The following is a 57,671-nucleotide window of genomic DNA, read 5'->3' as shown; positions in this document are numbered from 1 at the left end:
CTGCCATATGATCTAGAAGATATGGAAATATCAATGGAAGTCTCACTTTACGATGATAATGGCAAAAGACTTGACTGGACCTTCCTTTAAAATATATCCAGTTATCACTTTTTATCTTTTTTACCTCTATTTTCCTGCATCTCGGTTAGGTCTTGTCCCTATAGGGTACATCAAGTTCCATCAGGTCATCGGCAACAATAACATTATCGAATATCTTTTTAGCTTCTTCAAGTAACTGCGATGGATTGTCAGAATACCTGGAACTTATGTGAGTAAGTACAAGTTTCAGGACATTCGCTTCCTTTGCAAGAGCTGCTGCTTCTTCTGAGGTTGAATGCATGGATTCGATGGCCCACTCCTGCTGGTCGCTGGCAAGTGTTGAGTCATGGATAAGAAGGTCTGCATCCTTGCTGGCTTCAAGTATTGCTTTACATGGACGCGTATCCCCGGTATAGACTATTTTTCTTCCGGGTCGCATTTCTCCCACTACATCTTCAGAGTGTATGACCTTTCCATCTACTTCAACTGATTCTCCTTTGTGAAGTTTTGAGAAAAGAGGTCCGGGTGGAATTCCAAGTTCAATGGCTTTCTGCCGGTCAAATCTTCCGGGACGCATGTTCTCTACCAATGCATATCCAAGGCTTGGTATGCTGTGTTCTGTTTTGAGTGCAACGATGGAATACTCATTCCTTTTGATCACATCTCCTGGTGAAAGGTCAATTGCATCTATCTCGAACTTTAATTTGTAATATCCCAGGGAGCTGAGTATCCTTGCAAATTCATGTATCCAATGTGGTCCGTATATTTTTAGTGGTTCTGTTCTTCCGTGGAAGGACATCGTCTGAATGAGGCCGGGAATTCCAAGTATGTGGTCGGCATGAAAATGGGTTATGAATATGGATGAAAGTGCTTTCATCCCCGTTTTGGCCCGCATCATCTGTTGTTGTGCCCCTTCTCCGCAGTCAAAGAGCATAAGCTCGCCTTCACGGTTGATCATGATGGCCGATGGGTTGCGTTCAGGGGTTGGAAGGGATCCTCCTGTTCCAAGAAATGTTACGCGAAGCATACATTGATATAAGCGCTGGACTTATTTATGAATTGTCTATGAAAGACAGTGGAGAAGATGATTCTTCTTTTCATTTTTGCTTTTCTGTAAAGGGAAGTACATGTACTCCATCACTCGTAAAGTTCATATAGCATCTTATTATTAAAGGAACGTCCATAAATCATACCAGATTTAATCCGAATTACAATGTTAATTCAATTCATACTTATATAACAATCATAAGAGGATATATCATGAAATGGCAAGGTAGATCTAGAAGAACCTACACAGGTGCTAAAATCAAATCCGCTCGCAGCAAAAGAAAGTTCGAGCTTGGTCGCGAATCTGCTGACACTCACATCAATGAAACAAAGAGAAAGAATGTTTCCACAAGAGGCGGAAACAGAAAGGTAAGACTTCTCCAGTGCAACGTTGCAAACGTAACAGATGCTCAGGGTAAGACCCAGAAGACTACCATTGAAACCGTTACCGGAAATACTGCAAACGAGCACTACGTCAGGCGTAACATCCTTACAAAAGGCTCAGTTATCAAGACTCCTCTTGGTAATGCAAAGATCACAAGCCGTCCAGGTCAGGATGGTGTTGTGAACGCGGTATTGCTCGAGTAATCGGGCATTCTTTTTTCTTTTTAACTTGATTGTCTGGTGTTATGGGGTTGCTAAATAAATGATGGATAATACGACACGTCATGTTCTGGAATGTCTTGAAGAGGATGCAAGAATAAGTCATGAAAAGATTGCAACCCTTACAGGACTCACTATAGATAAAGTTGACAAGATAGTAAAAGAGCTTGAAGAAAGCGGAATTATCCGCAAGTACAAGACTGTCATTGACTGGGATCTTGCAGGTGATGAGAATGTCTATGCAATAATCGAGCTTAAGGTCAGCCTTGAAAGATCAATAGGTTACTTGCCTCTTGTTGAGCGTTTGTACAGGTTCCCTGAAGTTCGTTCAGTGAGACTTCTTTCCGGACAATACGATCTTTCACTTACGGTATCTGGCAAGACAATGAAAGAAGTTGCTTTCTTCGTTGCCGAGAAGATATCTACTCTTGAACAGGTACAGCATACAACAACTCACTTTGTCCTGAAAACCTATAAAGAGGATGGCGTTATCCTCCACGAGCAGGACCATGTTTCACGTTTACCGGTGACTCCATAATTGATAATCGGGTCACATTTACAGGATGTATAATATATGAGAAAAGCATGCACCCCTTCTAAATTTGTAGCTGATGTTATGAACAAGGTGCCTCCTTCAGGCATTCGTCGCTACTTCGATCTTGCATCAGGTCTGGAAGATGTTATTTCCCTTGGTGTAGGTGAGCCGGATTATGTGACTCCCTGGCACATAAGAGAGGCGTGCATCCACTCGCTTGAATGCGGTGAAACCTCATATACTTCTAATTACGGTCTTATTGAGCTTCGCGAGGAGCTTGCAGACTATTATGCTGCAAAGTACGGAGTCAATTACAACCCTGGCTCTGAGGTTCTTGTTACTTCCGGTGTAAGCGAAGCCCTTGATGTGGCTATTCGTGCAATTACAAATCCGGGTGATGAGATCATTGTTGTCCAGCCTTCATATGTTGCATACGTTCCTTCAGTGATGTTTGCAGGTGGTGTTCCTGTAATAGTCTCAACAAAGCTTGAGAATAATTTCAAACTGACCGCCGAGGAACTTGAAGCAGCTATTACTCCAAAGACCAAAGCAGTAATTATCAATTATCCAAATAACCCCACAGGTGCAACCATGGGCAAAGCTGACCTTGAGGCTATTGCTGATGTTGTGTGTGAGCACGATATCATGGTAATCTCTGATGAGGTCTACGATTGTCTGACCTATAATGGCGGACACACATGTTTTTCATCCCTTGAAGGAATGCGTGAGAGGACAATCCTGCTGAATGGTTTCTCAAAGGCATACGCAATGACTGGTTTCAGACTTGCATACGCCATGGCATCCCCGAAGATAATCAGTGCTATGATGCTGATTCATCAGTATTCAATGCTCTGCGCACCAATAACAGCTCAGATAGGCGCAATCGAAGCCCTCAAGAACGGCAAGCACGAAATGGAGAAAATGGTCCGTGACTATGACCGCCGTCGTCACCTTATCGTTAGCGGCCTGAACAGGATTGGACTCAAATGCTTCGAGCCAAAGGGTGCATTCTATGTTTTTCCATCTGTTGAAAGCACTGGCCTGACCTCCGAGAAGTTTGCAGAACGCCTCATGAACGAGAAGAGGGTCGTTACAATTCCTGGTACTGTGTTCGGTGAAGCCGGCACAGGTTTCCTCAGATGCTCCTACGCAACTTCCAGAGAGGAAATTGAAGAGGCTCTGGTAAGGATTGAAGCGTTTGTGAATGGACTTTGAAAGCTGAAGAGCTTTTATTTTGCTTTTTTATAGAATACTTAAGGTTTTGAATTTGTATTTTCTATATGCCTTCCGCACGCAGAACAAACGTCACCCATGCTTGCTGCATCGTTGCAATAAGGGCATGTTTCTCTTTTTGATCCTATATTAGTGCGCTGAACAACTGAATCAGTTATATTTGTCTCAATGTTATCTCCGTAATGTATGTTGTTGATTATATTCTGATTTCCTATGTTTGGTGTTTCTCTTACTCTATTTTTAAAGATTTTTCTAAGAAGAATAAATGATATGATTAATAAGAATACTATGAATCCAGCTTCCAACAATTGTGCCTTGAATTCAATTTCTTTTGTAGAAATTGTATTTTTTGTGCTGATGCTTGAGCTCTCTTCACTGACTTGTTTGACAACTTTTTCTGCAATACTCATTTTCTCCAAGGATGCCGAAACAGAAACTGTAGATCCATCTTTTACAGTCACAGTTCTTTGCAAATCTTTGTAGCCATCTTTTACTACATTTATATTATATGTGTCTGGAGATATACTTTCAAGATAGAGTGGTGTCACGCCTTTGTAGCTACCACTCAAATATACTTTTGCGCCAGAGGGTGTAGAATCAATATCAATGTTTCCATTTTGCTTGACCAATAATTTCTTGTAACTTGAAGAAGAATCTGCATTGATTATAAACGTGTCAGAAACATCCCTATAACCATTCATACTAATTGAGATGGCATGTGACCCTGGTAAAAGGCCTGTTGATGTTAGTGGGCTTGCTCCTATATACTTATCATCTATATACACCTTAGCTCCACTTGGTGTTGTGGACACACTAACACTTCCTGTTTTTAGAGAAAGAATCTTACTTATTGCGCTTTGAGAATCTGGTATTACTGTAACACTGGTGCTTACATCATTATATCCTTCTTTTTTCAGAAGCAATGTGTGTTTACCTTGTATTACATTGGAAATAGTCATTGGAGAAGTGCCTTTATATTGTCCATCAAGAAAGATGTCCGCATTTTGAGGATTGGTATTTACAGATATCTTACCATACGGATTATTTATATTGAAATACTGGTTATCCTGTAAATAATAAGGCCCAAGTGTATTAATGTTGAGCAAATCCATCTCATAATATTTGACAGTAACAATTATGTTACGATTTCCAGATGAAGCACTTTCTACAATTTCTATAGGAAAAGTGAATGTATGACTGGATTTTTTATCAATCCTAGATACACTTTGACTGGAAGGGGTTATAACAACTCCACTACTAGGTGATATCTGCACCGATACAGTAGCATCTTTCACCCAGTCACTTCCACTTACTTCTGACACAATCACTTTCAATGTAGAAGATTCTCCAGGATATAGACTAGGGGTAAAACTAATTTGTGTATCTACCACTGGTGTTCCAGCATATGCTGGAGACGCGAAAGCTAATAGAATTAATAGAATAGATATTGCCTTTAGTGGATTAATTAGAATTTTAATCTCTGAATATTTTTCAGCAATCATAATTATTTACCCAACCAATTATTGTTTTATTTTATTGCATAAGTAAATATATGAAGAATGTATTTATAACTTTTGAAAAGAGGTGAGAAAGGATGATTGATGTGACAACAATTCTGACAGATTATGGATATATCAGTTTATTCGTTACGAGTTTTCTGGCCTCAACAATTCTCCCTCTTGGTTCAGAAGGCTTGGTAGCATTAATGGTTATTGATAAATTCAACATATATTCAGTAGTCATTGTGGCCTCTGTGGCAAATTTTTTAGGTGCATGTACTTCTTATTATATAGGGTTCACAGGGAGAGGACTTGTTATAAACAAATATATGCGTATATCCGATGAGCAGATTCAGAGGGTAGAAAGAGGTTTTGAAAAATATGGAGGTATTTCCCTTTTGTTCACTTGGCTTCCAGGTATCGGGGATGCAATAGCTGTTGCAGGAGGTCTTTTGAGGTATAATTTTGCTCAATTCACTGTTTTTGTATTTATAGGAAAAGCATTTAGGTATATGCTTGTTGCATATGTTGCAAGTCAATATTGAATAGTTGATCTTCCTTTTTTAAATTTTAATTTTTGTCATCTCTCTTTTCTCCCCAAAATCCTAATCTCATAATGATGAGTCTCATTATATATTATAATGTAGAAATATTTATATATTATTTTAGGATACTAGGGTGTGCGGTCACAAATCCTCTTTGACCAGGGCTTTGCTGACCATAGGTGGTACGATGTGTTCATCGGAAAAACGCTGAAGAGAAAAACGTCTAAAAAACAGAACGCAGGCAGATTCCCTCTGCATTCCCTAACATCATCTCTCCCAAAAACGCTTTCATTTTTGCCTGCGTTCTGATTCTTCAGCTATTAAACATCAATTTTCTGCAATTTGATCACTCAAGAATAATAAACCATATACTATTATTTTGTTACTCAGTAACAAACATGCTCAGGACAATTCTTTTTGCTGATAATTAATGTTTCTTCTTTTTCAGGCCACATAATAGAATTTATTTTTCTGACTGCATCGGATGCATCTGCTCCGTATATATCAGCACCTATTTCCATTGCCCATTCGGGTGTAACAGGTGTTCCTCCAACCATTGTCTTCAATCTATCCCTGATACCTGCTTCCCTGAGACTTTTCTCAAGTGTCAGCTGGTTTGTCATCGTGATCGTCATCAGAGCAGATGTTGCTATCAAGTCAGGGTTGAATTTTATTGCCATTTCAACAAAGGTTTCCACAGGCACATCCACACCAAGATCAATGATCTCATAGCCGTCTATCTGAAGGGATGTTGCAACTATGTCCTTACCAATGGAATGTATATCGCCTTCTATGGTGCCAAGAAGCACGACACCTTTAGAATTTACCGGTGCATTCTCCTTAGATGCCGGCATCATTATTTTAGTGGCAGCTTCTACTGCTTCCGCAGCAGCGATCATATGTGGGAGGTAGATCTTTCCTTCATCAAACATATTCTTCATAAGGGCGAGTGTAGCATGAAAACCATGCTCTAAAAGATATTGAGTATCAACTCCAAGTTCCAGTGCCTCTTGTGCAATTTCGCATGCCTTTTCGTCATTAAAGTTTAAGACAGCTTCAATTGCCTGGTCAATAAGTTCTTTGGTAGGTAGCACAAGGATCACTTCAGAATACTATTTTATGTTTTTGACTTCTCTATAACATGTATAGGAAATCAGCAATTGTATTCCGTAAAGCTTGTATATAAAAATTTCCAATGGTTTGATTGTTAAAATGCAATCAGTATCTGTAAAATATCATTGATCATTATCTGTCTTACTTTCGGACAGGTACTCGTCGTTGAACATTTTTGCCATAAGGACAACGTATGATATGAGCAAAGGTCCGATAATGATTCCCAGAAGACCGAAAAGATTGAGGCCGATAATAACTCCTATGAGTGATTCCAGTGGGTGTATCCTTCCAACTTTATCCTGTATCATCGGTCTCAGGAAATTATCGACAGAACTGAGAAAAACTCCACCAATGAGTATTCCAACGGCCGTAAAATAATCCTGTTGAACTATCTGGATAATAACTGCAGGGAACCAAATTATTGTAGCTCCCACCACGGGAAGAAATGATAATATCATGGCTACAAATCCCCAGAGGAATGCTCCGGAAACTCCAAGCAATAGGAATGTAATTGTAAGCAAACCTCCCTGGACTATGGCAATAATCCCTGAGCTTATAAGTGTTGCATTGACAACATTTGTAAATTCCTGCTGTAGTATTTCTGTGTTCTCTTTGCTAAAAGGTATTGCATTTGTAAGTTTTATAGAACAAGTTGAATTTATGCCAACCAGCAGGTAATAGAGCAGAAAATACATTATAAAGAACTCTATGAGTCTCTGGCCAAGGCTTTGGACTGCATTCACAAGTAAAATACTGAAATAGTTTGCTGCTGCTGTTACTGTCTCTGCTAGTTTTGCCTGTAAATTTATCTCAATCGGCAGACTGCTTAAATGAACCTGATTTATATAGCTATTGATATTTGAAAGCTGAGCCATTAAAGTATCCGTGTCAAAAAGCACATTCTGTATCTGGATTATAATTATGGTCATCAGGAAATACAGAGGTATCAGGATGAGGACAATAGTAAGGAGTATTATTGTAAAAGCAGCCACACTTTTGTTAATCTTCTGTTTTGTGACAAGGTAGGTATACAAAGGTTTGAAGACAACGTAGAGAATAAATGCACCGAAAAACGCATTTATGTAAGGGTACAGCGCATACAAAAGGACTGCCGCAAGTATAACAAGTATCAGTAGTGCCTGAAGCATCTTACTTGTATTGTTCATTACTTTCTACATTCTTTTTTCTTATATTTAAGGCTATTATCCATGTATCTTCTTCTCTTCTGATAACTAATATATTCTATAGAATAAATATTCTAATAGATGATATCTATATTTGAAGATATACTGAAAACAACGCTGGACAGGTGGGCGAAAGAGGATGGGATCACAAATAGTGCGTCCCTTTCTTTCCATGCACTTATAGGTATTCCCTCTTTGCTCCTTTTTACGTTATTTATTGGAAGCATCTTCCTGAAACAACAATTACTGCAAGCAGCCATCTTAACAGATGTATCAGTCTTTGCAGGTGATGTTGCAATAGAAGCCTTAAATACTCTCTTTACTCAACTTTCCGTGAGCAGTCCTAGTAACTTTGGGATCGTATTCAGTTTCCTGATATATTTATGGAGTGCGGGCAATATATTTTTTCAGATAAAGAAATTGATCAACAAAATGTGGGGTCTCACTCCCTCAAATCAACACTGGCTACATCAGTTTTTCCATACAAGACTATCTGCTTTGATAGCAGCTATTGCATTTGGTACGATTGTGTCAGTGAGCACTCTGTTCGAGATGCTATTCTTCGTTATATCTGATGCTGTGCAGGAAGCATTTTCAATATCTGTTTATTCAGTACAATATGCAAGCTTTGGTATAAATTTCATTACTCTTATCATTCTTTTCATGTATCTTTTCAGAGTACTTCCAGATGCAACCATGAATATCAAATACGTGTTTATGAGCTCATTTCTTACAGTATTGTTACTGACACTGGGAAAATATGTAATAGGCTTCTACCTGTCTTATAGTAGCATAACAACGGTTTATGGGACCATTGGGTCAATACTTGCAATTCTTCTGTGGATATATATGTCCTCTATCATTGTAACTTTCATGATTGTATTTACAAGAGTGTATGCAGATTATGATTCTCATACTCTGGACCGGGCTTTGTAAGTTAATACTTTCATTATGTATGGTATGTATGATATGTGTGAATTATCGTACAAATCACACATATTCCATGGTTCTATGTATGTTTTTTATGTTGTTTGATGCTTAAGTTTAAGTGTTATTCGGTATGATATTTATGTGAGAGTGATCGAAAATGAATTTTTCAAAGATCAACTGGAAACAATTGATAATCTCAATAATCATCTGTCAGATCCCTGGTATATTTGGCGGGTTCATTACAGTAAACGCAATTCAAACGTGGTATGCATATCTTCAAAAACCCACCCTTGTTCCTCCAAACTGGAGCTTTTCCATTGTATGGACTCTTCTTTATCTGCTAATGGGAATTTCACTCTATATTGTCTGGCAAAAAGGATGGTCTATGTCAGATGTAAAAACAGCAATGTCAATTTTCATTGTCCAATTGTTCTTCAATTTCTTGTGGTCTTACCTGTTCTTTGGGCTACGCTCACCTCAACTGGGGCTTGCAGGAATAACATTACTCTGGATCTTGATCGTTGTGAATATTATCCAGTTCTACCGGATCTCACGTCCTGCGGGATTATTACTGGTACCTTACATTCTCTGGGTATCCTTCGCGGCTTATCTTAACTATTCGATAATGGTCCTGAATCCTTGAGCAAACCGCAGAGCTGTGATAATCGTTGAACTTTGCTTAGCTTGAAATGAAAAAAGTGAGGTTAAGATTTGTTAAGTAAATTATGAGGGGATTATCAAAAAACTCCTCATTTTGAAAATCTCTATCTATAATATGTCTCTCAGGGCATTAGCTGCAGTGTAAACACTTCCAATGCCGCCTATATAGTTTGCAATTCTGACTGCTTCCATTATCTCTTCTTTTGTTGCTCCTGCTGCCATTGCCTGCATTGCAAGCACTTTTACTCCGTTCTCAGCACCATGATCAGCATCAAGTGCCAGTGCAATAAGGAACTTGTATTTGAGTGGTATGCTACCCTCAGACAGTGCATTCTCCTGGCTTGCTTCGATTATGTTGAAAAGCTCATTATCTTTATCCTGAATTATCTTCAATGGGTGTTCATTCATTTTGTTCACTCCGGTTACATAGTCTTAAACAGGTCTTTTATTTACTTTCTGGTGTTCACAAAGCTTAAATATGACCACGGTCATTTATGACTCTGGTCATTTTTATTTTCATAAATGAGGTTACATGTCTCTTAGAGAACAAAAGAAAAAAGAAACCCGTAACAGGATCTTTGAAATATCACTCCGCCTGTTCAAGGAAAAAGGATTCGAGGGAACGACGGTTGATGAGATCACAAAGGAGGCCGGCATTGCAAAAGGTACTTTCTTCAATTATTTCCCCACAAAAGAGTCACTTCTCTCATATTTCAGAGAACAGAGGGAAGAATTCATTATCAGTATCATGCAGGATCAGATGTCCCGTGAAATTCCTGTAAGGGAAAAGATCGAGAATTTCCTGGTTCATGTGGCAGAGTACTACGAAAAGGACAGGTATCTTCTAAGGTTGCTGTTCTTTGAGCAGAGAAGACTCTTGATGTCTTCAGGCCATAGGCCGTCGCAAGGGGATCACAGGAAAAAGAAACAGGAACTCTTTATTGGCATGCTTGCTGATCTTAGCAGCGAAGGCATGCAAAAAGGTGAGATAAGGTCTGACATAGATCCAAAGCTGATAGCACAAACACTTCATGCGGTCTACTTCCATTCCCTTATGTCATGGCTGCATTCGGAGATCGACTATTCATTTTCAAAGGACATGTCAGCAAAGATCGATATCATATTCGAAGGTATTGGTGTATGAAAAATGTATGCAATTGAAGTTGAGAATCTGGTACGGAAATTCGGTGATTTCACCGCCGTAGATAACCTTTCTTTTAGTATCAAAAAAGGTGAAGTATTTGGTCTCCTTGGTCCCAACGGAGCCGGGAAGACTACAACAATGTCCATGCTTTCAACAATGCTTCCTCCAAGTTCTGGGAAAGCTTCAGTAAATGGTTTTGACATCTTGAAGGATCAGGACAATGTCAGGAAATCCATAGGGATAGTATTTCAGGATCAAAGCTTGGATGAGGAGCTTACAGCTTACGAGAACATGGATTTCCATGGAAGACTTTACCGTATTCCTAAAAGTACTAGACAAAAAAAGATAACTGAGCTTCTGAAACTTGTGGAGCTTTACGATAAGAAGGACAACCTTGTGAAAACATACTCCGGTGGTATGCGTCGTCGTCTTGAGATCGCACGTGGCCTTATGCACGAACCACAGGTCCTTTTCCTGGATGAGCCGACACTTGGCCTTGATCCGCAAACAAGGAACCACCTATGGGATTACATTGATAAACTGAACAAGGAAAAAGGTATCTCAATAATCCTGACAACCCATTACATGGATGAAGCTGACAAGCTTTGTCATAGGATAGCTATAATCGACAAAGGTAAGATCATCGCCCTTGATACTTCTGAGAATCTCAAGAATGATATTGGAGGGGATGTGATCACTATAATTTCTCCTGAAAGGGATGATCTTTATTCAGCAATAAGATCAATGCCCGATATCAAAAACATTGAACTCCACGATTCCTCTATAACTATAGGAATACAGAATGCTGAAAAACATGTTGCTCACATAGTCAATATTGCATCTGCAAATAATATTGAGATAAAATCTCTTTCCATTAATAAACCAACACTTGAAGATGTTTTCCTGCACTTTACAGGCAGAACCATCAGAGAAGAAGAAGCCAATTCTAAAGATAAGATGCGAATGATACGAAAGGCAGGGAGGAGATAAAAATGGATATCGTTTACACTATATGGTTAAGGAGCGTAAAGCGTTACATCCGTTCAAAAAGCAGGCTCATAGGTAGTCTTGGAATGCCATTGTTCCTATTTTTAGTGCTTGGTTTCGGGCTTAATTCTGTTGTTGTAATGCCTGGTATGGAACAGGGTTACATTGGATTTATCATGCCTGGTATCATTTCAATGAGCGTTCTTTTCACATCCGTCTTTGCAGGCATACAGATAATATGGGACAAACAGTTCGGTTTCCTGAAAGAGACTTTGGTGGCACCTGTGTCAAGGTTTGAAATAATGCTTGGCCAGACTGTAGGAGGAGCTACAACAGCCGTTATTCAGGGGCTTATCATTCTTGGACTCTCGCTTTTCATGGGACTGGAGATCAATAATATTCCGGGATTTTTCGTGGCGATAATCTTCATGACACTTATTGGGCTGGCATTCACAGCATTTGGAATCGCCATTGCTTCAAGAATGGAGGATATGCACGGGTTCCAGCTTATTATGAACTTTGTGATATTCCCGATATTTGGTTTGTCAGGCGCTCTTTTTCCAATAGACAGCCTGCCGGAATGGATAAGGTCACTGACATTGCTGGACCCTCTCACATACGGTGTAGAAGGTATAAGGTATGGCCTTCTTGGGACATCTCAGATCAATCCTGCTGTAAGTTTTGGAGTCCTTTCAGGGTTCACTATACTTATGGTGATAGTAGGTTCCTATCTGTTCAGGAAGATTAGCATCTGATTTGAATTGAGGTTGTTCGGATTAATTGAGCGTTGTAAACCAGAGGTTGTTATACAATTAATATAATTATAAGTGATGATTAATTGTAATCTTTCATCTCTTTTTTTATTGTTCAAGTAATGTTTAGCAAATTCATTTCTTTCAAGTCTTTTTCAGGTTAACAATCATCATAAAATAGCAATGTTTTTATAAAATAATTTCGTAAACACCTGTAAAAAATAATAGGACGTATGTGCTGATTTTATATTCAACACATTTGCTGTAGCATAAATAATATTGTTGTTTAAAGAGTGCATTGCACATAATGCCAGTATATTTTTATACTCTCATTATTATATCTTATATGCCAATAACTATCTATTGCAGGCTATAGACGTTATTAATCTCTGCTGATTGGTCGGAAAAAAAGGATGAAAAATGTTGTTGCTTAGATCTTAGGACGAAATATCTTCACATTTTTAGCATTATATAGAACTGCCTGGTATAATGTCTTTCCTGAAAAGCCGAACATAATTGGTAGAACATATGAAAGATGACTCTTTATTCATCTGGAATAAGTCTGAACAGGGATAAATTATGAATCTAGAAAATGTTTATGTTCCTGAGGATAGTAACCCCGGAAAATCCAGTGAGAATTCTGATGTTCTGGATATCAAAAAGGTAAATAATGCTGTTTTTGAGTACGCACCTAATTTAATGCTGGTCATAGGTGACGATTATCGTATTGAAAAGATTAACAAGACAGGTGCTGAGCTTATAGGTCGTGATCCGTCATCTGTATTGGGTATGCTGGGCGGGGATATTTTCTCATGTGTGAACTCTGCTCGTGGAAACGGATGTGGTTACACTCCTGAATGCTCTAAGTGCTCTATTCGTAATATTGTGATCGATACTTTCAGTACAGGTTCAGATCATCATCATATTGAAGGTAATATGGATATCCTTCTAGCCGATGGAACTATTGTCCGCAGGGAATTTTTTGTTTCCACTGCGTATGTTCCTCTTGACACGGGAAGTAAGGTCATTCTTTATCTTGATGATATAAGTGAACGTAAAAAAGCAGAGAAAACCCTTAAAGAGATAGAGGAGCGCTTTAAGATACTTTATGAGAATATGCCAGGCGGCACTCTTATCATCGGAAAGGATTACATTATTGAAGAAGTTAACCAGCGTACCTGTGAGATTACAGGCTACAAAAGAGAGGAATTAATAGGGCAACTATGTGACATTGTCTGCCCAAAAGGTTCATTATCTAAAAAATGTCCTATATGGGTGGATGGTCTTGAAGGTTTTCAGGGAATGGATACTGCTATAAAATGTAAGAATGGTACTAAGACTCCCATTCTTAAAAACTCAAAAAGGATATTCATTGAAGGAAATCAGTTCATCCTTGAGAATTTCCAGGATATTTCTGAAAACAAAGCTGCTGAAGAGGCTATTATCAATTCCAAGATCATGGCTGAGGAGGCTAACAGGACAAAGAGTGAATTCCTTGCAACCATGAGCCATGAGCTGCGAACGCCTTTGAATGCTGTTATCGGTTATTCTGATCTTTTGCTTGAAGAATCATACGGTAATCTCAATGACCAACAGAAAAAGTCTCTTGGTCATATATCCCACAGTGGGAAACACCTTTTAAAACTTATTAATGATATTCTTGACATTTCAAAGATTGAATCAGGAAAAATGGAATTGCATTATGAGGAATTCCTGGTGGAAAATATATTTGGCAATGTCCTTAACATAGTTTCGCCATTTGCAAGAAAGAAAGATATTGAACTTGATACTTCCATTGATCCGGAAACATTATACCTGACAGCCGATAAAGTTCGTTTTAAGCAGATACTCTTCAATCTTGCAAGCAATGCTGTAAAGTTTACTCCTGATGGTGGCCATGTAACATTGAAGGCGTGCCTGGATGGTGACATGGCTGAATTCTCAGTGTTAGATAATGGCATTGGCATTTCATCGGATGATCTGGAGAAACTTTTCATGCCTTTCCAGCAGATAGATTCCACAATATCAAGAAAATATGATGGTACAGGTCTTGGACTCTCACTTGTAAAAAGGTTTGTTGAAATGCACGGCGGAGATGTTTCTGTAGAAAGTGAGCTAGGTAAAGGTAGTGTATTTTCTTTCAGATTACCGTTGGATGTAGTAACGCATTAGTTCGTTTTATTATCTCATTCTGTGCAGGAATTACCAGATGGAAAGTGCTGCCCTTTTTGGGTTCACTTTCAAGCCAGATACTCCCTTTATGTATTTCTACAAGTTTCTTCACAAGGGCAAGACCAAGTCCGCTTCCTCCATATCTGCGGGTAGGGGAGCCATCAAGCTGGACAAAAGTATCAAAGAGTTTAGTTTTGTCATCTTCAGATATCCCGATTCCGTTATCTTTTACATCAATAAATAGTGTGTTTCCATGATCATGCCTTATATATACCCATATTTTTCCCTGTTCAGGTGTGAATTTGATGGCATTTGTGATCAAATGATGGAATATTATCTTTAGTTTGGATTTATCGGCATAGATGGTCCTTATGTCAGGATCAAGTGTAAAATCAAGTTTTATGTTCTTTTTAATTGCTATTGATCTTGCAACTTTCTGGATGTCATAGACCATATCCGGCAGGGAGAAATCACTGATCTCAAGTTCCATCTTACCGTCTTCGATTTCTGCAATGTATATCAGGGAATTTATCATGTCAAGAAGTCTTGAACCTCCTGATTTGATGATCCCTGCAAATTTTGCCTGTTGCTCGTCCATTAATTCATTTTCTTCAAGCAAGAGGTCTGAGTATCCTAAAATAAGACTTAGTGGAGTTCTGAGTTCATGACTCACGTTTGACAGAAACTCACTTTTTGTACGTGAGGCATTCTCTGCAAGCATCTTGGCAGATATCAATGCGTCTTCAGCCTGCTTTTCAATGGTTTTATCCTGTAAAGTCTCAATAGCACCTATTATGTCCCCTTCTATATCCTTCAGGGGGGCAGCGGTGAAATACAACCATTTGTTCAAAAGAGGGAAGAAATCTTCAGCTTCGTACCCTCCCTCAATGAATGAGTTCTTAAGGGTTTTTTCCTCATAAAAATCCCTGATACTTTCAATGTTGTTGTCGATGATCATATCAGCCATGACCTTTCTTTTCTTTGGATAGAATGCCAGCCATGGATCTTTAGTACCGATCATTCTTTTGGCGGATATAGCAGTCGCCTTTTCACATGCCTTATTCCAATAGATGACTTTATGTTCCTTGTTTACGATGAACATTGGCACAGGGAAACTGTTCACTATCTGGGTAAGCTCATTACTCTTGTTCTTCAATTCCTGCTCTATTCTCTTGCGTTCAGTGATATCAACAGCATTTCCAAAAACTTGAGAAATGCCTTTATTTTTTAATACAGAACAGGTGCAATAGAACCACAGTTTCGTTCCATCCGCTCTTTTGGCCCTGAATTCGGCATTTATTTTTAAAAAGTTATTTCTGATGCCGTCTATTATCCTTTCATATATGTTGTCAACATCGTCAGGGTGAATGTATGAAAGAAATGTATTCCAGTTGTTATCAATTGTGCCGGTTTCAAGTCCAAGAATGTCGTCGGCAACCGGGGATAAGTACACGTTTGTAAATTCGCCTTTATCAACATCTGCTTTCCAGATGATGCTTGATATTGATGAAACGACCTGCCTGTAATTCTCCTCACTTTCAATGAGCTCATTATTGATACTCTCATTAATGGTGTCACATGAGGATTCATGTTTATCAAAAGTGCCCTCATACTTATTTCTAAGTTCTTGCAGTTCTCGAATTAACTGCTCTTTGCTTTTATCTGCATCTCTCATGATTCCACACCGCAAGAGAATATTTATTCTAAGTTTGTGTTTTGCACGTAATCCATTCTTAATGTGTAACAGTTACATATGTCTTAATATTATATAATTATTAACACTAAAAATAAAATAAAAATATAAGAAGGCCTTGTAATTGTGATTTTAAATGTCTTGGCAGAATCAGGAAAGCAGTTCCTTATCGAAATTCTCAATAAGGTCATTCATTTTCTTGTACCACTGGTCTATGTTTTTGCGAATCATCTCTTTTACCACAACAGGTTCGATTCCTACGTATTCATAGTAATATCCACCGATGGATATAGACTTCGTTTCTCTGTAAACAAGACCAGCTGAGATCAGGTTTTGTAATGAACGATATGCTGTACTGCGCTCACGACCCAAAAGTTCCCCGAGTTTCTCTGCGGTCATGGGGCCGTTTTCCAGAAGGGCTTTGTAGGTACTGATGTCAAGCTCTTTCAGACCGAGAACACATTTAGCCATATCTTCGCATTTACATTCCGCTCTCAGCATTTCAGGTATAGAACTTGCCATGTTTTTCCTCATAAATTTGTAATTATTATTCTAAACACTGTGTCGGTACTATTGTACAGTTTGCACAAAACCGAATAGTGATTGCGTCAATTATATATATAGTTTGCCAGATTTTCTTTCTGCTTGACAATAATACCTGAAGATGAACGTTCCAGTCTCCCGCTGGATACTGATGAAATTATATATCACCCAGATATGATACGTGCAAATGAGTGGATACTGACTGAGTATGAACCACCGGCAAGGGAATTCTGCATATTTGTTCCCTGTGCAAAAAAGAAACCCTATCATGAAAGTCCTTCTCACAAGATTTTCGATAAAGCGATATTCGGGATGCTTGAACCTGAGATGGTACATGTTGTAGTTTTTGGGACATGCGGCATAACTCCGCGTGAACTTGATACTGAGTATCCTTTCATGGATTACCAGTTCATGCTTGGTAAATGTAATGTTGCCAAAATAAAAAGGGATTTTATCAAGATGGAAAGCCAGAGACTGGCAGAATATCTTGAGAAGACTCGTGATAACTATAAGCATCGGATTGCTTATTGTATAGGCGATTTCAGAAAGGCAATGGAACTTGCAGTTGATATGTCCGGTGTTGAAGTAACTATTGTTCCTAAAGAGGAAACCATTAACTCTCATGTTCAGCCAGGCAAGAAATTCATTTACGGCAGTCTTAACCAGACAAGCTATCTTCAGGATTTCTCAGATGCAATCTCAACATCTATGGGAAAAGAATTATCGCGGGATTGTTCCGAATCAAAAAGCTCAGAAGAAGAAAATACTCGTATCAACGATAATGACTGGTATATCATTTGATTAATTACATTTTTGTTTCAATTTTACAATAAAATACTCTTTCTAAGACTACAAAATTGTATTGGAATATTAGAAAAATGAAATAATTGAGTTAAGAACAATGAAAAACAGATAAAAAAGTGGCAGAAATGCAAATGCCACTTATTCAAGATAAGGTGACTGGGCAAGAACTGCCATACCGCTGTCTGAGATACTGAGAACGCGGACTTCGTTAATAGTTCCTGATCCTCTCATTTTCATGACATAGATAGAGCGTTGAAGATTGTTTCCAGCTATTATGCGTCCAAGCTTTATAACAGAATCTGCACCGTATTCTACCATTTCATCAAGTCCGAACATTGATCCTACTGTTATTACAGAAGTAACGTTGTGTTTGCGGAATACGCTGAACACATCATCGATAAGTGTTCTGAGTTTATAGTTTGATTCAATTGCCAGGAACAGTGCTTCAACGGAGTCTATGAAAATGCGTGTTGGCTGTATATCCTCTATCTTGCTCTCAACAAGTTTCTTAAAGCTCTTAATAAGCTCAGATGGGGCAATTTCCACACTCTTCTGAAGGCGAAGACTTGGGTCTGTTATGTCTACAAATGTCAAAAGACCCTGTTCAACATATTCTTCAAGGTTCCATCCAAAAGATGTCTTCATTTCTTTTACAATAGACTTTGATTCTTCAGAGGTGATGATGCACATAACTTTTTCACCATTCTTTGCTCCCTCTACAATGAACTGTGTCCCAAATATCGTTTTACCTGTACCAGAATCACCTGATACGACATTTGCAGTTCCTTTAAAGAATCCTCCGCGCAACATTTCATCCAGTCCGGAAATACCGGAACTCACTCTTTCTGATGGATCGGCATCTGTCATATTACCACTCTTTATATCTCTCTGATCAATTTCTAATAGTCATATCCCAAACAATTTCTGTAATGATTAAGTCTTCTTAACGATAGGACTTATTGATTATCATCCGTACATTTTAGAATATTGTTTATTATGTTATCCTAATATAAAAAATCACGTATTTATTTTATTTCCTGAAGACTTGACTCTTCATCAGAGGTCGAAAAGTACAGGGCGTGAACTATTTGTATTATTGATACCAAGTTCCCATTTATAAAAAACGTTATGGGATGCTGTTTGTTTAATTCACTGGAGTTTATATATGACATCAAGAATGGATTTGAACAGGGAAAAAAGAGAGTTGCTTGAAGGAGTAATTTCCGGCGAGATCTCTTATCATAAACTTGACAGCCTTACTGACAAGGAAACGGCTGTCATGATCAGAAGATATTCTCTTGAGGAATTATCTGGATTTAATTTTGATCATATACAAAATTTCTCGATTGATGTTGAGAATGCAACTAAGAAAAATGTAGAGAACATGATAGGTGTTATCCAGGTGCCTCTTGGCGTGGCAGGTCCGCTGAAAGTGAACGGGGAATTTGCCAATGATGAGTTCCGCTTGCCTCTTGCAACAACAGAAGGTGCACTTATTGCCAGTGTCAACAGGGGATGTTCTGCCATTACCATGTCTGGTGGTGCAAATGTCAGGGTATTCCAGGATGTAATGACCCGTGCCCCGGTGTTCAGGCTGGAGAATGTTATCAGGGCAAAGGAATTTGCAGACTGGCTGCAGGATCCTGATGTCTTGGTCCGAATGAAGGCCAAGGCATCAGAAACAACCCGCTTTGGTGAGTTGGTGGATGTAAAGCCATTTGTTACCGGTAATTCAGTATATGCCCGTTTTTCCTATGACACAAAAGATGCCATGGGCATGAATATGGTAACCATCGCCACAGATGCAGTTCTCAGTCTGATAAAAGATGAGTTCGGTGCAATTCCAATCTCACTTTCTGGAAATATGTGTATTGACAAGAAGCCTGCGGCAATAAATAACATTCTTGGAAGAGGAAAGACCGTTGTTGCTGATGTGACAATTCCTGCAGAACTTGTTGAGAAACGTCTGAAATGCAAACCTGAGACAATGGTGGAGGTAAATTACCGCAAGAACCTTCTTGGTTCTGCACGCGCAGGTTCCCTTGGGTATAATGCCCATGCTGCAAACATCATAGCTGCAATGTATATTGCATGTGGTCAGGATCCGGCTCACGTAGTAGAAGGTAGTAGTGCCATAACAACCATGGAAATGACAAAATATGGTGACATCTACTGCTCTGTAACGCTACCTGCAATGGCTATAGGTACTGTTGGCGGTGGCACAAATCTTGGAACTCAGCACGAATGCCTGAGGCTCCTCGGTGTAAATGGTTCAGGCACCCCTCCAGGTTCTAACGCAAAAAAGCTTGCAGAGATAATTGCTTCTGCTGTGCTGGCAGGTGAGATCTCACTTGTAGGTGCGCAGGCCGCAGGCCATCTTGCAAAAGCCCATGCTGAACTTGGAAGATAAATTCAGAGCTTTTACTTTTAAATGCATTAAAGTTAAAAAAGATAAAAGGGACTTATTTCCCTTTCTTTACTTATTTTTGTGAACTTATTTTCTTTTTCTGTCAAGAACATATGCCAGAGCCAAAAATGTTACGGCTGCAACTGCAAGTATGCTGATATTGGAAGTACCGCTTTCAGCTTCAGGTGCAGGCACCGATTTTTTTGTATCTGTACTGTCTGTGGTATCCTGTACACTTTGAAGTGTGGTTTCCTCTTCAGCAGCAGGAGTACTTTCTTCATTGGCTGATGAATTTGCATTTACATCCTGTTTGACAACAATCTTCAAATCAGTACCATCACCGTTGTCTTTGTTCGTAGTATCAGTTTCATCGCTGATGCTTACCATTGAATCATAGGTGACTGCATTCAGCTCATCACCTTTGTCATCTCCAACGACTATATTCTCAATTCTGATTTGAGAGGTTCCAGTTTCTTCGGAAGCTTTCATTACTATACTACAGAATGTGCCTTCGTCTGATGTGCCATCTCCCATAATAAGAGTACCATAGATCTGAGTTGCAGTTCCCCCGTCGTTATCTATGGTTCCGGGGTTGAACATTACAGGAGAACCTGTACTTGAGAAAAAATCTCCTTCTTCAATACTCTCGATATTTAAAAGTGAACTATCAAATTCCAGGTTAAACTGGAGACCTGCAACTTGAGTGTCAGGCCTGACATATACGTCTAGAGTGAATTGTTCTCCAGGGGCTACAGTTTCAACTGATGGCAATATGCTGACACTGGTCGCGGCACTTGCAACTCCGCAGAGGCATAAAATACATATCACCATTATAATGCCTGTAGCGAAATTGAGAAATTTACCTGTCATTAACAATCCTGCTTATTCAAGCTTCCGTCTGGCATTTTCAAGCAAAACAGAACATTCATCCATTTTCTTAGCAGCACTTCTGACATCTTCAGCTATATCTGCATATCCTGCAGCTTCGATTTTCTCAGCCCATTCGTTGAAACTTTTACTATGGCTGTCATTATGTTCTATCCAGTGTCCCATCAGGTGCTCAAGTTTTGCCTTATCAAGTTCCATTTTACTAACTCCTCTCCTATCTATGCGTTAATAAGATATCAGATTTCGCGCGGGTCAGTAATCTCGCCGGTAAGGGCAGATGCTGCAGCTGTTGCAGGGGATGCCAGGTAAATGAACCCTCCGGTACCCATTCTTCCTTTGAAGTTCCTGTTAGCTGTAGAAATACAGGTCTCGCCTTTTCCAATAACGCCCATATGTCCTCCAAGACATGGTCCACATCCAGGTGAGCCAATCACCGCTCCTGCTTCCAGTAGAGTCTCAACTATGCCCTTTCTGACAGCTTCTATCAGCACATTGCGGGATGCAGGTACAATAAGTGTGCGTATAGCAACCTTTTCTCCTTTAAGGATGGATGCGGCGACCTCAAGGTCTTCCAGCCTTCCGTTTGTACAGGTGCCTATAAATGCCTGGTCAAGTTTTGTCGGCTTGATGTCAGATATGTCATGAACATTATCAACCTGATGTGGAGATGCGACCTGTGGCTCAAGTTCATTTACATCAAAGGAGTATTCATTTGAATATGTGGCATCTGCGTCCGCATAAACAGGTTCATATTCTTCCACTGCGATACCATCAAGGAAATCAAATGTTGTTTTGTCAGGCGGCACTATTCCTGCCTTGCCTCCCATTTCAATAGCCATGTTACTAAGGGTCATACGGCCCGACATGGACATGGAATCAATTGCTGTTCCATAGAATTCAGCAGCTTTGTAAGTTGCACCTGCAACACCAAGTGTGCCTATTATCTTGAGTATGAGGTCTTTTGCATAGATCCTGTCATTAAAACTGCCATCTGCTGTTATTTTAATACTTTCCGGAACCTTGAACCACAGTTTTCCTGATGCGAATATCTCTGACATATCTGTGGCACCTACGCCAGTTCCAAAGGCTCCGAATGCACCATAGGTACATGAATGTGAATCCGCGCCCACCACAAGTTTTCCAGGGAGGGCAAATCCATTCTCAGGAAGTAATTGGTGGCATATTCCTTCTCCGACATCATAGAAATTACTGATCTTCTGTTCTTTTATCCATTCGCGTATCTCATGGTGAAGTGCGGCTGTTACATCTGTGTTTGCAGGTGTCAGGTGATCAAAAGGGATAATTATCTTATCCGGGTTCCACACTTTTTCTTCTTCCATCTCCTTGAATGACTTAACTGCAAGGACACTTGTGCCGTCATGTGCCATGGCATAATCCACATCTGCGATCACAAAGTCGTTTGCTTTCGCATTCTTACCGGATGCGCGGCTAAAGATTTTCTCACTTATAGTGCTCAAAAGATTAACTCCATTATACAATTGCAAATTAGTGTAATAATGATGATACACTACCTTATTAACTTAAAATCTTCGATAGAAGTAAATTACTAATTGATGATATACTCTATCTGCAAAAAATAGTTTTTGCTGCATATAGCAGCAAAATATAATTTAATGAAAAGTTATGCAAGTCTTTTCAGTTTTTCAATGTTATTGAGTACAGATCTGCTTTCAAGGAGCACTCTCTGCTCAATGCTCTGCACAATATCTTCCAGTGGAGTAACAAGTCTGTATAATTTAACAGGTCTGCCTTTTCCTTCTGTTTTCTTCTCTTCCCGGATGTCCACCCAACTGTTATCTTTAAGGTATCTCATTGCAATACTGACTTCAGGTTGTCTGAGGCTGGAATTCTTTTCTATTTCACGGGAGGTTATTTCATCTCCACTGGAGAGGCAGGCAAGAGTCAGGGCTACAGGTCTGTTTATATCTAATTTTCTGAGCAATTCTACGATCTCGTACTCTTTTTCACTCATGCCACTTGGTTTTTTCTCTCTCATTGTAAATCACCGATTATATGAATTGGTTCGTTTTGTTCGGATTCGTACTTTCAGGGTTTTTCTTACAGGTGTGTATGTTTTTGGTATTTTGGTATAGTGTTTTTAGTCCTGCCTGTACCCTGAAATATATTGTTTACACTAACCACTATTATAAGTAGTTATTATATATTAATATTTTTTATATTAGAATAGTAAGTCTTCAACATCTATTTTCGATGATATATTATTGGCAATAAAATATCATGTATGTGAATATTTGAGGGGATTACGAAAAGAAATAGCGGAAGAACATGTGAATGATTATGGATAAAAAGCTGAAATACTCAAAATCAAAAACTCATAGTTATTGTTATATGTTAAAAGCTAACTTTGATCAAAAAGAGATTACAGATTTGATTAATGGGCCCGCTGAGATTCGAACTCAGGGCCTCACGGTTATCAGCCGTGCGCTCCACCTAGCTAAGCTACGGGCCCAATTTGCCTGTGTTTCGTGTGTCGCCTTCATCACGCGACACTCCAAATACGCATCCAAATACTTAAACATTTCGCTCGGTATCGAAAAATCAAAAGAATTTTTTTGGAATGAGTTTATTCGTTGTAATTTTTTAGCGTTAGCTTTATGAGAGATAATGTGTTCTAACACATGATATTTCCGGGCTGGTAGATCAGGGGAAGATCGCTACCTTGGCATGGTAGAGGCCTCGGGTTCAATTCCCGACCAGTCCACCACACTATTTTTTATAAACCGGTTTTGTAGTATCGCAGTCTCTATCTAAGGATGTCTCTCTTTAAGGATAAAGTTGCACCGCTTCATAACTTCCAAATGTTGTAGGGAGAATGAAGTCTGCATTTGTTGATGCACCTGCTTCAGGTGTCATTGCCAGATTTATCGTGGCACGGGGAATTAAGTTAAGACCTGAAGATTGCAATGAAGACGTGACATTCATCTCATAAAGCTTTGTATATCCTTTGCTGACCGATGTAGGTGATATTGTAGCTACATAGATCACTACAAAATCTCCTGTTGTAATAACCGGAGAATGCTGTGAGAATGAGTCGTCTTCGTCTCTTATGGTGTCAACTGTAAAATAGTATTTTGCGTTTGTATAGGTCACATTTATTTCTGAATTTCCTATAGTCGTGTTTTCAGTTACGAGTTTGTAAAGATTTACATCCTTATCTGTACTGAAACCTGACATATTTCCATCAAAATCCGCACGTGGTGCAAGACTATTCTTATTACCTGCGTAAATTACATTGTTAGTCTGGTATCCATCTGTGATACTTATGACAAGAGCAGAAAGGTCCACAGGTTCGCTTGCTGCGCGTAATCCCAGGGTTATTTTCAATAGATCTATTGTATTTGCCATATCAGTACTACTGTTCTTTGATCTGAAACCTTCGACTTTCTGTATCATAAGGTTGGATGATACTTCTTTGGTGGCTTCCCTTCCTGTGTGCTGTGCTTCCTGTTGCAAAACTCCGGAAGTTGTTATCAGTACCGCTGAGGCAACAGCTGCAACAAGGACCATTGCGATAAATATAATAAGAGTTCCAATTCCTATTTGAGCATTTGTGTATGAAATAATCTTTTTAATTGAGGATTTTTGCCGCATCAGTTTCACCGGTGACTTGATTTATGACTTGTATTACTAGTAACAATTGCACATTTATATATCCCTCCTTTATATATTAATCTTTTCTTAAGAATTCATATTCGTAAATACATTAACTAACAGCAAAATTGTTTAAATAAAATATTTTCAGTAACCTTATATACCAAAACTCTTCTCTTGTATATCTGTATAAATAATTCTTGGTGTGGGTTATGATGTCTGCTTCCAGTGTTATGAATGTATTAAATGACTAAATTGGTGATAATGTGAAAAAAATATTACTTTTTTTACTCTTGACATGTATGCTGCTGGCAAGCGGCTGTACAGATTCTAACAATTCTGCAAATTCCCGGGTAGTACAAGTTGGTGACAATGTCTCTGTTAATTACACAGGTATGCTTGAAGATGGAACTGTTTTCGACACTTCAATTGCAGATGTTGCTAAAGCAAATGGAATTTATAATCCTGCTAGAAACTATGAGCCATTGTCTTTCATCGTTGGATCTGGTCAGATGATTAAAGGTTTTGATAATGCGGTTATCGGTATGAAAGTTGGTGAAAACAAAACAGTTCATCTCTCTCCCGAAGAAGCTTATGAGGTGAAGGATTACCTTATAGTTCCATATCCAATAGAAACCTTTGAAGCGGCAAATATGACTCCTGTTATTGGAGAAACGATATCTGCTCAGGGTTATCCAGGTGTCATTGTCAACATAAATGAAACAAATGTGACTGTTGATTTTAATAATCGTCTTGCTGGCAAGAATATTATCTTTGACATTGAACTTGTTTCTATAAACAATCCGGAAAATGCCTGATATGGTTTGAGTATGGAAAAAGAAGAAAAGATCGTAGTGATCTTGTTATGCATGGCTCTTTTTTCCCTGGTCATTGCATATACTTTTTTTTATTCTGAAATCCCTGCAGATGAAACTATGCCTTTTAGTTCATCTTCAAGTCCTGGGGATATGGTAATGCTTCAAGGTGATATTCTTACAAAACGCTTTACTTATTCGGGTGATCATCTGTTAATGGATGTGGACTATGGTTCAGGTGTCACTAAAGTTTTTATACCGTCAGACAGCGGCTCAAAAGATGTTGATTCAATGATTAATGTAAATGACCGGGTGCTGATATTTGGAACGGTGTCTGAATATGAAGGTGAACTTGAGATAGTGGTTCATAGCAGCGATGACGTAACAGTTATTTAATTGTATTCATATTCTTTTTAGTTTCATAATCCGCTAAACATATAAGTAAAAAATAACCTCATACTAAAATATGAAAGCCTGTATAATGTGTGGTGGTGAGGGAACAAGGCTTCGTCCCTTAACCTTTGCTCGGCCAAAACCAAGTATTCCTATTCTTAACAAGCCATCAGTCGTACATTTGATCGAGCACCTTTCAAAAGAAGGTTTCAATGATATTGTTATTACTCTCGGATATATGGCTGAAAAGATTGAGGAACAGTTAGGCGATGGAAGAATATTCGGTGTCCATATCGATTATGTCTATGAGGATGAAAAACTGGGAACTGCCGGGGGCGTTAAAAATGCAGAAGAATATCTTCATGACAGTCCTTTCATAGTTCTTGGAGGCGATCATGTACTCAACCTGAATCTAAGGGAAATGTACAGGTTCCATGAAATGACTGATGCTCTGGTCACTATAGGCCTCTTGTCCATCGACGATCCCCGTGAATTTGGTATTGCGGATATGGATGTGAACAACAGGATCAGGCGCTTCCTCGAAAAACCCGGGCCTGGGGAGATATTCAGTAATCTTGCAAGTACGGGTATCTATGTATGCGATCCTGAGATATTTGACTGGATCCCGGAAGGTAAGCAATATGATTTTGCAAAGGACCTGTTCCCAGATATCCTTGCAAAAAAAAGGAAGATTAACGGTATTCTTGCAAGAGGCAGATGGACTGATGTTGGAAGTCCTCAAGCTTACAGGCAGGCACAGCGCTGGATGCTGGAATCACTTCCTGGCACCACTATAGAAGGTCATTTCAAAACACTGGATGCTCGTATAAAGGGTCCTGTGTCCCTTGGTCATAATGTGAGTGTAGGGTCCAATTCTGCTATTGTTGGTCCTATAGTCATTGGCGAGAACACTACGATTGGTGATAATGTTCTTATAGGTCCATATACTACTATAGGATCTAATTGCACGATAAATAACGATACAAGGTTATTGTCATCTTATATTTTCAATAACGTTAGCATTGGCCGGAATTCTAATGTCTCCGGTTCTATCATAGACAATGCTACTACAGTTGGTAATAATTGTAGTCTTGAAAATGGGACCGTGATCGGTCCGGAAGTTAAAATCGAAAATGATGTTACCGTTCACTCTGACGTAAGGATCTGGCCAAAAATATCTATCTCTGCAGGAACAAAAGTAAAAGAAGATATGCTTGGTGAGTGAATTTCACTGGATTGTATCCTATGTTACTGTGAGTTTATGTAACATCATTCATACACATCATACGTCTATATGCAGGTCAGGGTCATGAACAAAATTGAAAAATGGATTCTTATATCTTTGCTAATAAGCCTTGTATCTGGTTTAGTAGTTGTTATATTTACTTTTGATTCTACTACCCTGTCTGCACTCATGCAAATAAAACCTAGCTACATTCTTGCTGCTGCATGTGTGCATGCTCTTAGTTATGTTGTATGGGGTATGCGTACGCGTTCACTTTGTAAAGCATTGGGTTTTGATATTAGCTATGCGAAAGCTTGTGAGATAGTTACATCAAGTACATTGGCAGCATCGATCACGCCTTCTTCTTTAGGCGGTGAACCTGTGAGGGTCCATCTTCTCCATGAAGAAAACATGCCTCTGGGGAGGGCAACGGCTGTTGTTCTTGGAGAAAGGATACTTGATGGTATATTTATTCTGACTTTAGCACCTCTTTCTATCTATGTCATACGTGGTGTACTCAAAGACTCTTATTTTGATGCCATGTTCATCTTTGCAGAACTTGTGCTTATATTCATACTATTTCTTACATTGTATGCAGTATGGAAACCTGAGCCCACTAAAAAAGTAGTTTATATTATTGTAAGAAAACTGGCTCCTCTCCTTGGAAAGAAAACAGATTCTGCGTTGGAAAAAGTTATCTTAAGAGTTGACTCCGAGTTTGAACATTTCCATGACAGCATTTCGATATTACTCAATGAGGGCAGGCTTGGACTTGCTATTGGAATATTTCAGACAATGGCTTTCTGGTTTGTGGATTTTTCAATGCTGTATGTTGTATTGCTTGGCCTGAACCAGCATCCGGATCCATTTATTGTGTTTGCATCACAGGTTATTGTCATGGTTCTACTTGTCATACCTGCAACTCCTGGTTCAAGTGGAGTTGCTGAATTTGCCGGGACAACTGCTTTTTCCCTTTTTATTCCATCATCATTACTTGGAATAGCAGTTATTGCCTGGAGAGCTTTCACTTTCTATATGAATCTCTTTGTAGGCGGTTTTGTCAGTTTCAGGATACTGAAGGATACTGATTTTATCAAGAACTTCCTGAAATAAGTTCTTAGAAACTGATGTATGGAAGTATTTCTTTCTTTCCTGTCCTTTGGGAAAAATCATCTGCATTCTTAAAAGGTAATTCTTTATTAAGATGGATAGCTTGCTTTTTTGCTATTCCCGGGAGTTCCTGTATAAGTGAAATGGGCGCGGTATTGATATCCAGTGGATATGGTATCCCTGTAATAGATCGATGGCCATGTCTCGTTACTGTAACATCAATGTATTCTCCAAGTTGCTGGTTTGCGGGTATTCCTATTAGGAGTGGATATGATCCCATCTGTCTTCCAAAACATATTCTTTCGCTATTTACCTCGCACATCACATCCTTTAGCACAGTACCTGCAGGGATTATCTTTTTCAGCATTGGCATATCGATCTCCTTTCGGATCATTTCCTTATATTTCAGGAATATCTGCTTGTGCTTTCTTACAAGTTCATCATTTCCGTACATGCGGGTGCCTGGAAATGCCATTACTTGGCGGATATTTATCCTGCGAAGCAGCAGGTCTTCATCAAGAACTTTTTTGAGGAACTCGAAGTTTAACTCAAACGTCTTTTTGGATTCTCCCATAAGTCCGTGAACAATATTGATTCCCGGGAGAAGTTCAGGCATTCCGTTTGCTCCTCGGACTCTTCCAACTTCATTTATGATTTTAATAGCTTCAAATATCTCATCAGGCATTGCTTTGAGGCCGTTAGCTCTGACAACTTCCGGATCAGCACTTTCCATTCCAAGAGCAGCCACATCTCCTGATGTATGATATTTTATAATGGTTTTGAAAATCTCCTTGCTAAGTTCGGGATAGGTTGCAATTGTTCCCGGATTTGCATTATCCATGTGAAGGACTTTCAGATCTGGTGCAACATCTCTGATTCCTTTGTAAAGGGAACGTATAGCCTGTGGGTCAGGTTCGGGAATCTCTCCTCCTTTGTCCTTTGCATGATAACTTAAAATATCGGGCTGTCTGCCAATCCTGAAAAATCTTGCGCCATGTTTGTAGAGTTCTGAAACTTCAGATATGACATCTTTAACAGGTCTGTAATCTGAGCTGCCGTAAGAAGGCTCTGTGCAGAATGAACAGTGCTGTTTGCGTCCACATCCTCTGTATGTCTCGATCTCGCACATCACGTTAGGATAGTCGGGATGTTTTTTGATAATGAAGCTGCCTTTTGTACTCCATCTTCCTATTTCTTCAATGGATCTGAACCTGTGATCATAACTGTCAGGGGACTGTGCGTTGTCTCCTGTGATATCAAATACAAAAGCTTCGATATCTTTGCTGGAAATACATGCATCGGTGCTGGTTATAATATCACATTCAGCCCTCTTCCCACCTTCTAGGGAGAATCCAAGTCGAATGGGTCCTCCTAGTATCTTTGTTCCGTTGGTGGCACTGAATATGCTTTCTATTTCTCCTATATTGATAGGTTTTGAACGCAGGTATTTTCCTGGAACAGTCATGCCTGCAAGAACTACAACTATGTCTGCTCGATTTATGAGTCTTGGTGCCTCGGTGATATCTTTGCGCAGACTGTCAATTGTAAAATAGGATATATTCTCTTCCTGAAACCCTTTTTCTCTTAAAGCACCTGCTATGTACCTTATGTAGGGGGATATGTATGGTGGAACTCCGAAACAGGCTGGTTCGTCTACATATCCGTCAATTATTACTGCTTTCATGCTTCTCTTCTTGTTTTTGATTGTAACTTGTAGTTAACTGAATGCTATCTAATATACTCTTCATGTACTATTTCATCAAATGGATACAATATCTAATATACTTTAAAACATATCTGTTTCAATATGTTCATTGCACTATATGTGTTACTTCTGTGCCCATTGATGTCGTTTTCTGAAATGATGTATATATGAGGTCCATCAGTGTTCAGTATGTTTGCATATAGGCCTTAAAGGATATTTAATCAGACGGTATGGATGAAATACATTAAACAAATTACTTTTCAATTGCACCTGTTGTTGAGCTCTATCTGTTTTCTCTGGTTCTTAGCACTAATTATTACATGAGCATTGTCGACAGAATCGGATTAGTTTGAATGGGTGATTAATTTTTTGTATATTTTCTGTATATTTTCTGTATCCTTACTGTATTCTTCAAAGATTAAACTTCATACGTGACGTATTGTGTCATATCATAATGAATCGTATTTTATATGATTGACTTGTATCTCTCAAAAATAGTTCGTACCTGTATGAAAGTGTAATGTTATGAAAATGTATGCTAAATGTGGATTGTTATGCTATGGTATTATTAACAATATTATGTTAGTGTTTGTTATTGAATTTACATATATACATTTACAATGTATTGGAATATCTTGAGTGGCACATACTTCTTATATATTCCTTTTTCCATTACCTATATTAGTTGTAAGCATGCGTAAAAGCAGCAAACGAGGTTTTTCCAATGAGAAGTGACAAGACAAAGAAAGGACTCGAACGTGCGCCTCACCGTTCTCTTTTGAAGGCAACCGGTGTAACAGATTCTGAAATGAAAAAGCCATTCATTGCAGTTGTGAACTCCAGGAATGAGCTTATCCCTGGTCACATTCACCTTGACAAGGTTGCAGAGGCTGTAAAGGCAGGTATCAGAAGTGCCGGTGGCGTCCCATTTGAATTCCATACCATTGGTATATGTGACGGAATTGCCATGGGTCATGAAGGAATGAAGTATTCTCTTCCAAGCCGTGAAGCAATCGAGGATTCAATAGAGCTTGTCCTTCAGGGTCACCAGCTTGACGGTATGGTCATGGTGACTGCATGCGACAAAATAACTCCTGGTCATCTCATGGCAGCAGGAAGTCTTGACATCCCAGCCATTGTAGTCACAGGCGGTCCAATGATCCCTGGTTATGTTGACGATGAACCACGGGATCTTATATCTGTATTTGAAGGAGTCGGAGAATGCCAGTCAGAGCAGGTATCTGAGGAAAAACTGAAGCTTCTTGAAGATTGCTCCTGCAGTGGTGCCGGTTCATGTGCTGGAATGTATACTGCAAACACCATGGCCTGCATGACCGAGGCACTTGGTATGAGTCTTCCGGGATGTGGCACTGCTCATGCTGCGGATGCAAAGAAAATAAGACTTGCAAAAGAATCTGGGGAACGAATTGTTTCCATGGTCAATGAAGGCCTAAATCCACGTAGCATAGTCACACTGAACTCATTTGAGAATGCCATAATGGTCGATATGGCAATCGGTGGCAGTACAAATACTACACTCCACCTCCCTGCAATTGCCCATGCTTTTGGACTTGAACTAACTCTTGATGTCTTTGACAGGCTTAGCAGAAGTACTCCTCATCTTATTTCCCTTAAACCAGGTGGGGAAAACTATATGCTTGATTTTGAGCGGGCCGGTGGTGTCCAGGCTATTATGTCCAGACTCCAGTCCCGTCTTAATCTTGATGAAAAAACAGTTAATGGAAAAACAGTTGGTGAGAATCTTGCTGACCTGGTAATCATTAATCCAAAACTCAATGCAAGGATCATGGGTACAATGGAATCTCCAATTCATAAGGAGGGTGGAATTGCTGTACTTAAAGGAAGCCTCGCTCCTGATGGATCAGTTGTCAAACAGGCAGCAGTTGATCCCAAGATGTTAATACATAGTGGTCCTGCAAGGGTATTTGACAGTGAAGAAGATGCAATGGCTGCAATTCTTGCCAGAAAGATCGTTGCTGGCGATGTTGTGGTTATACGCTACGAAGGTCCAAAAGGCGGTCCTGGTATGCGTGAAATGCTCTCTCCAACTTCTGCTATTGCAGGTATGGGACTCATCGACAAGGTTGCTCTTGTAACAGATGGTCGTTTCTCCGGTGGAACCAGGGGTCCATGTATTGGCCATATCTCTCCGGAAGCACAGGAAGGCGGTCCGATTGGTCTTGTAAGGGAAGGCGACATAGTCGAAATAGATATTCCTGCAAGAAAGCTTGATCTGGATGTATCTGAAGAAGAACTTGCAGAGCGCAGGAAAACATTTGTTCCTCTGGAAAAGAAAGTTACCGGTTATCTTGCAAGATACAGAAAATTTGTCAGTTCCGCAAACAAGGGCGCTATAATCGAGTAATGCCCTTTGATTATTTTTTATATTTCAAATAGCAGACATTTCTTGCCTGCAATCTTTTTTTATGGGTGACCGACGGTTTTTTGATTAAAGATCACGTGATTATTTCTTATGGAACGGGTAGGTATTTGCTCTATATGTGGCTCAGCATCCAGTCTGAACACATGTGCTCTATGCGGCAGGCTTGTTTGCAATAATTGTTTTGATCATTCCCGTAATGTTTGCAAACAATGTTCATCCGGAATTATCCTTTCAGAAATGTCCTCTGAAAGGTCAGGACTTATCTGATGTGCTAATTCAGGTGTTCATTATGTCTATTTCAACCTGTGAAGCTGTTCCACACCATTTTCCTGCTTGAGTATTAATATCTCTCTTGCAACCAGTTCCTGTATCTTCTTGTCAATATCTTCCTGGCTGAACTGGCGTGATACAAGGCTCTTGATGATCTCTTTTTTAACTTTAGCTCCACGCGGCATGTACATTAGAATATTGGTTTCCAGTTTGTCAGGTTTAGTTCCTGTTCCATTATTTGTATTATTTTGTGAACCCGGGTTTTGCATCTGAGGCTCTGTACTTTGCATTTCCGGAATGTTTTCCGGTCCTGCGTTAAATGGTGGCATCGCTTCTTCAGTAACAGGTAGTATTTCGGGTGTTTTCATTTCCTGCATCGCAGATTCTGTATCATTCGCTGGGAACAATGGTGCCGTTTCTGGTGTTTGTAGTTCTGGAATTGCAAACGCTGTCTGTCCTATTTCTTGTTCCTGTGTTTTGAATTCCGGCATCTGGAACTCCGGTTGTTGTATTTCCTGTTCCGGTGTTTTGAATTCCGACATCTGGAACTCTGGTTGTTGTATTTCCTGTTCCTGTGTTTTGAACTCCGGCATCTGGAACTCCGGCTGTTGTATTTCCTGTTCCTGTGTTTTGAATTCCGGCATCTGGAACTCTGGTTGTTGTATTTCCTGTTCCTGTGTTTTGAATTCCGGCATCTGGAACTCTGGTTGTTGTATTTCCTGTTCCTGTGTTTTGAATTCCGGCATCTGGAACTCTGGTTGTTGTATTTCCTGTTCCTGTGTTTTGAATTCCGGCATCTGGAACTCTGGTTGTTGTATTTCTTGTTCCTGTATTTTGAATTCCGGCATCTGGAATTCCATTTGTCCCATTTCCTGCTCTGGTGGTTTTATTTCTGGCATTTTGAAATCCGTTTGTGCCGTATCAGATTCCGGTAGTTTCAGTTCCGGCATCTGGAACTCTGCAGGTTCTGCCTCCTGCTCCGGTGTTTTAAATTCTGGCATCTTGAATTCCTGTTGTTGTGTTTCCTGCTCAGATGATTTGAATTCTGGCATCTTGAATTCTGGCTGTGTTGCATTTTGTTCAGAGAGAATAGATGGTGAGATTTCTGGTTCTTTAAAATCATTGGTTTCCAGTTCAGTTTCCTGATTAATTCTTTCTGCAACCAGTTCAGAGAGTTTATGTTCGCGAGAAATTTCGTCATTTCCTTCATTTTGCACTTCAGTCTCAGGTATGGATGGGCTAACTACTGCTTCATTATTTTCATTTAATAATGTGCTTTTATCGGGAATGATTTGTTCCTCTGTGATGGCAATTTCCATTGGTGTTGGTTCCTGTATGCTGGTTTTGAACAATGGTGCAGTGTCAGCAGCTTCTGGAAGGTTTGCAGGCATAGTTTGTTCAGAATTTTGTATTTCACTAATTACTGGCTCTTCAGTTTTCACACTTTCAATGTATGGTTCATTGATGGCAGACTCCTGCACGTCTTCCAAAGTTATGCCAACATCGGTCTCAATAAGTACGGGAATATTTGTGTGGTCTGCACTAATGCCTTCAATTATGTCTGGGGTACTAGTATTCTCAGCTGGAATTTTATCAATGGGTATGGGTTCTTGACTTTCATGTGTATCAATAGTTTGTGTAAGATTGTCCTGTAGTTCCGGGAATGATTCAGGAATGTCCTGTTCCATGGAGTTTAAGGATTCCTGCATCAAAGGTTCATTCTCATGTACAGTATTCATTCCCGCAAGTTTGCTTTCCATCTCTTCAAGACGACTGAATATTGTATTAACATCTTTTTTTAGAATACTGAAACCTTCACTCCAGGGGACGACTTCTTCAGAAGAGAAATTCTCTACAGCATCTAGTTCTCTTTCTATAAGCTTTCTGATGAACAAACTTTTATTTTCAATTACGTCCAGTTTGTCAAAAAGCTCATCGGACATGCTGATAGTAAGTCTTTTCATAGTATATCTCTCCTTGAATGTCTGATTAGTGGAATCACATTAATGTATGCATGAAGCATACATATATAATTATCGAATTTATATTTTAAAATTTATGATTGTTGCTTATTGTGTATGATTTCAAAATAAAAAAAGTAACAAAAGAACTGATGCAATAGCTGGATTAAATCCCGTAAAAAAAGTAAGCTTGCATGCAGTGTACTAAAAAAAGAATATGAATGTAAGATCACATGGATTTCTTACATTCCGGGCAAGCCTTGCCTCTGGTTGTTTGGATGAATGAGTGTTTTGGTGTTATGCATTTGCATAATGGGCATAACTCACTTGTCTTGAATATCTTTTCCACTGCCTGCAGATCAGTGTCATAGATATGTGTATCCCATCCTGTTGCAATAAGTGATTCAATATCATAATTCAGGTCATTTTCTCTGAATACCTTTTTGAATCCTTCCACAATAGCAGGGATATTTGCAGGGAATCCACCAAAAGCGTCCCATGACCTGTAAAGCAGATATATCCTTACCTGTGTATCATTTAGTTGTTCTAATTTGTAGGCTATCCAGCATGGCTGGTCTTCAAATTTAGGGATGTGCACTTCATTTTCCCAGAGTACGCCTACATGTCTTCTTGATCCTGGTCTCAGGTTCTTCACATTGGCATTTACACTATCATATGCAGCCTGTCCGTACCTGAACAACTGTTTAGCATAACAATAGTCAAATTTTCTTTTATCATCATCTTCCAGGGAATTGTACCAGTCTGCGTATTCTTCAGTAAGTTCTTCCTTATATTTGGCTATCAGATTCTCTCCAAAGGGTACAGCAGGGCTAACCTGATTGTTGTTCACGTCCTCAATATATATGGTGGCATGGACCCTCTTTGTCATTGTCTTATAGTCCGGCTTATGCTCCTCTCCCTTCTCATAGATCTCACGGATCAATTGAGACCATGCAGAAGCGATTGTTTTTCCTTTTATCAGTACAGCTTCCATATCGCTCATTCCCTATGAATTATTAATTACCGCAATATCATCCCTATGGATAAAATGAATTTAATAAATTAGATTGTATGCATCCTGTATAAAATATTGTTGTCACTGGCTGTCAGTATTTGCCTCTTGCTTGCCAACCAGTGCACTGGCAAGCATTATTGCCTTGGTATAGTGACCTCCGACTCTGGATGTGTCAACAAATACGTAATCATCCATCAGTATCGGTGCTCCAAAACCATATCCTCCACCCAGGAATACAAGGGTCCTGAATATCAGATTTCCTGAAATCCCATCCGGGGCAAGTATGAAATTCGCTTCTTTTATTGCATCTTCTATTAGGATGGTATAATGTTTGGCATCGATTCCCTGTTCTCTTATCCTGTTTACGATGAAGTCTCCTTCAGCCAGGGTCTGGTCAACACGGCTGTTACGTCCAAGGTCGCCAAGTCTTCCACCGGATAATATTCCAACAACCGGTTCAATGTTAAATCTTCTTATATACTCAACACCAAGCTTGATGAATTCTATCTTGTCAGCCAGTTGGTTTCCTTCATCGATTCCAACGGGTGCTATAAAAAAAGGTGTTCCATCATTAGTCTGCAATAATGCTATTCTATGGAGGCTTTCCTGGTTCAGTATCTTCTTGAGATGTGATAATGTTTGAGAGGCTCCTGCTGTTCCTCTGACCGCAGCATCCACATATCTGGACTTGAGCAGGTCTCCCAGGGTTCTTTCGGGATCGTTCGTTCCTATTATCTCAAGGTCTGTACCTATATCTTCGATCTCTTTTTTGTTACCTACCAGCATCACATGTGCATATCCTGCAACGTGTGCATCCCTGGCACTCTTCAGCATTTTGGGACTTGGATTGCGTACTCCTATGGCAACTCTTGCCCTGTTCTGCAATGCCCTTTTTTCTATAAGGCCCAGGAGATTTTCCGTGCTTTTTGATCCCATGGATGATACCTCTACCATCAATAATATCAATCAGAACAACAAAGTGGTGCAAACATTAATTACTTTTCCTGAATATTGGGTAATAACATGACTGTGCAGATGGAATGGGCAGAGAAGTACAGGCCAGTCTCACTGAGCGATGTGGTTGGCCACAAGAAAGTGATAGATGATCTCAGGAACTGGGGCGAGCAATGGGAATTTGGAATACCTGAAAAAAGAGCAGCAGTACTGCACGGTCAGGCAGGTATTGGTAAAACCTCATCTGCACATGCGCTTGCCAGAGATATGGGCTGGGAGGTCATTGAGCTTAATGCCAGTGACCAGAGAACTGCAGGTGTTATTGAAAAGGTTGCAGGCTCTGCATCTACGATGAAAACTCTTACTGGCACTTCTGATAAGAGGCTCATAATTCTTGATGAAGCTGATAATCTTCATGGTAATAGTGACCGTGGAGGTGCACGCGCAATAGTTGATGTTATAAAGAAAGCCAGTCAGCCCATTGTCTTGATAGCCAACGATATCTATGGACTTTCATCCACTTTACGTTCTTTATGTCTTGAACTTAAATTTGGTTCAGTACAGTCCCGCTCAATGATCCCTGCACTAAAGAAGATCGCTGCACAGGAAGGTGTTATGTGCGGTGTGGGTGTGATCGAGAAAATCGCAGAATCCGCAGATGGCGATTTCAGAAGTGCTGTAAATGATCTGCAGGCTATTGCAATGGGTCGTACTGAGATTAATATTGAGGACATTTCAATCTCAGAACGCGATAATAAAGAATCCATATTCAAGGTGGTTGGAAGGATATTCAAAGGCAAGGATGTTTCATCTGCCCTGGAGGCAACTTATAACCTGGATGAAACACCGGAGGATCTTATCCACTGGGTTGATGAAAATATTCCGTACCAGTATACTGGTAAAGGTGAGGAAGCTTTGACTTCCGATATTATTACTGCATATTCCTATCTTTCCCGCTCAGACCGTTTCCTTGGTCGTGTTCGCAGACGCCAGAACTATCGCATGTGGCGTTACGCAGGCATGCTCATGACTGGCGGTACGGTAGTTTCTAAATCCAGAGTGCGTGGAGGATTTGTAAAATATCAGCCACCTTCTCTCTGGCGTAAGATGGGACAGATGCGTTCAAGGCGTAATATGAGGAATAACATTGCTGTGAAAATTGGTTCTCATTGCAATGAGTCAATGCGATATTCCCGTCTTGAGGTAGCAGGTATGTATTCCCGTCTAATTCAGGAAGATGAATATGCTGCGGATGTTGTTGCTGTTCTTGGGCTGGATATGGATGAAATGCTTCACATGGCTGGAGCAAAGAAGGTTACAAAAAAGCTCCAGGCGATCTACGATGAGGCACAGAAAAAGCGCCAGGTATTCATCCCTGCAGATGAGCCCGCATTTTTTGTCGAAAAGGCTGCACCAAAGAAGGATCCTTCTCAGCTTAGTTTTGATAGTCTGCCAGCATCAGATAGTACTTCTTTAGATGCTGCTTTTGGAAAAGACTCTGCTAAGAATAATGACTCTTCAGCACCTGCTAAGAAGGAAGTTGCAGCAAAACCACAAAAAACATTATTTGATTTCTGATCTCACCGAGGTTGGATTCTGATTTGTGTTTTTTGTATAACTCCACTTCAATCGGCTTTACTGCAAATTATATACTATGTATCCTGTATATCAGAGCATACACTATTTGATATCTATTCTTCTATGCATATATGCATTTGTGAATATTTAATTATTCATATTGCGTAGTATCTCTCTGTATTTGATGGCATATGCTGCTGTTTATTATTGATGCTCATTCTTCTTTCTTGTCTCAAAGTTTTGGGTCTCAATCTAGTCCCCTATAATTGTTCTATTCGCAGACTTGTTTTCAAATGAAGTGGCTGTTTTAATGAAATATCATCATCTGCTTTTATTTTGATTGTTGTATTGTTCTGTATGAATTGTGTAACATAATGGAAAAAAGTGGTCTGTTATTTTTATAAAACCAATGTATGCATTTGTATGATTTATCATACTTCTATGTTCATAATAATTGATTCTTGGAGTTTATATTGTATAATATGAAAAACAGCTTTGGCTATCTGGTTGTTTAATGTTTTAGATAAGAAAAGTGGAGTGGAGTATGAGCGGGTTGGGGAGTGGGGGTTATTGTCAAAAAGAGGATAACCCGCTCATCAATCATTAGTATGATATTCTTGGTATATAAAGATTATCCTCATACTCATCATTATGATGAGGTAAATTTTAAAATAAGGTGATTGATTGCGAAAATACTTTTATACTTTTTCCTGCTTATTTGAGCCTCAAATGTATTATTGAAAACGTCTAAATACTTTGCATCCTACTTCTGTCTAAGTGATACAATGGTAATAGGCGTAACTATGGTAAATGTACTGCCTGGTAGTGAAAGGGCAGCTTTTAACGAACTCAACAGAATTGAGGGTATAAAGGATATATATCATGTTTTTGGAGAATATGACTTTGTTGTGATCATTGAGGTTGGTGACCTTGGAAGTCTCAATAGCATAGTCGATCTTATACGTGAAACCGAGTCAGTCACTGCGACTCAGACAATTGTGGGAGCAGAGCTGAAATAAATCTCATCTCTCTTTTAATTTTAAGCACATTCACTGCAAATCATAGAGTTTTCTCTAAAACAGGATCCTGGAAAAGACATATCCTTGATCCTGAAAAAACATTTTTATATATTCCCGGTTATTGTTTTCTGGTCACAAGGGATAGTGATCAATAACGGACGAGGATGATACTTTTATGGATAATCCAATTGCAGAAGAACTTGCCAAAAACCAGAAATCAATAAGTGTTGCCGAGTTTTTTGAAAAGAATAGGCAAATTCTGGGTTTCGACTCAGCCCCGCGCAGTCTAATAACAACTGTCAAGGAAGCAGTGGATAACTCCCTTGACGCATGTGAGGAATCGGAAATTCTCCCTGATATTTTCCTTCACATAGAACGTTCGGGAAAAGATAACGTTGTAATTATCGTAGAAGACAACGGACCTGGTATCATCAAAGAGCAGATCCCAAAGGTCTTTGCAAAACTCCTCTACGGTTCAAGGTTCCATGCTCTGAAACAGAGTCGTGGTCAGCAGGGTATAGGTATATCGGCATCGGTACTTTATTCGCAACTGACATCCGGTCATCATACAAAGATCATATCTAAAATTGGTCATGGAATGCCTGCTCATTATTACGAGCTAATGATAAATACCAGCACCAATGAGCCTGAGATACTCAAAGATGATGTGGTGGACTGGGACAGGCCGCATGGTACTCGCATTGAAATGGAAATGGAAGCTTCCTATGTAAAGGGAAGACGCCAGTCTATCTACGAGTATCTGAAAGCTACGGCAATCGTGAATCCTCATGCAAGAATCACCCTTATCGAACCTGATGGGAACCAGGAGACATTTGAAAGGGCAACAGACAAACTTCCTGTCCCTGCAAAAGAGATTCTTCCACACCCTCATGGAATTGAACTGGGTACTCTCATGAAAATGCTGAGGTACACTGAAAGGCAGAAACTTTCCCCATTCCTGCGTTATTCTTTCTCAAAGATCGGCCATCTTGCCGCAGAAGAGATATGCAAGGCTTCTGGTCTCGATCCGGATCTCGATCCTCATGAGATGACAAGAGAACAGTCCCGCAAGCTTCTGGATGCATTCTCAAAGGTAAAGATAATGGCTCCTCCTACGGATTGCCTTTCACCTATCGGTGAGGACCTTATCTATAAGGGACTTGAGAAGGAATTCAGTGTTGATTTCATCGCCACCACTACCAGAAATGCATCTGTATTTTCAGGCAATCCTTTCATCGTAGAAGTTGGAATTGCCTTTGGCGGCGAACTCCAGAAAGATGACCGTGTGGATATCATGCGTTTTGCCAACAGGGTTCCTCTCCTGTATCAGCAGGGAGGATGTGTTATCACTCATGCAATAGAGTCTGTTAAGTGGAAACAGTATGGTCTGAATCAGCCAGGTGGCGGACTTCCAACAGGTCCTGTGGTTATTCTGGTTCATGTAGCCTCAACTAATGTTCCGTTCACATCAGAATCAAAGGACGCGGTTGCAGAAATACCTGAAATTAAAGATGAGATAGAACTTGCCATCAAGGAAGTTTCCAGAAAGTTAAACAGGTATCTCAATAAGCGTGATAATCTTAAAAAGAGACGTGAGAAAGAGATTATCATCACAAAAGTGCTGCCAAAGATGGCCAGCAAACTTGCTGAAACTCTTGAACGTGACATTCCTGACATAAACCCTGTAGTTGCAAAGGTTATGGGTAATCTTCTGGTAGACAGAATTGTAGAATCAGATGGCAATGGAGGTGCAAAGATCTCCATCAGGGCTAAGAATTACACCAGTAAAAAACAGGATTTCAATGTACATGACATGGTACCTTTTGAAATCAAAAATGCGGTACCGGAACCCAAGGTGATAAGCATGGGTAGTGATTTTGATTATATATGGAAGTTAAGTGTTTCTCCAGGGGCATCCAAGGTCCTCAGTTACTCTGTAGCAACACTCGGTGAGGCTGAGATCGCGAAATTACCCACTTTGATAGTGGAGGGTCTTGATGAAGAACTTGTTACTGGTGCAAAAGCTATCAGGGGGTAGATGAATGGCAGATAATATTTCTCCGCAGAAAAAAGAGCATGATGAAATTGCAAGTGGCCGTTTGCTCGGCCTTGCAGGTGAACTGTATGATCAGTTCACTGACGAGGTAGTTCCAAATGTATCTCTTCCCAGTCGTACAAAGGCTAATATCGAATACAGTGAGGATAGTGATGTCTGGGTCTATGGTGACAGGGAAACTGAAAGAAGTGCCAAGACTGTAAAAGGTGCTTTCCAGTTATTGAAAACCAGTCATGTCATAGATTTCCTGGTAAAGAACCATCTCGGGCAGAACAGGGGGTCTACTTTAAGAGAGCTGTACTATATCTCAGAGAACTGGGATATAGCAAAGTTCCGTGAACAGCCTGAAAGTGACAGGCTAATTGAAGACCTTGAGATTATTTCCGGTCTTCAGAGGGAATATTTCCACATGCGTCCTGAAGAGGACGGTGCAACTATGTTCGGTCCAATACGCCTTCGTGAAGAAACTAAGCGTGGAGACCGAATAATTCATTGTCAGGAAGATATAGGTGAAAGTGGTTATCAGATACCGTTCAACGTTGAGAATATCGAATTCCTTGACACGGATGCAAAATTCATCATTGCAGTTGAGACTGGTGGTATGTATGCAAGACTTATCGAGAATGGTTTTGACGAAAGAAATGATGCTATTCTTGTGCACCTTAAAGGTCAGCCCGCACGTTCCACACGCCGTATCATCAAAAGAATGAATGAGGAGATGAATATTCCGGTAGTTGTCTTTACTGATGGTGACCCATGGTCATATCGTATCTTTGCATCGGTGGCTTATGGTGCTATTAAAAGTGCCCACCTTTCAGAGCATATGGCAACACCTGGTGCGCAGTTCGTTGGTGTTCAGCCATCAGATATTGTGGAGTATGAATTATCCACTGATAAACTCACGGACAAGGACGTTGCGGCTCTCAGGAGTGAACTTACAGATCCAAGGTTTGCCAGTGATTACTGGAAAGAGCAGATAAATCTCCAGCTTGAAATTAACAAAAAAGCCGAACAGCAGGCCTTTGCAGGAAAAGGTCTGGATTTTGTGACGGACCGGTATCTTCCAGAGCGTCTGACAGATCTGGGTATTCTTTGATACCCTTTTCACTTTCTTTTTTGCTTATTTCTATCATTCATCCTTAGTCAGGCCTGAAGTTCCTGCATATGGCATTTTGAGAGATCAACATTGCTTTTGTGTCTTTGTGCTGGCACAGCTTATTTTTATGGAAACGACATGTTCCGCAGCAGTACACTCTCCGGTTAATCTTGTCCCGAACTATCTTCTCTTTAACAAGGTCTTCACCGAAGCCTTTGTAGTATTTGATATCTTTTTGGCTACATTTCATCTCATATGCAAGTAGTGTGCTCACTGCCGGTGGTTCCCATAGGGTGTAGATCTGGTTAACAGCAAGTTTCTCTATTGGTATTCGGGTTTCTATGCGAGGTTTAATCTCTTCTTTCCCGTCGACGATGCGCGTAAGATTTTCAACATGCAGTTTGATTTTCTCATTATCTGGTTGCTGTTTCAGTGCCCTGTTCATAAAAGTAAGTGCAGCCTCAAAGCGTTCCATTTTCTTCAATGTCAGAGCTTTGTTATAAAGAGCAGGGAGATGTCTGGACATGTTATATTGTTTGAGTATTTTATCATAACACTCAATAGCTTCGTGGAATTTTCCTTTCTTATACAGTAGCATGCCCTTGTTATTGAGTGCAACCGGGTTGTTAGGGTTAAGTTCAAGTGCCAAGCCAAAATAATGCAGCTTCTTTTCAGGATCCTGCTCATTAAGCCCTTTATCTATCCACATGTCTGCAACATCAGAATTGCGTTCTTTCATTACTCGCATTATTTTCAGTTCCCTATATATCCTTCTTGCTAGTTTCCCACTCTCTAAACCTTTTGGTAGTTTAATAAAGTTTATATATGTTTTATTCAAACCAAGCTGCATGTTTCTGAACAATACGATTCCTGTTTACATCAATCAATTTGTGCAGTCCCATTCAGGAGCTTTCGCTTCGGACATTATGGCTGCAACAGTTGTGATCATTGCATCGGTTGTACTGGCATTTATTGCAGATATTTTATTTGAAAAAGTCTTCATGCATTACGCTGCAAAGACACGTTATGACTGTGACGACCTTATTGTTGATGCACTTAAAAAGCCAATATTCTATACGGTTGCATTTGCGGGAGCTTTCATAGCTGCAGAAATAATGTTTCCTGGAAATGCTGCTATAGAAATTATTATGGGTCTTCTTCTAACAGGTCTGGGTATCCTGTGGATATTTGCACTCCTGAAGATAGACAAGGTCCTTTTCAAACATGTATTCTCTCATCTTGTCAGGAAAACCGATACCCGAATGGATGATGAACTTCTGCCTTTGTTAAAGAATATAGTTGATGTGCTCATTGTGTTCTTCGGTATCCTTGCAATATTAAAAGGTGTATGGGATGCAGATATACTGCCTCTTTTCGCATCAGCAGGTATTGTTGGATTGGCAGTTGCTTTTGCTGCACAGGACACGATCTCCCAGTTCTTTGGTGGTCTTTCTATTTACTTTGACCAGCCTTTCAAGCCTGGTGACAGGATAGAGATCGATGATGGTGAGATAGGCATCGTCCAGGAAGTCGGTATTCGCAGTACAAGGATCAAGAATCTCTATAATAACATGATCGTAATTCCAAACAGCATAATCGCTAACAGCAAAATCACCAATTACACTTCTCCTGAAGAGACAATGATGGTCAAAGTCTCAATTGGTGTTGCTTACGGTTCAGATGTGGAGAAAGTTAGAACTATTCTAACCGATATTGCAAAAAGTGTAAATTTTGTCCTTGATGATCCGGTACCTTATGTCAGGTTCGATAATCACGGTGATTTCAGTCTGGACTTTGCTATGATCATGTGGGTAACTCATCCCGGAGAGAAGTTTACTGTAATAAACGAGGTCAATACCAAGATCAATGCTGAGTTTGAGAAAGAAGGCATTGAGATTCCGTTCCCTGTAAGGACAATTATCCATCAAAATCCGGAATAAAGTAAATTTAGTGTTTTGAATTGATGCAGGGTTCTGCATTAATTCATATTTGTGCTTTTGACTCTCTTTTTCTTTTTCTTAAATCATCCTATTTTACGTTATCAGATATCCATTCCAGGTATTTTTCTTCCCCGGATATTTTCCAGGATATAATTGCTGGAAGTTCGTAGCTATGCATTTTTCTAATATTTTCAGTAACTTCCTGTATTCCGGATGTCACTGTCTTTATTGAGAGTGCAAATTCCTTATCTTCTTCTATGTTTCCTTCCCATGGGTACACAGACTCAATTGGATGTATATTGACGCAGGCAGCAAGTTTTTTCTCCACAAGTTCCCTGGCAATTTTACTGGCTTCTTCCTTGCTTGAAGTTGTGGTGTACACGATAGAATACATATTGTTCTCCTCATATTCAGAATATTAACAATGATTATATATTTTCAGTTTCTTATTTTTGTTGATGACTTACGATGGTTCTGCAGACTCTGTCATTTTCCGTGAAGTTCAGAAGTTCAGGCAAATATGGTTAATGGCATTGTTACTTGTGACTACTGGAATTACGTGGTACGGCGCTATAGATCAGCTTTTATATGGTCGTCCTTTTGGCAGCAATCCTGTATCGGATAAGGGAATGGTAGCAATTCTGATTGGTATGGGTATTATTTTCCCGCTTTTCATGCTGTCCATTCGTCTTGTGTTTGTTGTGCGCAACAGTGGCCTTTACGTAAAATTCTTCCCGCTTCACCTGTCATTCAAACATTATCCTTTCAAGGACATAATCTCTGCTGAGGTTGTGCGCTATAGGCCATTAAGGGATTATGGAGGTTGGGGTATTCGGTATGGCCGCAACAGTAAAGCCTATAGTGTAAAGGGCAACAAGGGTTTGATGCTTGAATTTAAGAATGGGAAACATCTTATGCTGGGCTCACAGCAACCAGATGTTTTAAAAATGTCTATCGAACAAGGACGCAATCGTAATAGCTACTGATTTTTCATTTTTCATACATGTATGATTTTGTAATGTACTTGCCTGCTTAAAGTTAGTGGGAGTTATGATGCATGTTTATGTATTCATACTCTTAATTTCTGCAGCATATATGTTCATACATATTTATGGCTTACAATTTATGACTTATCTTGTGTATTCTTTTTATGTTTGTTCTTGCTTTGTGGTTGATTTGTACCATGTTTGATATTTCAAATTTGAAATATACAACAGAACATATAGTTGAAATCAGTGGATTTCTCGTTGTATGTTATTCAATTTGTAACTTTCAGATCATTCAGACCGAATATACGTGTTTAGCACTAGCTGCAACAAATTCCTTTTATCGCATAATGATCAATTCATACTCCATGGAAGATACTCTCATAGAACTGACCTCTCAGGATCTGGAACATTTCATTCCCCCTGTCTCAATGGAGGATGTTATCTCTGTTTTTGTTGCCTATGACATCAGTTTTATCCGAAATTTCAGTTCAGATCTGTATTATGTGGAAATGGTTGACGGTGAACCTCTTGTTCCTCTAAATCCAATGGGCTCCTATTCTCCTGGAATAGAAAAGCTATTTGATCTGATGTCACGGGAAAGAATGAACATGCTCAGTTACAGGGAAGGAAAAATATGGTGTTCATATTTCCAGGTGAATAGTGAAGACCTTTAATGTTAAAAATTCCTTTTTGGGCAAGGTACATATATAGTGTTAGTCATTCTTCCTAAAATCAATATATTATTTATGAAGTGTTTATGAGGTGACAAGTTGGTGTTTCCTGTTGTGTGGTTATACTGGATAATAAGTCTAACAGTAGTTACATATGTTTCTGCATTCATCATCAACAGGTACAGAGAATATGCTTTTCCCACTCTTGTAGTCTTTTTATACTATTTACCTTGCAGCTTCCCAGATAGTAGCTTCAAGACTTATAGAGTTTAACCTGGGTTTTTACACTTTCTTTGCACCTGCTGCCGTATTCCTTTATCCTTTTCTTTCACAGGCTATTGACATGATCAATGAGGTGTACGGTGAGAAAAAGGCTCATGTTGCCATTATCATCGCATTTGTTACTCAGGTTTTGCTGGTGACATTTATTGTGATGACCAATAGTCTCACTCCTGCACCATTCTTTGAATACGAGGCTGCACGGCAGAGTATATTCTCACAGAACATAAGGATAGTCGTAGCATCATGGTTCTCGTTCCTTGTTTTCCAGAGCCTCGATGCATACGTGTTTGCCTGGATGAAAAAGAATTATCCACAGCAGATATTTCTCCGAAGTGCCTCAAGTGATCTTTTAAGCCTCACATTTGATAGCCTCATATTTGTGGTTCTTGCATTCTATGGAGTAGCACCACTTTTACCTCTTATCATCGGACAGATAGTTGCCAAGAATTTTATCGGCTTGTTGGACACACCCTGGTTTGTCTGGTACAAAAAATACCTCGAAAAGAATTCGGCCCTCAATGAAAACTAATGTGTGCTTTTAATATATAATAATAATAATAATGTATATTCATCTGTATGATATTTTTAAGTCCATAGTCTTTTATATCATAGAAGTCAATTCATTTTCAGTGTGGGTATGAATATACTATATGACGTTAGGGACTGGTTCTATGAGTGTGACCGCTTCCTGTTCCTGGCGGAAGTGCATTATCAGAGAGAAAATGTGATTCCGTCTGAACACAGATTTAGCGAAGAGCTTACAAGCTCCCGACTGGATGACATGCTCCGTGATTTAAAGAACCTTGGTAAAGAAAACGACTACTGTGTAACAAGTGAAAACTGGGCATCAAAAGATGAACTTTTAATTCTGAAGGAGACACTTGACAATATATCATCTGAAAAGTGGGACGATATGGATGCCGAATGTGTGGCAAAGGCAAAGGCTATCGTTCATAAACTTGCAAATGCAGTGAATGCAGATATTATAAAAACGAATGATATGAGGGGCTGTCCTTCCATATATAATGCATGCAGGATCATTTGAAACTGCATTTTCTCTCATTTCTTATCTTAGTTGAAGAAGTGCCGTCATCAGCATAACAATCACATGAGACTATCTCACAGATATCCGGGATATTTATCCCACTGAATATTTCCGCATCCTTTCTCCTGAAAACAAGGAATTTTGTATTGTATTTCCTGAAATGATCGATGAGGCTCTGCATATCTTCACCTTCTCTATAATAATTGACATTAAAGAGTCTGTTAAGGGTATCCGTGCCTATCAGGAAAATAGCACCAGGGAATAGTAGTGCTTTATCTGCAAAAAGCGGAGAGTTGCTCAGATAAATATTTCCTGCAGAACCTTTTCTCATGTCCTGCATACAAGCTTTTACAGAATCTACTCTTTCTTTCAGAGATATGTAGTCAATAGGAGGTTTGTCAACATTAGCAAGAGAAATCTCAAAGTCCACAGGCATGCCATATTTTCCCGATGCTATCATTGCCATTTCAATATGGTTCTTGTGGCAAGGGTTAAAAGAACCTGACATAATGATGCCTGGTTTGTTAGGATTGTTTCCCAGATTTACTTTTCCCGGAACATTCTTTCCGGAATTAATGCTTTCCAGCGTCCTTAGAAGAAGCTCTGACGTCTCATTATTGGCTTCAGCTTCATCCTCTTGAATATGTGTTCTCTTTCCTGCATCATTTTCTTGAGTATCTTGCATGGCATACTTTTTTGGATCACACAAGGATGCTATTCTGTCCAGAATATAATTTGCTGCGATACTTTCCTGTTCTTCCCTGCTTCTTTTCTCCTCGAACGTAACACCTGAAACCGTAGTTTTGTAGTATGACTGACTTGCAAAATAAAGCTCATGTTGCCTGCCTTCACGCTCATGTCCATGCTTTGCAAGTTTACATGTAACTCCGATTCCTATCAGCTTTAATGGTTCTGGTTTTTCAGACCTTGAATCCAATAATAATGCACGGCGGTAGGTTGACATTGCCATGTCTTTTGCAGTTTCAGCGGAAGCATACTTATCAGGTTTTTTTCCTATCAGGTCGTGTAACGATTCTTTGCTATAGGGGACCATGGCTTCAAGAATAGTGTCTGATCCTCCTCCATGACGCAGAAGTTCTCCGATAGCTTCAGTTCCACCACCAGTTATTGCCAGCACTATCCTGAAAGGTGATCTGTTTATGCCTAAAATTTTATCTTCCATTCAGTATGCCTCTTTTTTGTATTCAACCCGGATAAGAATTTTATTCTTAAATGATTCTTGTATGACTTCAGTCATTGCTGATTAATTTTCTTGTTATTTTATTCTATAATTTATTTGAATATTCTGTGTAACATTTATAAAATGTTAGTGATGAAGAGTGAGGTGCGATATCCTTTTATAGAGTAACCAACTACATAATATTATCATTCATTTATTATATTTATCGCCCGTATCAGCATCATAACTACATTTCAATGTTTCTCTAGAATATTGATGATGTTTTAAGGTCAAAAACAGAGCGGGATCTAAATATCTTGAGGGAAAAAATGTGCAATATACTTGTAATTGAGGACAATCCTGTAAATATGGAACTCACTGTGGACCTGCTTGAGTCCTATGGATATGATGTGACTCCTGCAGAGGATGGTTTCATAGCTCTGGACAAGGTAAAAGAGAAAGAGTTTGACCTGATACTTCTGGATATCCAGTTACCTAAAATGGACGGACTCGAGGTTCTTTCACGATTAAAGGAAGACCAAACTACAAAGGATATACCGGTAATAGCCTTGACAGCTCATTCAATGCGCGGTGATGATGAGCGTTTCATTGCAGCCGGATGTATCGATTACATTTCCAAACCAATAGATATCCACAGTTTTAAGGAAAAGATCCAATATCACCTTGAAGCTTCAAACTGATTCTCTTTTTGCGTAAGGGTTCTTGAGGTGGGCTATGAAATTACGCTCAAAGACATTGATAGTTTTTAGTTTGACCCTTTTCTTGCTGGTTCTGACTTTGTATATTAGTGCAGGCTCTATTATTTTCAAAAATTTTGAAGACCTTGAGCATCAGGATGTAATGAAAAATGTGGATGAAGCTGTCGATTACTTTGATTATTATATCTTAAATCTTGAAGTAATAGCCCAGAATATGGGTTCCAGTCCTATTATTTATGGACTGGTATCAAACAATAACCCCGATTACAGTACTTGGAATCTGATATCTAGTAAACAGAAGGAAAATAATCTTAATTTTGTCATAATTCTCGATAGTTCTAATAATATTGTATATGAAGTGGGTTATGATTATAAGACAAACACTGAGATTCCTGTTCCTGATAAATTAGTTTCAATTATTTCTGATAAAAATATTCTATTACCATCTCCTTCCAATAGTTATTCTCCTTCTGGTGTATTAATACTAAATGAAAGTCCTCTCATGTTTGCATCACATGTGATTCAGAATCCGTCAGATAATTTCAGTTCAAAAGGGACTATAATTATATGTTCTTATTTTACAAGAGATATGGCTAATTTTTTCTCAGAAGTACATGGTACTCCACTAAACTATCATCTTCTTCAGGATTATAACTTAGACGATGATCTGCTAAATAAAGTACAATTAGCAACCAGCGAGGCAAAATTGGTCCATATTGAAACAATTAGTGAGAATACTATCCTTGGCTACACTGTTATCAATGATATCTATGGAGAACCTGCCTTGCTTCTTGAGGTATCGAGTCCCCGTATAATATATCAGAAAGCAAAAGCAACATTTGGATATATTTTATATGTTATTGTTTTTGCAGGTATTCTTTATGGAGCTGCAGGAACAGTATTCCTTGAAAATGGCATTCTTTCCCGTCTATCCATTCTGAAGAAAAATGTGGATGCAGCAGAGACTGACCTATCCTCATATGAAAGTACATTTATTCCCGGGAATGATGAAATATCGTCGCTGGCTTCAAGTATAGACCATCTGGCTGAAACTCTCAGTACAAGAGAAAGTCTTCTTTCTTCTATTATAGAATCTGTTTCAGAGGGTGTTGTTGTAATAGATGAGAATTATAAGATGACTCATTTCAAATCCAAGTTCATTGCTTTATGGGATATTCCTGAAAACATTCTTGTTGAAAAAGACGGTCTAAAGTTACTTGAACATCTGAAAGATAAAATTGTCAATTATGATTATCTCATTTCCATGTTGCACAAATATCACATGACAACAGTGAGTAATATTGTAGTTGTACAGTTCACTGATGGTAATTATTTTGAAATCTCTACATTTCCTTTGTATGGGAAAGACAAAGTTGTAGGTCGTATTCTTAGTTTCAGGGATATAACTGAAAGCAAGAGGTCTGAAAATCTCCTCCGTGAGAAAGAACGCAGATACAGATTACTCTTTGAACATGCAAATGATGCAATTTTCATTGTGAAGAATGGAATTATTAAAGACCTTAATGAGAAAGCATGTGTGTTTGCATGTGTAGCTGATCATACTATAGTTGGTATAGGATTAAATGATCTGGTAAATGACAGTCAGCAGGAATTATTATATTCTCTTATTGATGATTCTATAAAAAATGGCTTTAGTAAAGCGGAAATACAAATTAAAAAGGCAAATGGGAAACTTATCGATGCTGAAGTAACTGCGACTCTTGTAGATGAGACAGACTTAACTGTTCAGCTTATTATCCGTGATGTCACTGAAAGAAAACAAATAGAAAGACTGGAACATGAAAATCAGGAAAGGATGAGTCTTATTATAGACAACGTACATTGTGGTGTGGTCGTCATTGATGCTATTACTCATGAGATCGTTGATGTCAATACTACTGCTCTGGAAATTGTAGATTATAAAAAAGAAGATCTAATCGGTCGTTTATGCCACAAATTCATTTGTCCCAATCAGGTTGGTAATTGTCCAATTACTAATTTTAATCTCTCTATTGACAGATCAGAACGTGTAGTTGTACGTTCAGACGGTACGAGGGTTCCAATTCTAAAATCTGTAGAAGTAGTTAATCTTTCAGGTCGCAAACTTTTCATTGAAAGCTTTGTTGATATTACTGAGATCAAGAATACAGAAAAGGCGCTCCTTGATGCAAAGATCCACGCTGAGGCTGCAAACCGCACAAAGAGTGAATTCCTTGCAACCATGAGTCATGAATTGCGTACACCTCTTAATTCAGTAATAGGTTTTTCTGATCTGCTGCTGGATGGAAGTTTTGGAGAACTTAATGACAAGCAAAATAAGTTCATGGAAAATATATCTCATAGTGGAAAACACCTGCTAAACCTAATTAATGATATTCTGGATATTTCAAAGATAGAAGCCGGAAAAATGGAACTTTTCCATGAGATATTCGATTTTTCCGATCTGGTATCTGACATCCATCTCATGATGAAACCGCTTTCATCAAAGAAGGATATTCTTTTTGAATTCAATATGAGACCAAGAAGTATTTTCATAAATGCAGACAGGGGCAAGTTGAAACAGATAATGTACAACCTTATCGGTAATGCAATAAAGTTCACACCTGCTCATGGAGAGGTCCATGTTGATATTTCAATGGAAGATCAGATGCTTCTGGTAAACATTCGTGACACTGGTATTGGTATATCTCAAGAGGATCAGGAAAAACTCTTCCAGCCATTTGTGCAACTTGATTCTTCAAGTAACCGCAAGTTTGAGGGTACGGGTCTTGGTCTTGCTCTTGTAAAGAACCTTCTTGAACTTCATGAAGGTTCCATTGATGTTGAGAGCGAGCAAGGCAAAGGTTCCATATTCCATATTAAAGTCCCTCTGAATCTCAAAGATAAGGCTCTCAATGCAAGGGTAATTGCAGATGAGAAATCAGACAATATTGTTCAGGCATCAACTATAAGTTCAGCAGATGATCTGATAATTCTTAAGCCGGAGAATTCCGATGGTTCAGAACCTCTGATCCTTGTTGTGGAAGATGACCCGAATTCAAGGGACCTTCTGAGTTTTATGCTAAATGAAGCAGGCTTCAGGGTGATTATGGTAGAAGATGGTGCAGAAGCACTTGAAATTGCGAAGGATGTTCATCCGTTTGCCATTACTCTGGACCTGAATCTCCCGGGAATGGACGGCACTGAAATACTGCAAAATCTGAAAAAAGATGATTGTACGTCTTCCATTCCTGTTCTGGTGTTATCCTCACTTGGTGAGAAGGATATAGGTATGGTGGTCGGTGTTGTGGATCACCTGACAAAACCTGTAGATTCTGATCGCTTGCTGGGACTTCTTTCTAACCTTGTTACAAAGTCAGGAAAAACATCATTTAAAGCTCTGGTCATCGATGATGATCCGATGGTTGTTGAAATGATTTCCGAGATGATACGTTCTTTCGGATATGATGTGATAACTGCTGGTAGCGGGCAGGAAGGTATCAATAAGGCTTTTGAAACTCATCCGGATGTCTTGATAGTTGATTTGATGATGCCTGATGTAAGCGGTTTTGATGTAATATCTACATTAAAATCTGATTCAAGGACTATCAACATACCGTTGATAGTGTGTACTGCCAAAGACATGGAAGCTTATGAAGTTGATTACCTGAATAGCAATGCGTTTAGTATACTTCAAAAAGGCAAATTCTCAAAAGAAGATCTTCTTGGTATCCTTGGAAAACTTGAAAAAACATCTGATAATGTGGATCATTCAGTTTCTTGTGGGGTGGATAAGTGAAAATAAGCTTAAAGCTAGTCTTATTTTCATTCTTTTTATTCATCATATTTTCAAGTACTATTAATTCAATAGCCTTAGCTGATGGGGATACAATTACTATTGGTGTGCTTGTAGGAGATTCACATACCAGGCCTTTCACAAGACTAAATGGTACCGATAATTATCTCTCATCTAAAATGCCTGAATTCACATTCAATATAGTCCCTTTAGATTTTAAATCCATGCAGGATGGTATCTCATCCGGTGAAATTGATTTTGTTGTTGTTGACCCGGCAACCTATGTCACACTTGAGGCTTCCAACGGCATTAGTATTATTGCAACCATGGAAACCGTAACATATCTGCCACCAGATTATGTAGACCAGGATGCAACATCGTTTTTGGGTAGTGTAATATTTACTAAAAATGACAGGGGGGACATTGAAAATCTGGCAGACACTACCGGGCTTTCTTTCCTTGTGGTGGAAACTCCTTCCAAGGAAGGATGGTGGCTGGCTAAAAGGGAATTTACAGAACATCGTATTATTCCTGAATCTGATTTTGGTTCAATTGATTTTAAAAAAAATCCTGAAGAGATAGTTAATCCTGTACTGAATGGAGATTACGATGTAGGGATTCTTCCTTCCGGTGTTCTTGAAAGAATGTACATGAAAGGTCAGATAGATCTTGATGATCTCAAGGTTATTCATTCACAGACCTATGGTGATTATCCTTTTTTAGTAAGCACAAGACTGTATCCTGGTTGGGTGATTGCAAAATCTCCACAGACCTCAAAATCAATTTCAGAAAGGGTCTCTGTTTCTTTACTCAGTATGCCTTTTTCCACATCATCTAATAGTGGGATCGGTGATGTTGCCGGTTGGACGGTGCCACAGGATTACAGTCCGGTAGTTCAATGCCTGAGGGATATAAATGAAGGTCCATTCAAGGACAAAATCGATTTGATGGCAACACTTGAAAGGATGAAATATTTCCTTTTAGGAATATTGTTCTTGCTGATCATTGCAGCTGTAAGTGTATTTTACGTTAATAACCTCAATTCCAAGCTTGAGAATGAGATCATTTTCAAGAATGAGGCGGAAGCTCTGTTGAAAAGAAAGCATTCCATTGAAAAGACAATGCTTAACATTTCTTCAATGTTCACATATCCGGGGGATGTTGATATGGCAATAGATATGTCCCTTATGGAAATTGGCACTCTCTGTGGAGCAAGTCGTGCTTACCTGTTTATTTTCAATGAGGATAATGCAACAATGAGTAATACTCATGAGTGGTGTTCAAAAGGTGTAGAAACTCAGAAAGACGAATTACAGGATCTGCCTGCTGATACGTTCCCCTGGTGGATGTCCAAACTGAAAAATGATGAAATGATAAATATTACTGATATTTCATTGTTGCCTCCTGAAGCATCCGCCGAAAAAGAAATACTTGAGATGCAGGATATAAGATCGGTTCTTGTCCTGCCGGTATTCACAGAAGGCAATCTTATAGGGTTTGTAGGTCTGGATGAAGTCGAAGGAACACGACAGTGGAATTCCGATGATTTTGATACCTTGAATATGTATTCAACTCTAATGGCCATGGTACTCAAAAGGAGAAATATGGAAAAATCTCTCCGGGAAAGTGAGCAGCACCTGAGAAGAGTTCTTGAAGGTAGCAATGAAGGTACATGGGATGTCAACCTGAAGGAAGATTATCTTATTTTTAATAAGAGATATGCGGATATAATCGGCTACGACGAAGAAGAGATAGGTCACAATTTTGAATGGATGAAGCAACATATTCATCCGGATGATGTGGATTGTGCTGTATCAGCAATACATAATATTCTTAGTAATACGACCAATATGGGAGAATGTGAATATCGCATTCGTGGAAAAGATGGCAAATACAGATGGGTATCCAATAAAGGAAAAGTTGTGGAGTATTCCGAAAATGGTGAACCACTTCATATTGCAGGTGTTCTTGTTGACATTTCCGAAAGGAAAGAAGCTGAAGCAACTTTGCTAGCTGCAAAAAGAACTGCTGAAGAGGCAAGCCGCACAAAGAGCGAATTCCTTGCAAATATGAGCCATGAGCTGCGTACACCTCTAAATTCAGTTATAGGCTTTGCGGACATTCTGTCAGAGGAAACATTCGGTTCTCTTAATGATAAGCAACAAAGGTATGTTGGTAACATATCCAAAAGTGGCAGACATTTACTTAGTCTTATCAATGATATTCTTGATCTGTCAAAGATAGAAGCAGGAAAGATGACACTTCATCCGGAGAAATTCGAAATAGGTGATTCATTGGATGAGGTCAAATCCATCATCTCTCCTCTTGCCCATAAAAAGGACATCAAGCTTGAAATTAATATGGTCCCTGATGCAATTACAATAAATGCGGATAAAGGAAAATTCAAACAGATAATCTATAATCTTTTGAGTAATGCTATCAAGTTCACAGATTACGAAGGGTCTGTTACTATCAATGTCATTTTGCAGGATAAATCAGTCCGTGTGGAAGTTAAAGATACTGGTATTGGTATTTCAAAAGAGGATCTGGAGCGTCTCTTTAAGGCATTCACCCAGATTGATTCCTCAAGTTGCAGGGTTTATGAAGGTACAGGACTTGGTCTTGTTCTCGTAAAGAACTTTGTGGAACAACACCATGGAAAAATATGGGTTGAGAGTGAGTTCGGTTCAGGTTCATCTTTCATTTTTGAGATACCGGTTGATCTTGAGGCAAGTTCTCCGGTTTTTGTACCTGAGGCCGATGATAGAAACGTTGAAGGGTTTGTGTCAGAAGGGGCACGATGTTCAATAGTATCCAGAAACAAAGGTATCGAATATGAGATGAATGACCGTTCACTTGTTCTTGTTGTCGAGGATGACCTAAAATCTCAGGAAATTCTTTCTTTTACTTTAAATGATGCAGGTTATGATGTGAGATTTGCAAATAATGGAAAAGAGGCTCTTGAACTTGCAAAGGAACTTCATCCATTTGCAATTACTCTTGATATAATGATGCCTGAAATGGATGGATGGGATGTTCTCAAGAATCTTAAAAAGGAAAAGGGAACCGAGGATATACCGGTAGTTATTGTTTCTATCATGGATGAAAGGGATCTGGGTGTAATATGGGGAGCATTTGACTATTTCGTAAAACCCATAGACAGGGAAGGCCTTCTTGCATCACTTGAAAGGTTAAAGAAACTCAGTTCATTTGAAAAGGTGAATGTACTGGTCATAGATGACGAACCTTCTGTGCTGGAACTCATGGATTCCATGCTTTCAACTGAAGGTTACAACGTGATTGTGGCTTCAAGCGGCAAAGAAGGCATTGAAAAAGCGCTTACTTCTTCTCCTGATGTCCTTATACTTGACCTGATGATGCCGGTAATAGATGGTTTTGATGTGATCAAAGAATTAAAGAAGCACCCTCAAACAATTGATATTCCTATAATAGTCTGTACTGCAAAGGATCTTGAAGTTCATGAGAAGGACGAACTCGATAAGAATGTGTCTTTTGTGATGCAGAAAGGAATATTCAAAAAACAGGATTTTCTCTCCTGCATCAGAAATGTGGAAAAACTTTCAGCAAAAGCAGAAAAGGAATGAGTTAAAGAAATCATCCCTGTGGAATATTATCGACCTGAAGTTCGAATTCATCGGTAACGCCATTTACATCTACTTTATATGTGCCCTTTTCAAGTCCGTAAACATCAAGTGCAATAGATTCTTCAAATGGTACCAGTGCTTGAGTGCACATTGCATCTGCGGGTCTTGAGGTTGTTATGTGGACTGTAAAGCTCTTTGTTTTCTCATCATATGAGACTGTTTTCTCATTTATGGATGTACAGCCATCCGGCAGATATCCTGTTGCGATCACACGTATCTGGACAGGGAACGATTCAAGTGTCAGTATCTGTATGCTTTCTACGTTTGCATCTCCGTAAACATACTCACTGTTGTTGTCTTCTATAATAACTGAATCATTATCAGGGATGACCGGTGGTTCAGCGCATCCCAGTGAAAAAGTGGCAATAGTAACCAATATGATTGTAATCAGTACTATAATTCCTACAAATGTGTTATTGCTTTTCATAGACTCCTCACGCCCCTATAAGCCTAATTCATCTGAAAAGATAAAACTGTTACTTAAACTGCGAATCAGTTTGAACTTAATTCAAGTTTTAAAGAGTTTAATATAATTAAAAATAAATCAAGTCTTTTTAAAGACAGGCAATGTAAAAGTAAAAGTGCTTCCATTTCCAGGTTCACTTTCAGCACTTATCTGTCCACCGTGTAGTTCCACAAGCTCTTTTGAAAGTGCAAGACCAAGTCCTGTACCTTCATAGGATCTTGATTCAAAAGATTCAAGCTGTGTAAATGGTTTGAACAATTTCTTTAATCCATCAGATGAGATGCCAATGCCAGTGTCTTTAATTGATATATGGATAAATTTTCCATCATTTTTTGTTCTTATGATCACAGCCCCTCCTTCGTTGGTAAATTTGATGGCATTTCCCACAAGATTATAGAGTATCTGCTTCAGTTTTGCCTTGTCAGCGTATACGTATTCACCCTCAGGCCAGGGTAAAACATCAAGCTTTATTTCTTTTCTGCTTGCAATGTGTTGCAGTGTGGCGATGATCTCTGCGTAGGTTTCTACCAGCAACACATCTTCCTTATATAATTTCATTTTCCCGGATTCTATCTTTGAAATATCCAGGATCTCATTTATGATATTAAGCAGATGTTTTCCACTATGGGAAATATTTGTCAGATATACTGTTTGTTTTTGAACCCATCTCAAAACTATAAATACTACTTCTTTTAATTTTATTATGGGGATATGAATGGAATTCAGAGAAATCTCTGATGAACAATGGAAGTTTATTAAGCCACGTTTACCACCTCAACCCATTACAGGGAGAAAGAGGGCTGATGACCGCAAGGTCATCAATGGCATACTCTTTGTCCTGATAACTGGTTGCAGGTGGGGAGATATGCCAGTAATTTATGGATCCAGGGCAACTGCCTGGAGACGGCTGAAATGGTGGTCAGAAGA

The 57,671-nt window shown here is 39.2% G+C and carries 54 protein-coding genes and 2 tRNA genes (1 of these 56 running past the window's edge); 33 read left to right on the top strand and 23 right to left on the bottom strand.

What is annotated here, in order from left to right; all coding sequences use genetic code 11:
• Positions 1-90, top strand: partial view of a hypothetical protein gene (locus tag BLP52_RS06850; protein WP_091709744.1) — the final stretch only. Its footprint begins 183 nt before the window's first position; 90 of the gene's 273 nt are visible here — the last part of the coding sequence; its start codon lies beyond the left edge, outside the window; the stop codon is at positions 88-90.
• Positions 91-145: 55 nt separating this feature from the next.
• Here BLP52_RS06850 and BLP52_RS06845 read toward each other — a convergent pair whose 3' ends face one another.
• Complete coding sequence (locus tag BLP52_RS06845) at positions 146-1,066, bottom strand: ribonuclease Z (protein WP_091709743.1); 921 nt, start codon at positions 1,064-1,066, stop codon at positions 146-148.
• A 233-nt stretch (positions 1,067-1,299) separates the two neighbouring features.
• Here BLP52_RS06845 and BLP52_RS06840 point away from each other — a divergent pair, with 233 nt between their 5' ends.
• The 3 genes from BLP52_RS06840 (at position 1,300) to BLP52_RS06830 (ending at position 3,439) form a co-directional block, all read left to right on the top strand.
• Positions 1,300-1,674, top strand: coding sequence for a 30S ribosomal protein S8e (locus BLP52_RS06840; protein WP_023844177.1), 375 nt, complete (start codon positions 1,300-1,302; stop codon positions 1,672-1,674).
• Positions 1,675-1,735: 61 nt separating this feature from the next.
• Positions 1,736-2,227 (top strand): Lrp/AsnC family transcriptional regulator, encoded by a 492-nt coding sequence (locus BLP52_RS06835; RefSeq protein ID WP_091709991.1) that lies wholly within the window; start codon positions 1,736-1,738, stop codon positions 2,225-2,227.
• Between the two features lie 36 nt (positions 2,228-2,263).
• Positions 2,264-3,439, top strand: coding sequence for an aminotransferase class I/II-fold pyridoxal phosphate-dependent enzyme (locus BLP52_RS06830; RefSeq protein ID WP_091709742.1), 1,176 nt, complete (start codon positions 2,264-2,266; stop codon positions 3,437-3,439).
• A gap of 38 nt (positions 3,440-3,477) precedes the next feature.
• On the opposite strand, the gene BLP52_RS06825 is transcribed toward BLP52_RS06830, so the two are convergent.
• Complete coding sequence (locus BLP52_RS06825) at positions 3,478-4,959, bottom strand: PEGA domain-containing protein (protein WP_091709741.1); 1,482 nt, start codon at positions 4,957-4,959, stop codon at positions 3,478-3,480.
• A 92-nt stretch (positions 4,960-5,051) separates the two neighbouring features.
• Here BLP52_RS06825 and BLP52_RS06820 point away from each other — a divergent pair, with 92 nt between their 5' ends.
• Positions 5,052-5,501 (top strand): YqaA family protein, encoded by a 450-nt coding sequence (locus BLP52_RS06820; RefSeq protein ID WP_091709740.1) that lies wholly within the window; start codon positions 5,052-5,054, stop codon positions 5,499-5,501.
• A 386-nt stretch (positions 5,502-5,887) separates the two neighbouring features.
• Here the strand turns inward: BLP52_RS06820 and BLP52_RS06815 are convergent, their stop codons facing one another.
• Both BLP52_RS06815 and BLP52_RS06810 read right to left on the bottom strand, forming a co-directional pair.
• Entirely contained in the window at positions 5,888-6,595 is a 708-nt protein-coding gene (locus BLP52_RS06815; protein ID WP_091709990.1) for a cobalamin B12-binding domain-containing protein, read from the bottom strand.
• Between the two features lie 141 nt (positions 6,596-6,736).
• Complete coding sequence (locus BLP52_RS06810) at positions 6,737-7,780, bottom strand: AI-2E family transporter (RefSeq protein WP_091709739.1); 1,044 nt, start codon at positions 7,778-7,780, stop codon at positions 6,737-6,739.
• A 99-nt stretch (positions 7,781-7,879) separates the two neighbouring features.
• On the opposite strand from BLP52_RS06810, the gene BLP52_RS06805 reads away from it, so the two are divergent.
• Both BLP52_RS06805 and BLP52_RS06800 read left to right on the top strand, forming a co-directional pair.
• Complete coding sequence (locus BLP52_RS06805; RefSeq protein ID WP_091709738.1) at positions 7,880-8,734, top strand: YihY/virulence factor BrkB family protein; 855 nt, start codon at positions 7,880-7,882, stop codon at positions 8,732-8,734.
• Positions 8,735-8,885: 151 nt separating this feature from the next.
• Positions 8,886-9,371 (top strand): TspO/MBR family protein, encoded by a 486-nt coding sequence (locus tag BLP52_RS06800; protein WP_091709737.1) that lies wholly within the window; start codon positions 8,886-8,888, stop codon positions 9,369-9,371.
• A gap of 125 nt (positions 9,372-9,496) precedes the next feature.
• On the opposite strand, the gene BLP52_RS06795 is transcribed toward BLP52_RS06800, so the two are convergent.
• The gene (locus BLP52_RS06795) at positions 9,497-9,796 is read right to left on the bottom strand and encodes a carboxymuconolactone decarboxylase family protein (RefSeq protein WP_091709736.1); all 300 of its coding nucleotides are present in this window, start codon (positions 9,794-9,796) and stop codon (positions 9,497-9,499) included.
• Positions 9,797-9,920: 124 nt separating this feature from the next.
• On the opposite strand from BLP52_RS06795, the gene BLP52_RS06790 reads away from it, so the two are divergent.
• From BLP52_RS06790 to BLP52_RS06775, 4 genes are all read left to right on the top strand, one after another.
• Positions 9,921-10,532, top strand: coding sequence for a TetR/AcrR family transcriptional regulator (locus BLP52_RS06790; protein WP_091709735.1), 612 nt, complete (start codon positions 9,921-9,923; stop codon positions 10,530-10,532).
• Positions 10,533-10,535: 3 nt separating this feature from the next.
• Positions 10,536-11,522, top strand: coding sequence for an ATP-binding cassette domain-containing protein (locus tag BLP52_RS06785; RefSeq protein ID WP_091709734.1), 987 nt, complete (start codon positions 10,536-10,538; stop codon positions 11,520-11,522).
• A gap of 2 nt (positions 11,523-11,524) precedes the next feature.
• Positions 11,525-12,274, top strand: a complete 750-nt coding sequence (locus BLP52_RS06780; protein ID WP_091709733.1) for an ABC transporter permease — start codon at positions 11,525-11,527, stop codon at positions 12,272-12,274.
• Between the two features lie 576 nt (positions 12,275-12,850).
• The gene (locus tag BLP52_RS06775) at positions 12,851-14,443 is read left to right on the top strand and encodes a PAS domain-containing sensor histidine kinase (protein WP_091709732.1); all 1,593 of its coding nucleotides are present in this window, start codon (positions 12,851-12,853) and stop codon (positions 14,441-14,443) included.
• On the opposite strand, the gene BLP52_RS06770 is transcribed toward BLP52_RS06775, so the two are convergent.
• Positions 14,412-16,118, bottom strand: a complete 1,707-nt coding sequence (locus BLP52_RS06770; RefSeq protein ID WP_091709731.1) for a sensor histidine kinase — start codon at positions 16,116-16,118, stop codon at positions 14,412-14,414. The genes BLP52_RS06775 and BLP52_RS06770 overlap by 32 nt on opposite strands.
• A gap of 168 nt (positions 16,119-16,286) precedes the next feature.
• Positions 16,287-16,658 carry a helix-turn-helix domain-containing protein gene (locus tag BLP52_RS06765; RefSeq protein WP_091709730.1) on the bottom strand — a complete coding sequence of 124 codons (372 nt, stop codon included), beginning with the start codon at positions 16,656-16,658 and terminating at the stop codon, positions 16,287-16,289.
• Between the two features lie 123 nt (positions 16,659-16,781).
• On the opposite strand from BLP52_RS06765, the gene BLP52_RS06760 reads away from it, so the two are divergent.
• A complete protein-coding gene (locus BLP52_RS06760) occupies positions 16,782-17,480 on the top strand; it encodes a DUF5591 domain-containing protein (RefSeq protein WP_091709729.1) in 699 nt (232 codons plus the stop codon).
• A 141-nt stretch (positions 17,481-17,621) separates the two neighbouring features.
• Here the strand turns inward: BLP52_RS06760 and BLP52_RS06755 are convergent, their stop codons facing one another.
• Positions 17,622-18,350: an RAD55 family ATPase gene (locus BLP52_RS06755; RefSeq protein ID WP_091709728.1), complete on the bottom strand. Its 729-nt coding sequence runs from the start codon at positions 18,348-18,350 to the stop codon at positions 17,622-17,624.
• A gap of 298 nt (positions 18,351-18,648) precedes the next feature.
• Between BLP52_RS06755 and hmgA the strand changes: the two genes are divergently transcribed.
• The gene (hmgA, locus tag BLP52_RS06750; protein WP_091709727.1) at positions 18,649-19,893 is read left to right on the top strand and encodes a hydroxymethylglutaryl-CoA reductase (NADPH); all 1,245 of its coding nucleotides are present in this window, start codon (positions 18,649-18,651) and stop codon (positions 19,891-19,893) included.
• A gap of 84 nt (positions 19,894-19,977) precedes the next feature.
• Here the strand turns inward: hmgA and BLP52_RS06745 are convergent, their stop codons facing one another.
• The 5 genes from BLP52_RS06745 to BLP52_RS06725 all read right to left on the bottom strand — a co-directional run bounded on the left by BLP52_RS06745 (position 19,978) and on the right by BLP52_RS06725 (position 23,269).
• Positions 19,978-20,760 carry a cohesin domain-containing protein gene (locus tag BLP52_RS06745; protein ID WP_091709726.1) on the bottom strand — a complete coding sequence of 261 codons (783 nt, stop codon included), beginning with the start codon at positions 20,758-20,760 and terminating at the stop codon, positions 19,978-19,980.
• A 12-nt stretch (positions 20,761-20,772) separates the two neighbouring features.
• Positions 20,773-20,976 (bottom strand): DUF8180 domain-containing protein, encoded by a 204-nt coding sequence (locus tag BLP52_RS06740; protein ID WP_091709725.1) that lies wholly within the window; start codon positions 20,974-20,976, stop codon positions 20,773-20,775.
• Positions 20,977-21,014: 38 nt separating this feature from the next.
• Complete coding sequence (locus BLP52_RS06735) at positions 21,015-22,256, bottom strand: 3-isopropylmalate dehydratase large subunit (RefSeq protein WP_091709724.1); 1,242 nt, start codon at positions 22,254-22,256, stop codon at positions 21,015-21,017.
• A gap of 164 nt (positions 22,257-22,420) precedes the next feature.
• Positions 22,421-22,795 carry an MreA family transcriptional regulator gene (locus BLP52_RS06730; RefSeq protein ID WP_091709723.1) on the bottom strand — a complete coding sequence of 125 codons (375 nt, stop codon included), beginning with the start codon at positions 22,793-22,795 and terminating at the stop codon, positions 22,421-22,423.
• Between the two features lie 400 nt (positions 22,796-23,195).
• Positions 23,196-23,269 (bottom strand) — tRNA-Ile (locus BLP52_RS06725).
• Between the two features lie 180 nt (positions 23,270-23,449).
• Here BLP52_RS06725 and BLP52_RS06720 point away from each other — a divergent pair.
• Positions 23,450-23,524: transfer RNA gene (locus BLP52_RS06720), tRNA-Ala, on the top strand.
• Positions 23,525-23,583: 59 nt separating this feature from the next.
• Here the strand turns inward: BLP52_RS06720 and BLP52_RS06715 are convergent.
• Positions 23,584-24,411 carry an archaellin/type IV pilin N-terminal domain-containing protein gene (locus BLP52_RS06715; RefSeq protein ID WP_091709722.1) on the bottom strand — a complete coding sequence of 276 codons (828 nt, stop codon included), beginning with the start codon at positions 24,409-24,411 and terminating at the stop codon, positions 23,584-23,586.
• Positions 24,412-24,677: 266 nt separating this feature from the next.
• Between BLP52_RS06715 and BLP52_RS06710 the strand changes: the two genes are divergently transcribed.
• The 4 genes from BLP52_RS06710 (at position 24,678) to BLP52_RS06695 (ending at position 27,957) form a co-directional block, all read left to right on the top strand.
• Positions 24,678-25,229, top strand: coding sequence for an FKBP-type peptidyl-prolyl cis-trans isomerase (locus BLP52_RS06710; protein ID WP_238380752.1), 552 nt, complete (start codon positions 24,678-24,680; stop codon positions 25,227-25,229).
• Positions 25,230-25,241: 12 nt separating this feature from the next.
• Positions 25,242-25,622, top strand: a complete 381-nt coding sequence (locus BLP52_RS06705) for an OB-fold nucleic acid binding domain-containing protein (RefSeq protein ID WP_091709720.1) — start codon at positions 25,242-25,244, stop codon at positions 25,620-25,622.
• 70 nt (positions 25,623-25,692) lie between these two features.
• Positions 25,693-26,844, top strand: a complete 1,152-nt coding sequence (locus BLP52_RS06700; protein ID WP_091709719.1) for a nucleotidyltransferase family protein — start codon at positions 25,693-25,695, stop codon at positions 26,842-26,844.
• A gap of 84 nt (positions 26,845-26,928) precedes the next feature.
• On the top strand, positions 26,929-27,957 hold the full coding sequence (locus BLP52_RS06695; protein WP_091709718.1) for a lysylphosphatidylglycerol synthase transmembrane domain-containing protein: 1,029 nt from the start codon (positions 26,929-26,931) through the stop codon (positions 27,955-27,957).
• Positions 27,958-27,961: 4 nt separating this feature from the next.
• On the opposite strand, the gene BLP52_RS06690 is transcribed toward BLP52_RS06695, so the two are convergent.
• Positions 27,962-29,638 carry a radical SAM protein gene (locus BLP52_RS06690; protein WP_091709717.1) on the bottom strand — a complete coding sequence of 559 codons (1,677 nt, stop codon included), beginning with the start codon at positions 29,636-29,638 and terminating at the stop codon, positions 27,962-27,964.
• A gap of 745 nt (positions 29,639-30,383) precedes the next feature.
• Between BLP52_RS06690 and ilvD the strand changes: the two genes are divergently transcribed.
• Positions 30,384-32,045: a dihydroxy-acid dehydratase gene (ilvD, locus tag BLP52_RS06685; RefSeq protein ID WP_091709716.1), complete on the top strand. Its 1,662-nt coding sequence runs from the start codon at positions 30,384-30,386 to the stop codon at positions 32,043-32,045.
• Positions 32,046-32,153: 108 nt separating this feature from the next.
• Positions 32,154-32,330: a hypothetical protein gene (locus BLP52_RS06680; protein WP_091709715.1), complete on the top strand. Its 177-nt coding sequence runs from the start codon at positions 32,154-32,156 to the stop codon at positions 32,328-32,330.
• Positions 32,331-32,356: 26 nt separating this feature from the next.
• On the opposite strand, the gene BLP52_RS06675 is transcribed toward BLP52_RS06680, so the two are convergent.
• From BLP52_RS06675 to mtxX, 3 genes are all read right to left on the bottom strand, one after another.
• A complete protein-coding gene (locus tag BLP52_RS06675) occupies positions 32,357-34,297 on the bottom strand; it encodes a hypothetical protein (protein WP_091709714.1) in 1,941 nt (646 codons plus the stop codon).
• 226 nt (positions 34,298-34,523) lie between these two features.
• Entirely contained in the window at positions 34,524-35,297 is a 774-nt protein-coding gene (locus BLP52_RS06670; RefSeq protein ID WP_091709713.1) for a thymidylate synthase, read from the bottom strand.
• Between the two features lie 93 nt (positions 35,298-35,390).
• Positions 35,391-36,245, bottom strand: a complete 855-nt coding sequence (gene mtxX, locus BLP52_RS06665) for a methanogenesis marker protein Mmp4/MtxX (RefSeq protein WP_091709712.1) — start codon at positions 36,243-36,245, stop codon at positions 35,391-35,393.
• An 87-nt stretch (positions 36,246-36,332) separates the two neighbouring features.
• Here mtxX and BLP52_RS06660 point away from each other — a divergent pair, with 87 nt between their 5' ends.
• The 4 genes from BLP52_RS06660 (at position 36,333) to BLP52_RS06645 (ending at position 42,012) form a co-directional block, all read left to right on the top strand.
• On the top strand, positions 36,333-37,841 hold the full coding sequence (locus BLP52_RS06660) for a replication factor C large subunit (protein ID WP_091709989.1): 1,509 nt from the start codon (positions 36,333-36,335) through the stop codon (positions 37,839-37,841).
• 785 nt (positions 37,842-38,626) lie between these two features.
• Entirely contained in the window at positions 38,627-38,860 is a 234-nt protein-coding gene (locus BLP52_RS06655; RefSeq protein WP_091709711.1) for an Lrp/AsnC ligand binding domain-containing protein, read from the top strand.
• A 175-nt stretch (positions 38,861-39,035) separates the two neighbouring features.
• A complete protein-coding gene (locus BLP52_RS06650) occupies positions 39,036-40,898 on the top strand; it encodes a DNA topoisomerase VI subunit B (RefSeq protein WP_091709710.1) in 1,863 nt (620 codons plus the stop codon).
• A gap of 4 nt (positions 40,899-40,902) precedes the next feature.
• Complete coding sequence (locus tag BLP52_RS06645; protein ID WP_091709709.1) at positions 40,903-42,012, top strand: DNA topoisomerase IV subunit A; 1,110 nt, start codon at positions 40,903-40,905, stop codon at positions 42,010-42,012.
• Positions 42,013-42,055: 43 nt separating this feature from the next.
• Here BLP52_RS06645 and BLP52_RS06640 read toward each other — a convergent pair whose 3' ends face one another.
• A complete protein-coding gene (locus BLP52_RS06640) occupies positions 42,056-42,751 on the bottom strand; it encodes a tetratricopeptide repeat protein (RefSeq protein WP_162272951.1) in 696 nt (231 codons plus the stop codon).
• A 109-nt stretch (positions 42,752-42,860) separates the two neighbouring features.
• On the opposite strand from BLP52_RS06640, the gene BLP52_RS06635 reads away from it, so the two are divergent.
• A complete protein-coding gene (locus tag BLP52_RS06635; protein WP_162272950.1) occupies positions 42,861-43,952 on the top strand; it encodes a mechanosensitive ion channel family protein in 1,092 nt (363 codons plus the stop codon).
• An 88-nt stretch (positions 43,953-44,040) separates the two neighbouring features.
• Here BLP52_RS06635 and cutA read toward each other — a convergent pair whose 3' ends face one another.
• A complete protein-coding gene (gene cutA / locus BLP52_RS06630; protein WP_091709706.1) occupies positions 44,041-44,346 on the bottom strand; it encodes a divalent-cation tolerance protein CutA in 306 nt (101 codons plus the stop codon).
• Positions 44,347-44,410: 64 nt separating this feature from the next.
• Between cutA and BLP52_RS06625 the strand changes: the two genes are divergently transcribed.
• The 4 genes from BLP52_RS06625 to BLP52_RS06610 all read left to right on the top strand — a co-directional run bounded on the left by BLP52_RS06625 (position 44,411) and on the right by BLP52_RS06610 (position 46,939).
• The gene (locus BLP52_RS06625; RefSeq protein ID WP_091709705.1) at positions 44,411-44,938 is read left to right on the top strand and encodes a DUF6141 family protein; all 528 of its coding nucleotides are present in this window, start codon (positions 44,411-44,413) and stop codon (positions 44,936-44,938) included.
• Positions 44,939-45,306: 368 nt separating this feature from the next.
• Entirely contained in the window at positions 45,307-45,615 is a 309-nt protein-coding gene (locus BLP52_RS14340) for a hypothetical protein (protein WP_154717806.1), read from the top strand.
• 220 nt (positions 45,616-45,835) lie between these two features.
• Complete coding sequence (locus tag BLP52_RS06615; RefSeq protein WP_338011374.1) at positions 45,836-46,423, top strand: queuosine precursor transporter; 588 nt, start codon at positions 45,836-45,838, stop codon at positions 46,421-46,423.
• Positions 46,424-46,531: 108 nt separating this feature from the next.
• Complete coding sequence (locus BLP52_RS06610) at positions 46,532-46,939, top strand: hypothetical protein (RefSeq protein ID WP_091709703.1); 408 nt, start codon at positions 46,532-46,534, stop codon at positions 46,937-46,939.
• Here the strand turns inward: BLP52_RS06610 and BLP52_RS06605 are convergent.
• Positions 46,932-48,122: a nucleotidyl transferase family protein gene (locus BLP52_RS06605; RefSeq protein WP_091709702.1), complete on the bottom strand. Its 1,191-nt coding sequence runs from the start codon at positions 48,120-48,122 to the stop codon at positions 46,932-46,934. The genes BLP52_RS06610 and BLP52_RS06605 overlap by 8 nt on opposite strands.
• A 326-nt stretch (positions 48,123-48,448) precedes the next feature.
• Here BLP52_RS06605 and BLP52_RS06600 point away from each other — a divergent pair, with 326 nt between their 5' ends.
• The 3 genes from BLP52_RS06600 to BLP52_RS06590 are packed head-to-tail and all read left to right on the top strand — an operon-like array spanning position 48,449 to position 56,218.
• Positions 48,449-48,820, top strand: coding sequence for a response regulator (locus tag BLP52_RS06600; RefSeq protein WP_091709701.1), 372 nt, complete (start codon positions 48,449-48,451; stop codon positions 48,818-48,820).
• A gap of 34 nt (positions 48,821-48,854) precedes the next feature.
• On the top strand, positions 48,855-52,616 hold the full coding sequence (locus BLP52_RS06595) for a response regulator (RefSeq protein ID WP_091709700.1): 3,762 nt from the start codon (positions 48,855-48,857) through the stop codon (positions 52,614-52,616).
• Positions 52,613-56,218 (top strand): response regulator, encoded by a 3,606-nt coding sequence (locus BLP52_RS06590; protein ID WP_154717805.1) that lies wholly within the window; start codon positions 52,613-52,615, stop codon positions 56,216-56,218. Before BLP52_RS06595 ends, BLP52_RS06590 begins: the two co-directional genes overlap by 4 nt.
• 10 nt (positions 56,219-56,228) lie before the next feature.
• Here the strand turns inward: BLP52_RS06590 and BLP52_RS06585 are convergent, their stop codons facing one another.
• Both BLP52_RS06585 and BLP52_RS06580 read right to left on the bottom strand, forming a co-directional pair.
• On the bottom strand, positions 56,229-56,705 hold the full coding sequence (locus BLP52_RS06585; RefSeq protein WP_091709698.1) for a hypothetical protein: 477 nt from the start codon (positions 56,703-56,705) through the stop codon (positions 56,229-56,231).
• Between the two features lie 117 nt (positions 56,706-56,822).
• A complete protein-coding gene (locus BLP52_RS06580) occupies positions 56,823-57,416 on the bottom strand; it encodes a sensor histidine kinase (protein WP_091709697.1) in 594 nt (197 codons plus the stop codon).
• 43 nt (positions 57,417-57,459) lie between these two features.
• Here BLP52_RS06580 and BLP52_RS06575 point away from each other — a divergent pair.
• A partial coding sequence (locus tag BLP52_RS06575; RefSeq protein ID WP_154717804.1) for a transposase occupies positions 57,460-57,671 on the top strand: 212 nt, incomplete at its 3' end.

The organism is Methanolobus vulcani, assembly GCF_900100715.1.
Lineage (GTDB): Archaea > Halobacteriota > Methanosarcinia > Methanosarcinales > Methanosarcinaceae > Methanolobus > Methanolobus vulcani.
Note: the sequence above shows the minus strand (reverse complement) of the source record. Positions and strands in the feature narration are given on the sequence as shown.

What these genes read in the sequence shown, in the direction of transcription:
- BLP52_RS06655 (WP_091709711.1), top strand. Translation starts at nt 38,627, where the DNA reads ATGGTAATAGGCGTAACTATGGTAAATGTACTGCCTGGTAGTGAAAGG.
- BLP52_RS06645 (WP_091709709.1), top strand. Translation starts at nt 40,903, where the DNA reads ATGGCAGATAATATTTCTCCGCAGAAAAAAGAGCATGATGAAATTGCA.
- BLP52_RS06585 (WP_091709698.1), bottom strand. Translation starts at nt 56,705, where the DNA reads ATGAAAAGCAATAACACATTTGTAGGAATTATAGTACTGATTACAATC.
- BLP52_RS06705 (WP_091709720.1), top strand. Translation starts at nt 25,242, where the DNA reads ATGGAAAAAGAAGAAAAGATCGTAGTGATCTTGTTATGCATGGCTCTT.
- BLP52_RS06595 (WP_091709700.1), top strand. Translation starts at nt 48,855, where the DNA reads ATGAAATTACGCTCAAAGACATTGATAGTTTTTAGTTTGACCCTTTTC.
- BLP52_RS06765 (WP_091709730.1), bottom strand. Translation starts at nt 16,658, where the DNA reads ATGGCAAGTTCTATACCTGAAATGCTGAGAGCGGAATGTAAATGCGAA.
- BLP52_RS06785 (WP_091709734.1), top strand. Translation starts at nt 10,536, where the DNA reads ATGTATGCAATTGAAGTTGAGAATCTGGTACGGAAATTCGGTGATTTC.
- BLP52_RS06835 (WP_091709991.1), top strand. Translation starts at nt 1,736, where the DNA reads ATGGATAATACGACACGTCATGTTCTGGAATGTCTTGAAGAGGATGCA.
- hmgA (WP_091709727.1), top strand. Translation starts at nt 18,649, where the DNA reads ATGACATCAAGAATGGATTTGAACAGGGAAAAAAGAGAGTTGCTTGAA.
- BLP52_RS06700 (WP_091709719.1), top strand. Translation starts at nt 25,693, where the DNA reads ATGAAAGCCTGTATAATGTGTGGTGGTGAGGGAACAAGGCTTCGTCCC.
- BLP52_RS06800 (WP_091709737.1), top strand. Translation starts at nt 8,886, where the DNA reads ATGAATTTTTCAAAGATCAACTGGAAACAATTGATAATCTCAATAATC.
- BLP52_RS14340 (WP_154717806.1), top strand. Translation starts at nt 45,307, where the DNA reads ATGGAAGATACTCTCATAGAACTGACCTCTCAGGATCTGGAACATTTC.
- BLP52_RS06640 (WP_162272951.1), bottom strand. Translation starts at nt 42,751, where the DNA reads ATGAAAGAACGCAATTCTGATGTTGCAGACATGTGGATAGATAAAGGG.
- ilvD (WP_091709716.1), top strand. Translation starts at nt 30,384, where the DNA reads ATGAGAAGTGACAAGACAAAGAAAGGACTCGAACGTGCGCCTCACCGT.
- BLP52_RS06650 (WP_091709710.1), top strand. Translation starts at nt 39,036, where the DNA reads ATGGATAATCCAATTGCAGAAGAACTTGCCAAAAACCAGAAATCAATA.
- BLP52_RS06745 (WP_091709726.1), bottom strand. Translation starts at nt 20,760, where the DNA reads ATGACAGGTAAATTTCTCAATTTCGCTACAGGCATTATAATGGTGATA.
- BLP52_RS06830 (WP_091709742.1), top strand. Translation starts at nt 2,264, where the DNA reads ATGAGAAAAGCATGCACCCCTTCTAAATTTGTAGCTGATGTTATGAAC.
- BLP52_RS06775 (WP_091709732.1), top strand. Translation starts at nt 12,851, where the DNA reads ATGAATCTAGAAAATGTTTATGTTCCTGAGGATAGTAACCCCGGAAAA.
- BLP52_RS06625 (WP_091709705.1), top strand. Translation starts at nt 44,411, where the DNA reads ATGACTTACGATGGTTCTGCAGACTCTGTCATTTTCCGTGAAGTTCAG.
- BLP52_RS06690 (WP_091709717.1), bottom strand. Translation starts at nt 29,638, where the DNA reads ATGAAAGCAGTAATAATTGACGGATATGTAGACGAACCAGCCTGTTTC.
- BLP52_RS06805 (WP_091709738.1), top strand. Translation starts at nt 7,880, where the DNA reads ATGATATCTATATTTGAAGATATACTGAAAACAACGCTGGACAGGTGG.
- BLP52_RS06600 (WP_091709701.1), top strand. Translation starts at nt 48,449, where the DNA reads ATGTGCAATATACTTGTAATTGAGGACAATCCTGTAAATATGGAACTC.
- BLP52_RS06755 (WP_091709728.1), bottom strand. Translation starts at nt 18,350, where the DNA reads ATGACAGATGCCGATCCATCAGAAAGAGTGAGTTCCGGTATTTCCGGA.
- BLP52_RS06820 (WP_091709740.1), top strand. Translation starts at nt 5,052, where the DNA reads ATGATTGATGTGACAACAATTCTGACAGATTATGGATATATCAGTTTA.
- cutA (WP_091709706.1), bottom strand. Translation starts at nt 44,346, where the DNA reads ATGTATTCTATCGTGTACACCACAACTTCAAGCAAGGAAGAAGCCAGT.
- BLP52_RS06670 (WP_091709713.1), bottom strand. Translation starts at nt 35,297, where the DNA reads ATGAGCGATATGGAAGCTGTACTGATAAAAGGAAAAACAATCGCTTCT.
- BLP52_RS06660 (WP_091709989.1), top strand. Translation starts at nt 36,333, where the DNA reads ATGACTGTGCAGATGGAATGGGCAGAGAAGTACAGGCCAGTCTCACTG.
- BLP52_RS06740 (WP_091709725.1), bottom strand. Translation starts at nt 20,976, where the DNA reads ATGGAACTTGATAAGGCAAAACTTGAGCACCTGATGGGACACTGGATA.
- BLP52_RS06845 (WP_091709743.1), bottom strand. Translation starts at nt 1,066, where the DNA reads ATGCTTCGCGTAACATTTCTTGGAACAGGAGGATCCCTTCCAACCCCT.
- BLP52_RS06635 (WP_162272950.1), top strand. Translation starts at nt 42,861, where the DNA reads ATGTTTCTGAACAATACGATTCCTGTTTACATCAATCAATTTGTGCAG.
- BLP52_RS06730 (WP_091709723.1), bottom strand. Translation starts at nt 22,795, where the DNA reads ATGAGAGAGAAAAAACCAAGTGGCATGAGTGAAAAAGAGTACGAGATC.
- BLP52_RS06695 (WP_091709718.1), top strand. Translation starts at nt 26,929, where the DNA reads ATGAACAAAATTGAAAAATGGATTCTTATATCTTTGCTAATAAGCCTT.
- mtxX (WP_091709712.1), bottom strand. Translation starts at nt 36,245, where the DNA reads ATGGGATCAAAAAGCACGGAAAATCTCCTGGGCCTTATAGAAAAAAGG.
- BLP52_RS06605 (WP_091709702.1), bottom strand. Translation starts at nt 48,122, where the DNA reads ATGGAAGATAAAATTTTAGGCATAAACAGATCACCTTTCAGGATAGTG.
- BLP52_RS06610 (WP_091709703.1), top strand. Translation starts at nt 46,532, where the DNA reads ATGAATATACTATATGACGTTAGGGACTGGTTCTATGAGTGTGACCGC.
- BLP52_RS06715 (WP_091709722.1), bottom strand. Translation starts at nt 24,411, where the DNA reads ATGCGGCAAAAATCCTCAATTAAAAAGATTATTTCATACACAAATGCT.
- BLP52_RS06780 (WP_091709733.1), top strand. Translation starts at nt 11,525, where the DNA reads ATGGATATCGTTTACACTATATGGTTAAGGAGCGTAAAGCGTTACATC.
- BLP52_RS06680 (WP_091709715.1), top strand. Translation starts at nt 32,154, where the DNA reads ATGGAACGGGTAGGTATTTGCTCTATATGTGGCTCAGCATCCAGTCTG.
- BLP52_RS06840 (WP_023844177.1), top strand. Translation starts at nt 1,300, where the DNA reads ATGAAATGGCAAGGTAGATCTAGAAGAACCTACACAGGTGCTAAAATC.
- BLP52_RS06825 (WP_091709741.1), bottom strand. Translation starts at nt 4,959, where the DNA reads ATGATTGCTGAAAAATATTCAGAGATTAAAATTCTAATTAATCCACTA.
- BLP52_RS06675 (WP_091709714.1), bottom strand. Translation starts at nt 34,297, where the DNA reads ATGAAAAGACTTACTATCAGCATGTCCGATGAGCTTTTTGACAAACTG.
- BLP52_RS06790 (WP_091709735.1), top strand. Translation starts at nt 9,921, where the DNA reads ATGTCTCTTAGAGAACAAAAGAAAAAAGAAACCCGTAACAGGATCTTT.
- BLP52_RS06795 (WP_091709736.1), bottom strand. Translation starts at nt 9,796, where the DNA reads ATGAATGAACACCCATTGAAGATAATTCAGGATAAAGATAATGAGCTT.
- BLP52_RS06770 (WP_091709731.1), bottom strand. Translation starts at nt 16,118, where the DNA reads ATGAGAGATGCAGATAAAAGCAAAGAGCAGTTAATTCGAGAACTGCAA.
- BLP52_RS06810 (WP_091709739.1), bottom strand. Translation starts at nt 7,780, where the DNA reads ATGAACAATACAAGTAAGATGCTTCAGGCACTACTGATACTTGTTATA.